Here is a 55,404-nt window from a genome sequence, read left to right on the forward strand (position 1 = left end):
AATACGACACCGGCTTCACCTACGAAGACGGCATCAAACTCCGACAAGGATGGGCAGGAAGACACCCCTGACACGCCCAACCCATACACACATTTTGAGCATTAACCCCATTATGATGCGTAGTTTCGCTCGCTTTGCGCCGTTTGGGCTTGGCTATGAGCCAAAAGGAGCGATGACCCGACACATCACCACACAAAAATCTCGGGACATCGAGTGAACGATGTCCCGAGACTTCACAACGCGGTGAGTGTGGGATTTGAACCCACGGTAGGGGGTTGCCCTACAACGGTTTTCAAGACCGTCACATTCGGCCGCTCTGTCAACTCACCTCAGCGCCACAGGTACGCGACGCAAGAAACGATTATTCCACACTTCGCACGAGGGCTACAATCTCGCCCGCAAGACACCCGTCAAATCACCCCAGCTCATCACCCGTCCAGCACCCAGCAACGGACAGGCGCAACATGCCTCCTGAGTGATGTATCAAAAACAGCTTTGGACGTATCACCACCAGGGTTTTCCGGGTATCGTCGTAGTGTCAGTCGATGAAAGGGACACGATGAGCGGACAGCCCCAAAAAACAGGCCATGACCGCTGGCGACCGTCATCGATTTACCGCGTACCAGTAGACCGCAACGTCACACTTTTCGATGTCACCAAGGTGATACCCCACATCGCTGAACTGGGGTTCACCGCTATTCGTATCAGCCCTATCACGGCAGCTAGCACCGCCAACCAAACCGGGGCCGCTGCCGACCCAAACACCGTCGACCCACACCTCGGCGGTCTTGAAGGGCTGGAAGCCCTTTCCACAGCGGCACACAACGCACACCTGGGCGTCATTGTTGACTTTGTGCCTGGCGCGCTCCACATCGCACACCCCAGCCTGAACCCCTACTGGTGGGACGTGCTGATCCACGGCCGAGACTCCCAATACGCCAACTGGTTCGACATCCAGTGGACGCATAACAAGGTCACGGTGGTGGTCGACCAGCCTGCGGGCACAGCAACCCTGACCACTCACCCTGCAACAAACGAACCAGCACTGAAGATCGGCTCCTCGATCTACCCGGTCAACCCAGAAACCCTGCACGCCAAGAACCCACAGGACCCCCAGCAACTCCTAGCCACCCAGAATTACACGTGCGTTGAAAGAACAAACCCTACGCACCCGCTCAATTATCGGCGTGTCAACGCTGATTCAAACGTGGCCACGATCCGCGTGAATGACCCGCACGTTTTTACAGAAACTCACCGCGAACTCTCCCGCTGGTTCCACACCGGCCTGATCGATGGGGTGAGTGTGCGCCACATCGACTCGATCGCGAACCCGCAGGGATACCTCGAACAGCTCCACGACCTGGCCGGTGGCTACATCATCACGGAAAAGCGGTTCGCCCTCAACTCTGAAGGCCAGCGTGAGGTGACGCCGTCGTCGTGGCCAGGATCCGCGTCCGCGACCTATCCGCTCATCACGGCAATAGACGGCGCGCTCACCCACCCAATCGGGTTCTACGAGCTCGAGTCGTTCCGGCAACATCTGGCAGCCGGACTGGACCCTCACAACCGTAGCGAAATCTCCCCCATCGCTAAGCAACTTAGGTTCAACCCCACCTCCGTGACCGGGTTGCTCACTCTGGAGGAAGTCCAGGGCAAAAAAGAAGTCACGAGCACGCTTATGCGTAGCGAAATGGTGGACCTGGCTGTCACTGCTAAGAACGCGTGGGATGGCCTGGATGAGTCCACGCGGGCTCGCATCCGTACTGACCCCACCACCCAGGTGGACGTCGATACGCTTGCGCAAATTTTGGGGATTCTGGTGGCTTCCGTGTCCGTGGCCCGCCCTGAACTCGGCTTAGATAAAGAGGCCGAGGTCGTTCGAGAAGGATTCTTATCAGCACTTTCAGAGTCAGAGCCGGACGACTTTCTTGGCCGCAACAGCACGGGTGAAGTCCCGGTCATGACCGCGGGTTCTATGGTGGTTCCGCGAGCGCTAGCGAAAGTGCGTTCAACAGTGGCCTCAGGAACAGCTTCTGACCGGTTGCTGGCCTATGTGGGTCTTCTCCTCACCACTCCAGACTGCCCCGTGAGCACCAGGTTTTCTCAGACCACAAGCGACGTGTTCAACCTGGGTGTGACGGCTCGCGCGCACTATCGTTACTGCACGCTCGCCGCGCTCAACGAAGTCGGTGGACTCCCGTCCCAACCTGGTCACCCTGACCGCATCGTCGACGAGTTTCACCTCCAAACTTCGACGACCTCGGCGCCGGTCATCAACGGGCTCACCAGCCCGGTAACCAAGTATTCGCGCACGGAACGTTGCCGGATCCTCGCGTTGTCTGAGATCCCCCAGAAGTTCATGGAGTTCGTGGCGGACATGCGGGACCTGGCACCCTTGGATTACACGAACACACAGGCACCCACCCCGGACACCAGCTTCGACATTCTGTTGTGGCAGTCGATTGTGGGCGCGTGGAATCCGCAGGTGAACGTTGAGGAGTTGGTGAATCGGGCGGTTCGGGCCGCCAGACGCCGCTACGAATCGGACGTCAGGTTTGTTGAGTCGGTGCGCAACGCCGTTCACAAGGCGCTCACCGCGCCCGAGGTCTCAGCGACCGTCGACCATATGGTTGCCACCGTGCGTCATGCGGGCCATCGCAACAGCCAGGCGGCACGTGCGTTGCAGCTGTTCTCCCCCGGGATTCCTGAAGTTTTTGACCCGCTGTTCGTCAACCCTCACGAACGGTTGGTCAGCAAAAATCCCAGTGACCAGTTGCTTCAAAAAGGCTTGGCGGTTCGCGCGCGCCACCCGCACATTTTCGCCCAACCATCCTCGCTCATACCCCCCAGCAGAGTTGCGGTCACAGGCGAGCGCGCTGAACACGCATTTGGGCTGGCGCACTTTGGCGACGGACTGTTCCCCGATGTTGTGGTCGTGGTCGAACGCTTGCCCATCACTTTGCGCGCCACCGGCGGGTGGGGTGACACGCGGTTCCACATTCCCACCTCGGTCGCAGACGATCAGGACCCCGCAGAGTCTGCTCCCACGTTGCAGACCATGGCCTTGCCTGTCATCCGTGAGGACGTTGAGCCCACGTGGCGTGACGCGCTGTCAGGGCGCACGTGGACTGGCGTGGATTTCTCCGTCGCCGAGGTGTTTGGCACTAACCCTGTTGCCCTCCTGGAGCGGGTGCGGAGTTAGAGTTCGCGGGCTGGCGCGGGGCTACCGACGCGCCCGGTTTAGCGTCTGGCTTAGCGCAGGGTGCGGGCGGATTTGGGCGCGAAGGGTGGCTCGATTTCTCCGTCGGTGTCGTCCGCTGGGTCGTCAATGTCGTCCACTGGGTCGTCGGTTGGGTCGTCGACCTCTTCCTCGGCTGGTTCTACCGTTGCAGGAACCGCCGTGCTGTCCGCCACCTCGTCCGAAGCCCTGTCCCCCGCGTTGTCTGGCACCTCGTCCGCGACCTCGCCGGAGGCTCTGTCTGGCACCTCGTCCGCGACCTCACCCACCGGCTCATCCGCGGTCGCTTCTGCGACCTCGGCGTCCTGCGCTTCCGCCTCTACGTTGCGGGAGGCAGGAGCGACGATCCCGTGCCCGGCCTTCTTCGCTACCTGCGAAGCTTCGACAAGCCTGTCATTCTCCTGCCGCGCCTTGGCAGCCGCCGCCCGGGCGTGCGCGACCTTTTCTTCTTGTGCTTTGCGGTGTTCGGCCAGGCGTTCTTCGATTCCGGCGCGGGTGGCCTCGGTGGAGGTGCGCGGGTTGAGACGAGCCGGCTCTGCGGCCACTTCAGTGTCAGTGGTCAAAAGTCGCCTGAGCTCCGACAGTGGCACGATCAGCCACGTGGGCCGGTTCCGCAGCTCGCTCACGACTTCTACCAGAAGACGGTCGATGAGCATGGCCCGCAGAACGGGGTCCTTGAAGCTGAAGTCGGCGCCGCCAACATGCGAGTAGCCGGCCAAAAGTGCTTTCTGTGACTCGTGAGACCAGCGGGTTTCCGGAGCCCCGTCTACGCGGGCAATCAGATCGTCGTCGACCAGGCCGGTTGCGCCAAGGGTGCTCGGAGTGGCCTTGGGGTCGAGAGCTCCCGTCCGAGCCAGGAACGCGTACCCAGCTGCGTAATCCAGGCTACGCAGGAGCGCCACCAGGTCAAACGTTGGCGGACGCAGCTCCGATGTTTCAGAGAAGTTCGTCACCGTGTACCCGTGAACGGGTGCTTTCGCCACGTGATTGAGGGTGAGTTCGCCGTGAATGCGTTGCAGGTTGCCCACTGATCGCATGTCCGCAAGTGCTCGCTTGTGCGCCCGCAGCTGCTTCTCCAGTGGCTTGAGTGCAAGCGTGGCGCGGGCAAGCGCCCAGTCCACTCGGTCGGACCACTTCTTGACCCATTCCGCGGTAGGCGCGCCGGTGCCTTCGGCTTTGCCAAGCTCACGGCCCAGGTCTACGTGCAAACTGGCTACCCGGCCACCAAGGTCGTGCGCTTGGCGGGCGTACCCCGTGGCCTCCGCAGCGTTCCGGGCCGCCGCTACAGCCTCGCTCCACGCGCTCGTCGCGCTGGCTTCTGAGCGGGTCAGCATGGCCACAGGTGCGGTGTGCGTGTGCAGGTCGGTGCCGTCGAACCACCGCGACGCCATCCACCCCAGTACGGGTGCCACGGCCTGTGATTCGGCGAACGTGAGCATGATGGGTAGCCGCACAGATTCGGGCACATCGCTGATGTCGAGCGCCCTGAAGAACGTCAGCACACTGGGGAACGCGTGGTCGTCAATGAGAACCGCGGTTTCACCCTTGCGCGAATTGTCGAACTTCAGCTGTGTGGTGGTGGCGCGGTGCCACAGAACAGATATGTTCGTCAGGTCGTTAAAGTCCCGCCCGCCGCGGCCCACGCGCAGCGCGGTCAGCTGCGAGTGGTCGGAGTTCTCAAACTGGCTGTCAAAGGCCTCGCTGACACTCACCGGTTCGGCACCCACGCCGGCGTCTGAGCGCATCCCGGCGGCCGCCTCGGCCATGGGGTCCTTGCGTTCCCCGCCATCCTCAGAAGGCGTCCCGAGGTCGTCGAAAGCTGCCTCGCGCCCCAGCGCGAAGCTCGCGTCACCAGTGGCCATTGCGGTAGCGGCGAAAAGAACGAAAACGGGGTCGGCAACCGCGTCGTACACGTAGCAGGGCCCCAGCATGAAGTCGTCGATTTGCCCAATGAGGTGCGAGCGAAGAGGTTCTTCTTCGCGCGTGCGCAGAGTCAGCGGAACGCTAATACGACGGGTGTTCTCACCGTCGCCGATACCTACAACGGCGATCCAGCCCTGGATGGTCAGAGTTTCATCGCCGGGCAGGGGGAAGTCCAGCTCAAAGACTTGAGTGTCGGACATGGGGACGACGTCCGGGGTGCCGGCCAGCTCAAAAGACGTGACTGGAAACCAGGACTGACGAGGCAACCATTGCGCAAGCAGACCTTCGAGTTCACTGCTCATCGCCATGAGCGAACCCTCTTCCTTGATAACGAACGATGACGGTCACGTCACCACTTTATCTGGCCTGGTATTCGATTAGACGAACATCCTGAACAGCGGCGAGTCCTTGGAAACGCGTTCGATTTCCAGTGGGGAGGCGTCCATGCGTTCCAGCAGACCGGGGAGGTCTTGCGCGCACCCCAGTGTGATGCCCACGAATGCGGGCCCGATTTCGCGGTCGGAGCGCTTCACGTACTCAAACATGGAGATGTCGTCGTCGGGACCCAGCACGTTGTCGAGGAAGCGTCGCAGTGCCCCGGGTTCTTGCGGGAAGTTCACAATGAAGTAGTGCTGTAGGCCCTCCCATACAAGGGCACGTTCGAGCACTTCTGAGTAGCGCGACAGGTCGTTGTTACCGCCGCTGATGACACAGACGACAGTTGACCCGGCTTCGATGGTCACGGGAGCGTTGGAGTCGCTAGGCCCCACGGAGGCGGGTGCGATCGCCCCGGCGGGTTCGGCGATGATCCCGTCAACCTGGTACAGGTCCACCATTTCCTTTGCCACGCGCCCTTCGTCCACAGTGGTGATGGGCAGGCCGAGGTCGCGGACCATTGCGTATGTCAGGTCACCGGCCTGGCGCACGGCGGCCCCGTCGGCAAACGAGTCGACGGTGTCCAGTTGTACGGGTGTTCCTGCTGCGAGCGCTGCAGTCATGCACGCGGCCCCTGCTGGTTCGACGCCAACCACGCGGGTGTTTGGTGTGCGGTGGTGGCAGTATTCGGCCATTCCGGCTAGCAGGCCACCCCCGCCCACAGGCACCACTATGGTGTCCGGATAGAAGCCCAGTTGGTCGGTGATTTCGGCAGAGATGGTGCCTTGGCCGGCGATTGTGCGCGGGTCGTCGAATGCGGATACGAGCAGCGCCCCCGAGGTGGCGGCGTGTTTTTTGGCAAGTTCCGAGGCGTCGTCGTACGTGGACCCGGCAACCGTGATGGTGATCCGGTCGCCTCCGAAGTGGCGGATCCGGTCAATCTTTTGCCGTGGTGTGGTTTTGGGGACGAAGATGCGCCCTTCGACGCCCAGCGTGTTGCAGGCACGGGCGAACCCTTGCGCGTGGTTGCCGGCAGACGCACAGACTACGCCGTGTTCCCGCTCTTTCGCGTCGAGTTGCAGGAGGAAGTTGAAAGCGCCTCGGATCTTGTAGGAACGCACCGGCTGCAGGTCTTCGCGTTTGAGGTACACGGTGGCGCCGGTGAGTTCGGAGAGGCGTTCGGAAATGTGCAAAGGCGAGGTGATGACGCAGTCGGCAATTCGTTTGGCTGCGTCTTCGATGTCAGACACGGTTGGTGGTGTTGTTGTCTTCTGTCCCTCTATTAACACTCCTCCATTGTGCATGAAAAAGGCGCGTTAGCCGGTATCGTCCGTCAGTCGTACAGGTAGGGTGGTTCGTATGCGCTCGATTACAGCTCCTCAGCCGGGCGGTCCAGACGCCCTGAAAGTTTCCGACTCCCCCGTTCCTTCCGCTCAGCCTGGTGAGGTTGTTGTGAAGGTGGAGGCCGCTGGTGTGAACCGCGCCGATGTCCTCCAGCGCATGGGCTTTTACACTCCCCCGCCGGGTGCTACGGACATTCTGGGGCTCGAAGCTGCCGGGACCGTACACCAGGTTGGTGACGGGGTTGAGGAATGGCAGGTGGGTGACCGGGTTGCCGTGTTGCTCACAGGAGGCGGGTACGCGGAGTACGTGCCGGTCCCAGCCGGGCAGGTTTTGCCTGTGCCTGAAGGGATGAGTTTTGTAGAGGCTGCGGCCTTGCCCGAGGTGGTTGCCACCGTGTACTCCAACGTCGTCATGGCGGCGGGGTTGAGTGAGGGCGAGTGGCTTTTGGTTCACGGAGGCGCGTCCGGGATTGGCACCATGGCCATCCAGCTTGCCAAGCACGTGGGGGCACGCGTTGCGGTGACGGTCGGTAGTGACGACCGTGCGCGCAAGTGCGCTGATCTGGGCGCGGATGCTGTGATCAACTACCGTGAAGAAGACTTTGTTGAGCGGATCCGTGAGATCACGGGTAGCGGTGAAGGTGCGGACGGTTCTGCGGGTGCGCGGGTCCCGGGGGCGGATGTCATTTTGGACATCATTGGTGCGAAGTACCTGGAACGGAACATTCAGGCGCTTTCGGCTGATGGGCGTTTGATCATCATTGGGATGCAGGGTGGCACCAAGGCGCAGATTAATCTGGGTGATCTGCTCCCCTTGCGACGTTCGGTCATGGGGACCACGCTTCGCGCGCGTCCCGATGAACAAAAAGCGCATATTGTTGCTGAAGTGCGCAGACACGTATGGCCGGCCGTGACCAGTGGGAAAATCCGCCCCATTCTGGACCGGGTGTTTGCGCTAGATGACTGCGTGCAGGCGCACGAACACATGGACCAGCCGCACTTTGGCAAGATCGTTTTGGAGGTAAACCCGTGAGCGAGAACCCTGAACAGCAGGACTACCCGGACACCGAACTACCGGGTATCCCCGAAGACGATGAAAACACAATCCTTCCCGACCTCACGACAGCCCAGGCGGGAGAACAGCCGGGAACACCTCGGGACGAAGAAGGTGCAGCGGCAGCCGAGCCTGCCGAAGCCGGGGACGCAGAAAGCGCTGCGGCCAGCGAAACCGTTGACAACGAGGCCAGCGACACGAAAGTCAGCGACGAAGGAGACGCTGACAGCGCTGACAACAAGGACGCTGACGGCAAAAAAGACGAGCCGGATATTACGAACCCGGGCAAGCTGGTGCGTTTGGGGCACATGCACGCGAAGATCTTGGAGGAGCTCAAGTCGGCGGAAACCGACCCGGCAGGGCGCAAGCGTTTGGCACAGATCCACGAGAACACGATCGAGGCGATGAAGGAAGCGCTGGGCCAGGATCTTGAGGATGAGTTCTTGAGTTTCACGCCTAAGTTGTCGTCCTATTCAACGCCAAGCCACAGTGAACTGCTGTTAGCTCAGGCGGGCCTCGTGGGGTGGATTGAGGGTCTGCTCCAGTCGATCCAGACCGCGATCATGGCACGTCAGGCGATGCACGAAGAATCTCCCGCGCACCCTGAACACCCCGTGAAGCAAACCCCCGAAGGCGCGTACGGGCCGGGCAACTACCTGTAAACCGTGGGGCTAGCTAAGTTCTTCCAAGGGTTGCGGAAGAAGGAGCCTCAGCCGGACGACCTGTACGGAACGGGCGTCTGGCGGCAACACCGTGACCGGTTTAATCGTGCGGTGGACAGGTTCTTCGTGACCGCGAGCCGGTTGCATGAGGAAGCGCAGGCGGGCACCACTCAGGACGCACACGTCCAGGCGGCTGAACAGATTGCCGCGCTCACGCACACGCTCAACCAGGTGGCGCAGCGGGTGGATGACTGTGCGCGCACGCTCCACACGCACGTGCCCGTCAATGAGCAAACGATTCCGGCGCAGGTGCGCACACAGGTGGGCACGCTTCCGGAGCTTATGTCTCGCGCGGCCACCAAGGTCGCCGAGGCGGCCCAGGCTGCGGCGATGGTCCGCGCCCAGGTGCGGACGACCTCGGGCGGGGTCACTGAAAACAGCGAGACAGACGAAGCCAGCCAGGCAGGCCCGGCCGAGGTGGCTGGTGTCAGCGCGGCACGAAGGTACGTGGACGACGCGGCCAGATTAGTGGACGAATGTCACCGCATTGCGGAGCGGATCGCGTCTTCCGACAAGTCGAAATAGTCCTGGAGCGCGGTGGCCAGGCCGTCTTCTTGAACGGTGCCGGTGATGACCGTTCCCAGGTCTTTGAGCTTCTGGCCGGCCTGTCCCATGACGATGCCGTGGGTGACCCACTCCATCATTTCGTGGTCGTTGGTGCCGTCGCCGGCCCCCACGGTGTGTTGCTGATCGACGCCGAGGTCGTTGGCGACTCGGGCCAATCCGCTGGCTTTGGAAACGCCTTCTGGCGCGATGTCCAACCAGTTGCTCCAGCCCACCGAGTAGGTGACTCCGTGCAGACCGATTTTTTCGACGGCATCTGCGAACTCTTCGCGGGACCCGTGTAGTTCACGCAACACGATGCGGGTGGCGCGCAGGGTTTTGAGTTCTGCGAACCGCACGATGTTGAGGTCGGCGCCGGCGGCCAGGTCGCCCACGGGGAAATCCGCTGAAGCCCAGCGTTCCAGGTTCTCGTCTTCCACGAGGCACAACGAGGTGGGCAGGGCGTGGTTCATGCGTGTCAGGGCCGGTCCCGGGTTGAACGTTTCCACGTGCACCAGTTCATACCCCGTTGCAGTGTTGGGGTTGAGAGCGGCGATGACGGCGCCGTTGGACACCACCACGAACCCCTCTGTGAGGCCCAGGCGGTTAGCCACGTCGAGCGCACCCGAAAGGGAACGCCCTGTGGCGATCACAATGTGGTGGCCCTGTTCCCGGCACGCACGGATCGTCCCGCGCACACGGTCCGAAAGTTTGTCGTCATAGTCGACAATCGTGCCGTCGATATCGAGTGCGATCAGGTGCGGGGTCACTGAGCCTCCTGGGATGTGGGGGAACTAGAAAACTTCGCCGTCGGGGCCGTATGCCTTCATGCCACCCAGGTATGGCTGCAGGGCGGCCGGGATTGCGACAGAGCCGTCGGCCTGCTGGTGGTTTTCCAGGATGGGTACCAGCCAGCGCGTGTTGGCCATGGTCCCGTTGAGCGTTGCCACAGGAACGGTCTGTCCGTCCGAGGTGCGCTCCCGGACCTTGAGGCGGCGGGCCTGGAAAGAGGTGCAGTTCGAGGTCGATGTCAGTTCACGGTACGTGTTCTGGGTGGGGACCCAGGCTTCGCAGTCGTACTTGCGGGCAGCGGAATCACCCAGGTCACCGGCAGCAATGTCGATGACTCGGTAGGGCAGTTCGCACGCCTGCAGCATCTGTTCCTGGAGTGACAGCATGCGGAGGTGTTCGTCTTCTGCGTCGTCTTGGTGGACGTAGGAGAACATTTCGACTTTTTGGAACTGGTGGACACGAATAATCCCACGCGTGTCCTTGCCGTAAGAGCCGGCTTCGCGGCGGTAGCAAGACGAAATGCCACCGAACCGGATGGGCCCGTCTGACAGGTCGATGATTTCGTCCATGAAGTACCCGGCGAGTGGAACCTCGGAGGTTCCGACCAGGAACAGGTCGTCTGCTTCCAAGCGATACACTTCGTCAGCGTGCTCGCCCAGGAATCCGGTGCCACCCATGACTTCTGGTTTCACCAGGGTGGGCACAACCATAGGGGTGAAACCTGCGCTGATGGCGGTGTCCATGGCGAGGTTGAGGAGCGCCATCTCCAAACGTGCGCCAAAACCGGTGAGGAAGTGGAAGCGTGAACCGGAAACTTTGGCACCGCGAGTGGTGTCGATGGCTTTGAGGCGTTCCCCGATTTCCAAGTGATCAACTGGTTCGAAACCGTCAGCGGAGAAGTCGCGGACAGTGCCCTCCCGGCGCAGCTCCACCGAATCTTCTTCGCCACCGGACGGCACACCGTCGATGATGAGGTTGGGAAGCTTCATGAGGATGCGTTCGAAGTTCTGCTGAGCCTCGTCATTGTCAGCCTGCAAAGCCTTTACACGGTCAGACATCTCTTTGGCTTCAGCGACGAGCTTTGCCTTTGCGTCCTTGTCTTTTTCAGACGCAACTTTCTTGCCGAACGCTTTTTGCTGAGCGCGGATCTCTTCAAACTCCGCAATAGCGGATCGGCGGGCTGAGTCAGCCGCCAAAATCTGGTCGACGAGTTCGACACTGGCCCCACGCGCACGCTGTGAAGCCTTGAAAATTTCCGGGTTCTCTCTGAGCTGCACTAGATCGATCACGTCTTTAGCCTACCTGTTCAGCAGATTCGTCTGGTGCCCACATCACAAAAACTGGTGTAAGTACTCAGACAAGTCTGGTGTACTTAGGTTTATGAACCTCACCGGATGGATCGTTCTGGCTGTCGCTGTTGTCGTAGCGCTCGTCGTGGGCTACCTCGTAGGTGCCGCGCGAACCAGAAGCACCCTCAACCAACTCCAGGAGCCGGAGCAGGCTGCGCTGGAAACGACCTCGGCGGCGGGATCCTCCGAAACAACAGCCCAGTCGCAACGCCGGGCAGCTATCATTTACAACCCTACAAAGAGCGAGATGGACACGCTGAAGTCCGTGGCTGCGACCGTGTTCCGCAACGAAGGGTGGGACGAACCGCTTTTCATTGAGACAACAAAGGATGACCCCGGAACGTCCATGGCGCATGAGGCGCGTGAAAAGGGCGCCGAGGTGGTAATCGCGGCTGGTGGTGACGGCACCGTGCGTGCGATCGCGCAGGCGTTGGCTGGCACTGAGGTTCCCATGGGCATCATTCCGATGGGAACGGGAAATCTGTTGGCGAGGAATCTGGCAGTTCCGCTCAACCGGTTTGAATGGGCGATTCGGATTGCGCTGTGGGGGCAGGATCGGGTGATTGATGCAGCACACTTGCGCACGTCCCCCGATGGCGATGACACGGTGTTTACGGTGATGGCGGGGATCGGGTACGACGCGACCGTGATGTCGAATACGAGCGAAAACGCTAAGGCCAGGATTGGGTGGCTGGCGTATGTCAGGCAGGGGTGGCGGCAGCTACTGGGGAAGCCCACGGAGGTGCGTATCCAGTTTGACGACGGAGAAGAAGAGACACGGAAGATTCGGTCGATTCTTGGCGGGAACTGCGGAAAAGTGCAGGGCGGGATTGAGCTGATTCCCGGTGCTGTGATCGATGACGGGTACCTGGATGTGCTGACGGTGACGCCCCGCAATGTTGCGGAGTGGGCCAGCGTGGTCACGTCGATTGCTGGGCGCTCACGCAAGGGTGTGCACGCGGATGTGACAAAGTGCCGTTCGGTGACGGTGCGTGCGGAGAAGAAACTGGATGTGCAGGTCGACGGGGATGTTTTGGGTGAGACTGACTTCCTTGAGCTGTCGGTCCAGCCGAACGCGCTAAAAGTTCGTACGCCCAGCCCTGAGCAGGAGCGACGTATAAGGTTGGATGCGCTTTCGTTGGGAATTGGTAGGTAGCTTTCTGGCTTTGAGTCGATTGTGTTGGGCGGAGATTTTTCGAATGCCCAGCGCTTCACGTTTCTAACGTTAATTATCTGCGTCGGCCGAGATTGAGAATTTACATAGCCTCCCTATATAGTGTCGCTATGCATTCTGACGGACCGCCTTTTAAACACGACGGGAAAACACTGGACAGCCTCGCTTATGAGCTCGTGGCGAACAGTTCAAGTTTTAGACGTGCATACGCACGCGGCCTAGATGGGCGGCGTTCGCTCATTGCAATTCGGGTCCTTGCCAACCTTCAATCCGGAGGGCCGCTTCGCATAGGCGAACTCGCCACGCGTGAAGCGGTCACCCAGCCCACAATGACCGGGATTGTCAACCGCCTCGTAGCCGATAACCTCGTGGAACGTCGTGCCGACTCCCACGATGCTCGCGCAAGCGCGGTCACGCTGACAGATACCGGTCGGCAGGAACTCGAGCGGGCCCGCACCGCAGCAGCTCAATCCGTACGCCCTGCGCTCGAGACCCTCAGCCCCGACGACCTCGAAATCCTTCAACGCGCAACGAACCTCCTCGGCAGACTCGGCGACACCCTCACCAAATAACGCAATCCGCCCACTTCGATTGGAGACCATATCCGCATGTCCCCCACACCCCCTCGCTCCAAGAAGCCAAACAGCACTGAACTCAGCGACACTGAAGCTCAGAAAAAAGGAAACCGGCCCTCAATCTTCCATCAGCCGAGCGCGGTGTGGGCAATTTCTTTCGCCTGCATGGTGTCGTTCATGGGGATTGGTCTCGTTGACCCGATTCTTCCCGCGATCAGCCGCGAACTGAATTCGACTCCTTCCCAAACGATGCTCCTGTTTACGAGCTACCTTCTGGTCACTTCCGCTGCAATGTTCTTCGCTGGTTTCATTTCAAGCCGGCTCGGCGTAAAACGCACGCTCACCGTAGGGTTGGCTCTCATCGTGCTTTTCGCGACACTCGCTGGTACCGCAGGGAGCGTTGACGCGATTATCGGTTTCCGAGCCGGTTGGGGGCTAGGCAACGCACTCTTTATTTCGACGGCGCTCGCGGCAATCGTTGGCGCAGCTTCAGGAGGATCAGGCCAGGCCATTATTCTCTATGAGGCAGCGCTCGGAGTTGGCTTAGCAGTCGGCCCACTTGTCGGAGGAGCCCTTGGTTCGATCTCATGGAGAATGCCGTTCTTTGGCACAGCGGCGCTTATGACGATTGGGCTTGCTGCGGTTATCGCCCTTTTACCAAAACCCGCCAACACCGCCACAAAAACTTCTCTTTGGGCAGGCTTTAAAGCGCTTCGTCGCCCACAGCTGCTCCTCTTGAGCACCGTAGCCTTGTGTTACAACTTCGGATTCTTCACACTCCTCGCCTATTCGCCGTACCCTCTCGAAGCAGCCGCGAAGAGTGTCGGAGTTTCGTTTGGTGCACACGAGCTGGGGCTTGTGTTCTTTGGGTGGGGTCTTGCACTTGCTTTCACCTCGGTGCTTGCGGCGCCGCGCTTGACCCGCAGGTTCGGGCTCCTCCCGGTACTTTCGATCAACTTTGCCATGTTTGCCGCGTGCCTCATCACTATGGCAATTGGAGCCCACAGCTTGCCGACACTTGTTGGTACAGTCGTCGCGGCCGGATTGTTTCTCGGCGTTCTCAACACTGCACTCACTGAGGCGGTCATGGAGGCCACTGACCTTCCACGCAGTATCACAAGCTCAACGTACTCCGGCGTACGGTTCTTAGGTGGAGCAGTCGCGCCTCTCGTTACTGGCCCACTCGCAGAAATAGCAGGTGCGGGAGCACCCTACTGCCTAGCAACAGCCGCTGTGCTTGGGTCAATGGTTATTCTCGTCAGCGGACGCGGACTTCTTGCAGACATCGACCGCCCGCACGTCACCTCGCGAGAAGAGGCTTCGGCTATTACGGCGGGCGACGAGGTTTAGCACGCGAACAGGCTCAACTGTGACCAAAATGATCACAAGTTGCGCGGATCTCACGGCGGGTTGATTCTAAGTGTGAGAAGTCACTTTTGACCCCTCGATTCCGTTGCTTATTAAACCTAAGGATTCGCATGAAGAAGCTCGTTCTTGCGCCGGCCGTTGCTTTGGTTGCTGGTGCTATCGCATTTTCCGGCACTCCTGCATTCGCCGCCCCCACCACCGAATGCTCCAACAACACCCTGAACGCCAAGGAAGGCGCTCAGTGCGTCATCACGCTTGACGCTGACGCGGTTAAGAAGGCCGGCAAGGTTTCGATCACTGTTTCGAACCTGCCTGAGGGCGCCAAGATCAAGTCGGTGGACGCTCCTAACAGCTCTGACCCAAGCCTCAAGCTGGCTACGACTGTTGACGAGCTTGCTAAAACACCTACGTTCAAGGTGTACGGGGTAGACGGCATTACTGGCGACGGAGAAACGAAAAACCCCAATGGCGACTACACGGTTACCGTCACCCTTGAAAACGGCACCACTGTCGACGCCGGTGTTGTTCGTTACGTCGACAAGAGCAAAGAAGCTTCAGCCCCTGCTTACATGGAGCCGAAGAATGGTGGCCTCCAGTACGCTAAGTCTTTCCGCTCTACAGGCTCGGTGATCACGTACACGAACCTCGAAGCGAACAAGGACTTCACTTGGGTCCTCGAACACAAGCAGTCCGGTAAGACCTCAACTGGAACATTCCGCTCGAACAAAGACTCGAAGGCTGGCGGCTCCTTCATTGTGAAGCTCGACGGTGCTGACAAGATGTCTGACGACGAACTCAAGGGTGACTACACAGTGGCCCTGAAGGACGAGTCGGGCAAGACTCTAGACCTGTCGACCAAGCTCTTTATCGTTCTCGAAGCTCCTCGGGTTGACCCAGAAAACCCTGGTGAAGGTGACCAGCCTGGTGAGGAGGCTGCTGAGTACGGTCTGAAGGTTTCGCCTAAGGAGCTTAAGCCTGCTGACTTTGTGAACAAGGACAAGGGTGTTCAGCTGACTGTTACTGGGCTGAAGCCAAACGAGAAGTTCAACTACTCCGTGTCCAAGCAGGACGGCGGAAAGGTCGAGAACCTTTTCAAGGAAGTACAGGCCAACAAGGACGGTGTCTGGTCACACACTGTCTACGGAATTAAAGGTAGCAACGGACTCGACGGGTTCCTGGGAACCTACAAGGTCACCATTAAGAGCGAAGAAGGCGTCCTGACCGACTCCTTCAAGGTCACCAACACCCCTGGCAAGAAAGACGAAGCTAAGCCAGGCGACAAGGGTGGCGACAAAGACAAGGGTGACGGTAAGAACAAGGGCGAAGCTAAGGGCGGAGACAACAACTCCGGTAAGAGCAACAACGCCAAGGGCAACGACGGCAAGTCCTCGAACACCTTGCCACGCACCGGTATGGAGCTTTCCGGCCTGATCGCCGGTGGAGCGCTCCTCACCGTAGGTGCAGCAACCGTTCTGGTAACCCGCCGCCGCACCAAGTAAGGCACAACACTCGTCGCTACGAGTAGCGGCAACATGTGGGGTCTGAGCAATTGCTCAGACCCCACATTTTTTGTGTGAACAAAACGTTCACAAGTTGTCCGAAGTCACACATAGTTCCATCATGGTGGGGTACGTGTATGGACGATTGAAGGAAACTGATGAAAAAGCTCCTCCTTGCCCCAGCCGTTGCAGTCGTAGCTGGTTCAATTGCTTTCGCTGGCTCCGCTGCTTACGCAACACCAACTCCGGCACCTCCTACCGGTGAACCTAACACCTCTGAGACGCAGAAACCATCCGCCTCTGGAACGCAGGAACCATCCGCCTCCCCGACAGAGAAGGCCGCCTCGGACATCACTGTGGAAGGTAAAGACACCCTCACAGTGGCAGAGCTGGACAAAGGTGTCAGTTACAAGGTTACGGGCCTCAAGCCTGGCCAGAAGCTAACCGTGTATCTTGGCACTGCTCTTTCCGCTAATGCTGAAGGTAAAGCTACAGCGGACGAAAACGGTAACGCCACTGTCAGCATCAAGTCCATGTGCGGTGATGATGTCAGCCCAAAGGAGTGCTGGAACTACCCTGAACTCAGCCTGATGTTGCTTGTCGACGGCAAGTTTGTCAAGGACCACAAGGGCGTCCAAAAGATCAAGGTGAGCGATGCCTCTATCTCCGGGAAGCTCGACAAGGACAAGGTAACTGTCGAAGAACTCGCCAATAAGAAAGCGGCACCGGTTTACTCAGGTACCGGGCTGGAACCCAACAAAGAATACACGGCCAAGCTTTTCCCAAGCGAAGACAAGGACGGCATCGATCCTCTTGCCGAGATCACGTTCAAAGCTGACGACAAGGGAAACTTCAGCGTGCCTCTGGCAACAAGTGCTGAAGTTGCAAAGAAGGCAGTCGGCGAAATAGCTGTTTTGGTTTATGGCGTCGAAGACGGTATGCGCACTCTTCCAGTTGTGAACTTCACGGTGACTGAAGCACCAAAGGAAGAAGCACCTGGTGAGGAGGCTGCTGAGTACGGTCTGAAGGTTTCGCCTAAGGAAGTAACGCCTGCTGACTTTGTGAACAAGGACAAGGGTGTTCAGCTTGTTGTGACTGGGCTGAAGCCAAACGAGAAGTTCAACTACTCCGTGTCCAAGCAGGACGGCGGAAAGGTCGAAAACCTTTTCAAGGAAGTACAGGCAGACAAGAACGGTGTCTGGTCACACACTGTCTACGGAATTAAAGGTAGCAACGGACTCGACGGGTTCCTGGGAACCTACAAGGTCACCATTAAGAGCGAAGAAGGCGTCCTGACCGACTCCTTCAAGGTCACCAACACCCCTGGCAAGAAAGACGAAGCTAAGCCAGGCGACAAGGGTGGCGACAAAGACAAGGGTGACGGTAAGAACAAGGGCGAAGCTAAGGGCGGAGACAACAACTCCGGTAAGAGCAACAACGCCAAGGGCAACGACGGCAAGTCCTCGAACACCCTGCCACGCACCGGTATGGAACTCTCCGGCCTGATCGCCGGTGGAGCACTCCTCACCGTAGGTGCAGCAACCGTTCTGGTCACCCGCCGCCGCACCAAGTAAGGCACAACACTCGTCACACTACGAGTAGCGGCAACATGTGGGGTCTGAGCAATTGCTCAGACCCCACATTTTTTATGCCTACAAAACACTGAACCAGGAGCTCTACCGTACACACATTTTGAGCATTAACCCCTCTTCCCGTTCGCCCTTCTACCACCTCGGGACGCTGCCCGCTTCTGCCACCTAATTACGCAACGAAAGCAGTTATGCGCGACCATATTCGAACGTCAGTCGAAACTTGTTCACTTTTAATCAACAAAACCCTCGACTCTTCATTCGAACGCAAATAGAATGGATGCGTGAGGGGGGTGAGCAAAGATGCTCGACACTTATACCGACGCAGCCGAATACACATATAACTACCCAGGCGACGACATGTTTCTCGCACTTAAAGGTGTTGAGCGCGAAGCTCACTTCATGGCGATGCAACGTGCGGAAGCTTTAAGCGAAATACTCCTCGCCCATCTCTCCCCTCTAAGTCAGGACTCCACGGAACTGCGCGCAGTGTTTAACGCTGAACCTGGTGCCGCGCCAGCGATCACCGGCCAAGTTCCACATGAGTGGACTGATGGCGATTCGGGTCAGGAAGCTACATCTGGGCTTGAACGCAATAGTCAAACTTCCATTCACCTTGATGACACAGTGCCGTGTGTAGCAGTGCCTGGGCGCGGAACATTTGCAGTTAAGGCAATCGAAAAACTGGTGGAGACACTGCCGTCATCCACGATAGGCGCGCTGTCCGAAATTATGGATTGCACCGGGCCAAACGTGATAACACGAGCACGGAAAACCACAATAGCCACGCTTTTGATGCCCAAACTGTGGTCACTCGTGAAACAAGGTGTAGTGAGTTTCGACCGGCTCATGTACACCGTGAGCCGAGTCAGCTATACCAACGTGTGCATCCCTCATTTTGATGAGCTGCTGACCGCCAGGCGCGTCGATGTCACCTACAAGACATACCGGAAACATGTCAACGAGATTCTTGCGATGCTCACGTCACCGCAGTCCCGGAACGATGACGCCACACGAAACCGTACTGTCCAGTGCTGGGACAACGGCGACGGCACTTCCACGCTCAACGTCACGGGACCCACACTTCACGTTCAAGCGTTCTTTCAGCGGCTTCGAGGGTCTGCCAAAGCGATCAAATCCAACCACATCGACCCGTTCACCACGACCCTTGATGAAAAAGACCACAAGGTATTTTTTACACGCCCATCGAAGGGAAAGACCGAGGTGCGAGTGGGTGACCTTGGCAAGGTAGTGATAGACGAGGAGCGGCTGATGAACCAGCTGATGTTTGATTTGCTTCTCGGCTCCAAGCCTTCGACTACTGTGCGGGCACGGATCATTCCCACTCGCCAGCAGGCACCCACACGCGTTGAAACTGCCGAACGTACGGGCGATCGCGAAGGGGTAACCGAGCTTAGCAAGGTGCCCGTGTTTGAAGATCGGTGGGAAGCCAACCGGGCACAGAATGTGCACGAACTAGAGCTGTGCATTTCGATGCCCACTGACGAAGAGTGGTTGAAATCCCAAGCCAGCATCAACCTCACAGTTCCCCTGATCCACTTATGCAACGAGAAGCCGCCGGGCAAAGCCTCGTACCAAAGACTCAACACAGAAAGCCCGTCGGGCAAAGTCTCGTATCAAGGGCTCAGCAACGAAAGTCCGCCGGGCCAACAACAGACAGATAAGCAAACTGATGAGAATTTAACGGATGAAACCGTGCCTGATGAGCACGCACTTCAGCCAGCGCTTGAAGACCAGGTGCAGATTCCTGTAATGCTAAATAACCGCATCCCCATAGATCCGCAAACTGCAGACCAAGTGCTCCTGGACGCAACATGGCTGTACCGGATGTTCACTGACCCGCAAACCGGGGTGGTGCTCGAATCCACGCCCACCAAGTACCGGGTCACCGCACCACTGAAACGCACATTGGAAGCCAGATGGGTGGACTGCTCTGCGCCCTGGTGTCCGGTCCCAGCCAGAGTGTGCGAAAAAGACCACATCGAACCGTTCAATCACGCTAAGCCCACACAAGGCGGGCAGACCGTGCTCGAAAACCTGCATCCACTTTGCAAAAAGCACCATCAAGAGAAGACACAGAAACGAATAAACGTAACCAGACGAGAAGACGGTTCACTCGCCTGGGAGTTCCCAAGGATTGGCACCAGGCTTGTCTACCCTCCGGAATCACGAATCAACCAAGCACACTATGAGCAGCTCCTTGAACGCTTTGACACCGGGGACATCGACGCGAGCCATAGCATCGAGCAGTACCTTAAGGCGGAGCGCGAAGCTCGGGAACGCACAATTAACCCGGAGGCAGCGAAGCGGAGCGAACACGAGCAGGCGGAAAATAGGCACGGCAACAATGAGAAGCCCGATACGGGCACCGCGCAAGGGACTACGACAGCACCAGTAGACCCCTGGGCACCGCTCAACCAGCTGACAAACGACGACCCTCCACCGTTCTAAAGTCAAGACTTACTCGGCGCCAATTAGAGAGGACGTCCACCTCGGTTCGACAGCGAGTTGCGGGATTCACACGCGCGTCTCAGCAACAACAACCCCAGTCAATGTGACGCGTACAACAGCTGAAGATTCCCTGGAAATAGCGAAAAATGTGACGAACAAAACTTACAAATATTGTTTCGACTTCGGAAGAAAACCATAGTGGGTACTACACGCGAAAGAACTGTGGAAGGAATATTATGAAGAAAATTATCCTCGCCCCAGCCGTTGCAGTCGTAGCGGGATCCGTAGCGTTCGCTGGCCCTGCGGCAATCGCAGCCCCAGGCGCCACAAACCCCAGCGGCTCTGCTTCAGCTGCAGACGAGCCGGATGCGCCCAAGCCTGAATTTTCAGTTGGGAACAAGAAGAAGCAGGCCACCGACTTCCGCGACAACGGTCAAACCGTCAACTTCAAGAACCTGGAATCCGGCAAGAAGTATTCGTGGACGCTCACCAGCGACCACAACATTGAACACCCAGGCTCCTTCACCGCCAAAGACAGCGACGGGAACTTCACTGTCACACCTCCAAACCAGGACGGAGCGGCAGACGCCCTGATCGCTAACTACACCGTCACCGTCAAGGACGAAAACGGTGAGACCGTCGGCACCGCCACGTTCTCAGTAATCGGTGACGACGAGAACCCAGGTGACGATGACAACCCAGGCGACAACCCCGATGCACCAAAACCAGAACTGTCGGTTAAACACGACAAGGTGCACGCCACGCCGTTCCGCAACAACGGCCACGCCATCGAATACAGGAACCTGGAACCTGGCAAGAAGTACACCTGGAGCATCCACGGTGGCGAAGAAATCAGCTCCACCGGCACGTTTACCGCCGAAGAAGCCAACGGCACGTTCTACGTCGAAGTCCCTAGCGACACCGACGAAAGCGTCCTCCCAGGCGAATACACGGTGAAACTCGAGGATGAAAACGGCACCACCCTTGATTCCGTCACCAAGTTCACCGTAGTCGAAGACGGCGAAGACATCGACAATCCTGATGAAGGCAAAGACCGTTACCAGCTGTCGCTGGATCGCTACGAACTGACCGCAAAAGAGTTCCTCAACAAGGAAACCGGCGTTCAGATCGGCGTCGTGGGCCTCAAACCTAACGAGAAGTTCACCTACTCGGTCACCAAGGTTGACGGCGACGGCAAGGTCGAAGACTACGAAAACGAAGCAACCGCTGATGAAAAAGGTCGCTGGGGAACCACCCTTCACGGCGTCCAAAAGGGCCAAAGCATTGAGAGCTTCGTCGGCAAATACAAAGTCACCGTCAAGAGCGAACAAGGCGAACTCACCGACCACTTCACCGTCACCAGCGGCAAGAAGAACGACAACGACGATGACGCTGCACCCGGAGACAACGGTTCAGACAACGGTTCGGATAACGGCTCAGGATCCGGCAATGACTCCAACGCCGGCAACTCCTCCGACCTCCCCCGCACCGGTGTAGGACTCACTGGCCTGCTCGCTGGTGGGGCACTCCTCACCGTCGGCGCAGCAACCGTGCTGATCACCCGCCGTCGCGCAAAGTAAAACCGAGTAAAACAACGCAACAACTAAATACGGCACGCAAGAGGGCCGAGGCACGCAAAACAGCCTCGGCCCTCTTGTGTGCTTACTGCCACCCCTTGCCCACATTCCTAGAAACCCCCACCCACAATGTGACAATTCACGAAAATGTCACGCACGGGGCGTATCGTCGTCCGTGTCCGCAGGAACACCCGCACCCAAAGATTGGAACGCCATGGCCGAGCCAGCCAAAAGCTCACTTCGTAAAAAGGCTGAACAGCGCTCACAAGCCTCAGCTGAGGTAAAACGCGAAAAAGAAGCAGTCGCCCGCGCGAGCGCCGAAGAGTCCAACAAACACCCCGACGGCTTCCTCGCCCACCTCAACCTCAAACCCATCTGGTTCGCGGTTGCGTTCATCGCGCTATTCGGAATCCTGCTCATCCCCACCGGCGAAGGCCTCACCCTCGCCGGCAAACAAGCCCTGGCTATCCTGGCATTCGCCATCATCATGTGGGTCACCGAAGCTGTCAGCTACACGGTGTCCTCAATCCTGATCGTCGGCATCATCACGATCACCCTGTCATTCGCTCCTCCGCTCACCGGCGAAACCCCTGACGCCATGGGCACCACCGAATCCATCAAGCTCGCCCTCAGCGGATTCGCCAGCTCAGCCGTCGCCCTCGTCGCAGCCGCCCTCGCACTCGCCGCCGCGATGCAAGCCACCGGTCTGCACAAACGCCTCGCCCTCATCGTCCTCAAATTCGCCGGCGAAAAAACCAGTAACGTCCTCATCGGCGCCATCGCCATTTCCACCATCCTGGCGTTCTTCGTCCCCTCCGCCACCGCACGCGCCGGCGCAGTCGTCCCCATCCTCTTGGGCATGGTCGCCGCGTTTGGGCTGGCAACCAACTCCCGCCTCGGCGCGCTCCTCATCATCACCGCGGCACAAGCCGTCTCCGTGTGGAACGTGGGCATCAAAACCGCTGCCGCTCAAAACATCGTCGCCACCAACTTCATCGAATCCTCCATGAACCAACAGGTGTCCTGGGGTCAGTGGTTCATGTGGGCCGCTCCTTGGTCCGTCATGATGAGCATCGCCCTGTTCTTCATCATGCGGTGGGCCATCAAACCTGAAGTCGACCACATCGAAGGTGGCCGCGCCGTCATCGAACGCGACCTTAAAGAACTCGGACCCATTACAGGCAAAGAAATCCGCCTCATCATCGTGGCAGTCATCCTGCTCTTCTTGTGGGCCACCGAAAAGTCCCTCCACCCGTTCGACTCCGCCACGGTCACCATCGTGGCCATCGGCTTCCTGCTGCTACCCAAGGTTGGCGTGTTCTCGTGGAAGACCGCCGAAAAACTTATCAACTGGGGAACCCTCATCGTGTTCGCCGTGGGTATCTCACTGGGTAGCCTCCTCCTCAAAACCGGGGCCGCCGAATGGTTATCAGAAAAAACGTTCGGCGCACTGGGCATCACAAACATGCCCATGCTCGCCATGATCGCGATCGTCGGCCTGTTCACCATCCTGATCCACCTGGGCTTCGCCTCAGCGACCTCGCTCAGCTCCGCCCTCATCCCCGTGTTCATCGCCCTGGCACAGTCCGTACCAGGTGCAGCAAACGGCGGAATCGGCTTCGTCATCATCCAGCAGTTCCTCATCTGCTTCGGCTTCCTGCTCCCCATCTCCGCGCCACAAAACATGCTCGCGTACGGAACCGGCGCCTTCACAGCCAAGCAGTTCCTCAAAACAGGAATCCCCATCACCATCGTCGGCTACCTGCTGGTCCTGCTCCTTTCAGCGACCTACTGGAAGTGGATCGGCCTGGTGTGACTCCACCTCAACCCCACTAAGCTAAAACCATGCCACTACAAAAAGACCTCGACTTCCGCACCCTGGCCGAAGCCTTCTACCTTCAAACCCTCGACCAGCTCTCCAGGGCCAACCTGGACGAACCGTCGCTGCTACCTGACTGGTCGCGCAAACACGTGGCAGTGCACATGATGCACAACGCAGAAGGGTTCATGCGCCTCCTCCACTGGGCCCGCACCGGCGAGGAAACCCACATGTACCCCTCCCGTGAGGCCCGCGACAAAGCCATCGAAGATGACGTCGCCCTCCTGGAAAACGGGGACGTCATTACCATGTCGCACGAAGTCGCAGACGAACTTGCCAACGACCTCGGCACCATTCCCGCTGACCGCTGGGAAACCCAGGTCATCAGCGGACGTGGCGCCACCATCCCCGCCTCTGACATTCCGTGGTTGCGTGCCCGCGAGTGCTTTATCCACGCGCTTGACCTCAACATCGGGATGACTGCGCTGGACTTCCCCGCCGAGGTGACAGACCGGCTCCTGACCGACGTCACCTCGATCTGGGAGCAGCGGGGCGAGCCCGTGAACTATTTGCTTCGCTTCACCGACACTGGCGAAGACCTGCACATTTGCACCAGCGACATCGCGGACCAAGTCCAGGTGACGGGCCACAAAGCTGAGGTCCTCCAGCATCTGCTGGGCCGTGGCTGGCCGGTGTCCGGGCGGGACGACAACACAAAAGGAGGCGCGGGTGACTCGACTCCTCGAGATCTCCCCGCGCCCCCTCAGTGGCTGTAAGGTTCTAAGGCTTTACTACCGCCTGTGTACCAGGGTGGGACGGCCTGTACGTGCTGGCGGGAGCAGGGCTCCCGCAATCCGCGTCCGAGGTCGTTCCCCCTTGAGAATCGACACCACATCTCCCGCTGACCCGGCCGCAAAAACCCGGTCAACAGCGGCGACGCGTTGGCGTGCGGCTTCCATTTTCTCTTCCATAGCCCGGAGTTGTCGGCGGGCTTCGTCGACTTCCTCTTTCAGTTCGAGGATGCGCTTAATGCCCGCCAGGTTAATCCCTTCCTCCTGGCTCAGACTTTGGATGAGTCGCAGTTTGGCGACGTCGTCAGCGGAGTAGCGACGACCTCGGCCGGCAGTCCGTTCAGGGGTCACCAAGCCAAGCCGGTCATATTGGCGCAGCGTCTGTGGGTGCATCCCGGCAAGGTCCGCTGCCACCGATATGACATACACTGCTGCGCTTGAACTAATCACGACGCATCAGCTCCGGCTTGCTTTGGCTGCGAGTCCCTCGCGTGGGTCCTCGCCTTCAGTGGCTTTAGCAAAGGCCTCGACTGCTGCTTTCGCGTCCGCATTCAGGTTGCGTGGCACCGCGATCTCGATGGTGACCAGCAAGTCACCGGTCTGCTTACCGTTGATCCCCTTGCCACGGACACGCAGAACCCGCCCAGACGGTGTCCCGGCAGGCACGCGCATGCGCACAGAACCGCCGCCCAAGGTTGGAACGTCAACCGTCGCACCCAGAGCCGCTTCCGCGAACGTCACCGGCAAGTTCATTCGCAGGTTGTTCCCGTCGCGGGTGAACACGGGGTGCTTGTCAACGTGAACCGTGAGGATCACGTCACCGTTAGGGCCACCGTTGCTTCCTGGTTTACCTTTGCCTGCCAAACGAACCTTCTGCCCGTCGCTTACCCCCACCGGGGTGCGCACCGTGAGCGGTTTGCCGCCTGGCATCGTCAGTTTCACCGTGGCACCTTCGGCTGCTTCTTTAAACGACAAACGCGTTGAAGCTTTGAAGTCACCACCCTTCTGCGGGCCAAATCCTCCACCGGAGAATCCACCTGGCGAGTACCCGCCAGTGGAGAAACCTCCCGGCGAGTATCCGCCAAAGTTCCCGAAGATGTCGCCCAAGTCCGGCCCACCTGACCCACCAGTGCCACGGGTAGTGTAACCGCCACCGGTGTTAAACAGTCCGGAGAAAATATCTTCGAAGCCCTGGCCGGAGCCACCGGATCCGGCGCTGAAGCGTGCGCCGGACCCCATGGCCCGAACCTGGTCGTACTGCTTCCGAGTTTCCGGGTCCGACAGCACCTGATTGGCAGCACTGACGTCCTTGAACTTCTCTTCCGCAACTTTGTCGCCCGGGTTGGCATCCGGGTGATACTTGCGGGCCAGCTTGCGGTAGGCCTTCTTTATGTCCGAGGCGGAGGCGTCCTTAGAGACCCCCAGGGTTGCGTAGTAATCCTTTTCAAACCATTCATTCTGAGGTCCCGAGTTCATCTGGCACCTCCTTCCTTCTTACATATGCACATTCGTGGTGAGTACCCTGCGATGTCGACACACCAGTCTTACTCTGCGGGTACGTGCACTCCCACGCGTGCGGCCTTGAGGACTCGTTCGCCCATCCGGTATCCCGGCTGCATGACCAGGAATACTGTGGGTTCTTCGACTTCCTCGCTTGGTTGTTGCATGAGCGCTTCGTGAACGTTCGGATCGAACACTTCACCGACTTCGCCGTACTGCTCAATGCCCAGCTTGTTCAGGGCCTCGAACAGCCGATCGACGTGCTTTGCGAACGGTCCTTCAACGTCGCCGGCTTCGCGTGCCAGGCGAACTTCGTCCAGGATCGGCATGAGCGCTTCGGTCACCTTGACCATTCCGTTTTCGTGGGCGCGTTCACGCTCACGTTCGGAACGGCGACGGTACGCCGCGTATTCGGCGTTCAGTCGCTGCAAATCCTCGAGGTGTTGCGCAGCGTCCGCTGATACTTCCCCAGCCTCGCTGTCGCCCAACGCCGAGGCGTCCTCGGGGATTTCCACCCCGAGGTCGCTCGCGTCTGCCTCTGGTTCCCCAGCTGCGGGCTGCCCAGCTTCAGTGGGCTCAGCCGCTGCCGGTTCCTCAGCGTCCTGCTCCCCCGCTGCCGGTTGCTGCGCGTCCTTTGGAGCGCGCACTTCACCGGTTTCGGGGTCCACACGGCGTTTGTCGGTAAACGAGAAGCCCTGTTCAGCAGGCTCCCCAGCGCTGTCGAACGGTTTCTCGGTGGACATTACTTGTTCTCCTCGTCCTCATCGATGACTTCAGCGTCTACCACGTCGTCGTCTGCATCTGAAGAGCCAGCCGATCCAGCAGCAGCGTCGGCACCTGCAGCACCGTCAGCAGACTGCTGTGCGTAGAGAGCTTCACCCAGCTTGGTCTGCGAAGTCTGGAGCTTCTCCAGAGCCTTCTCAACAGCTGCGTCGTCGTCGCCCTTCAGCGCTTCCTTCAGTTCGTCAACGTCGGCCTGAACTTCCTTCTTCACGTCTTCAGGAAGCTTGTCGTCGTTGTCCTTGATGAGCTTGTCAGTCTGGTAAGCCATGTTTTCAGCAACGTTGCGCTTGTCTGCTGCTTCACGACGCTTCTTGTCTTCTTCGGCGTGCTCTTCAGCTTCGCGCACCATGCGTTCGATGTCTTCTTCAGGAATAGCCGAACCACCGGTGATGGTCATGGACTGTTCCTTACCAGTGCCCTTGTCCTTTGCGGACACGTGGACAATACCGTTGGCGTCGATGTCGAACGACACCTCAATCTGTGGCATGCCACGTGGTGCAGGTGCAATTCCGGTCAGCTCAAAGGTTCCCAATGGCTTGTTGTCGCGCGTGAACTCACGTTCACCCTGGAACACCTGGATCGAAACCGAAGGCTGGTTGTCTTCAGCCGTGGTGAAGGTTTCCGACTTCTTGGTTGGGATCGGGGTGTTGCGCTCAATGAGCTTGGTCATCACTCCACCCTTGGTTTCCAGACCCAGGGACAGTGGGGTGACGTCGATGAGCAGAACGTCCTTACGTTCACCCTTGAGCACACCAGCCTGAACTGCTGCACCGATCGCTACGACCTCGTCTGGGTTCACACCCTTGTTAGGTTCGCGACCACCGGTGAGTTCCTTAACAACTTCAGCAACAGCTGGCATACGGGTCGAACCACCAACCAGCACAACGTGGTCGATGTCCTTAACGTCCACACCAGCGTCACGGATGACTGCCTGGAAAGGAGTCTTGGTGCGCTCGAGCAGGTCGTGTGTCAGCTCTTCGAACTTGGCGCGGGAAAGGCTTTCGTCCAAGTGGATTGGGCCGTTATCGCTCATGGACAGGTACTGCAGGCTGATGTTGGTGCTGGTTGCGCTGGACAGTTCCTTCTTGGCCTGCTCAGCCGCTTCCTTCAGACGCTGCATGGCTGAAGAGTCCTTGGTTGGGTCTACGCCGTAACCGTTCTTGACCTTTTCAACCAGCCAGTCAACGATCGCCTGGTCCCAGTCGTCACCACCCAGTTTGTTGTCACCCGAGGTGGCACGCACCTGAATCGTGGAGAAGTCATCATCGTCCTTGCCAACTTCCAGCAGCGACACGTCGAAAGTACCGCCACCGAGGTCGAACACCAGGATGAGTTCGTCTTCCTTGCCGCGTTCCAGACCGTATGCCAGTGCTGCAGCGGTTGGTTCGTTGATGATGCGCAGAACGTTAAGACCAGCAATCTGACCTGCGTCCTTGGTTGCCTGACGCTGCGAGTCGTTGAAATATGCGGGAACAGTGATCACTGCGTCGGTGACTTCTTCCTGCAGGTACTCTTCAGCGTCGTGCTTGAGCTTCTGTAGAATACGAGCCGAAATTTCTGGGGCAGTGAGCTTCTTGCCGTCCAGTTCGGTGGTCCAGTCGGTTCCCATGTGGCGCTTAACAGAAGCAACCGTGTTCTTCACGTTCATGACTGCCTGGCGCTTAGCGATTTCACCAACAAGCGAGTCACCGTTCTTGTTCACAGCTACAACCGATGGGGTGGTGCGTCCACCTTCAGCGTTAGCAATAACCTTGGGCTCTCCACCTTCCAGGACAGCCACTACTGAGTTAGTTGTACCGAGGTCGATACCAACTGCGCGTGCCATAAAATCATTCCTCCTCAGAGTTGAGTGCTTTTGACTCAAGCCTTAAACCTTCGACCTGACATGTCAAACCACATATCAGGAAACTTGCGTTCACTAGACTCAACTTTGAAGGTGGAACTTTTATTCCGCGGCTCAAAAACTTTTCTTTGCGCACATGGCTAGCATGAGAGGCAAAGAACCGTTTACCCACCACAGCTCGAAACACTGTGTTGACTAACTACCACTTTTGTTCGTTTTGTTCACGTTTTCGGCCATAAAACGGCTAGTTACCCAACACATCGCACGAAAAACCTCTCACTTGTGGTGGGTAACTGCATTAGGCCATCACCCGTAAACGAAAAATCTCAGTACATCGAGTGAACGATGACCCGACACATCAACACCCCAAAACACAAAACAAGCGGCCCCGCGCAACACTCTGCGCAGGGCCGCCCGCCTTTAACCAAAGACTAGAAGTGCTGGTTAAGAAGTTCGTCAGCCTGACCTTCCCACTTGGCGTAAGCGTCAGGGAAGGCAGAAACCTGAACGGCCTGAGCGGCGTCACCCGGCGCCATCTGTTCCCAACCCTGGATCTGAAGGAGACCGTTTGGGGACACCTCGGGGTTCACTCCGTAGAACGACTTGGCAGCGAACACTGGGTCCTGAACCTGCTCAGGGGTTCCCCACCCTGCCGACGGGCGCTGCTGGAACAGACCCAAGGAGTCACGGTCACCGTAGTTGACGTTGATGAGGTTGGACTCCTGTGATGCAGTCATGAGAGCAATCTTGATGCCCTGGCGGCTAATGCCGTTGTCCTTACCCACCTGAATGATGGTCTTTGCGTTCTCAACCTGCTCTGGGCTGAGATCAGCAGCGGCAACAGCCTGCGCGTCGGGGAAAGCTGGCTTGGTGCCTTCGGTTGCCATAGCTGGGCCCGTTGCCAGGACACCTGCAGCGAGAATTCCGGTTGCAATAGCGGTGCTCGTTGTGATGCGGGTAATTGTCTTCACGATGTTCGCTCCTGTCATGGATTGTTCTCGTTTCCTTGGCCCCAGTTCGCGTCATCTGCAGTGCTCTTCATGCGAAGTACTCTCATGCTGAACTGCCGGGGAAGTCGAGGAACCGAATCTCGGAGCCAATGTCTACGTTCACACAGGTCAGAGGCCCCAACAACCGTTTTTTCATCAAAGAAATCTCACCGTTTCTTGGCCGATCAATGACCGTGCGAAACCCGAACCACCACCACGAACGGCTCGCACATGCGAAACACACACGAAAGCCCATCGCATTGTGAGATGCTCCCTGGCCCTCACCTGAAAATTGTCCTCACCTTCAATGAATCCCTCACCCGCGTAGTCTTGGACATATGAACCTCACCGTCACAACGACCTCGGGCACTTTCGAAGGAACTACCTCACGCGACACCCGACGCTGGTCCGGAATCCCCTACGCGCACCCGCCGGTGGGAGCAGACCGGTTTCAGGCACCTCGGCCGTTTGAAGCCGCCCCAGACACGCCTCCCCTCCCCGCAACGCGATTCTCAAACCCCGTCCCCCAGTTCAACCCCATGGGCGACGGACCCAAGCGGACCGAGGACCCCAACTGGCTCACCGTCAACGTGTGGGCGCCGCTCGAACCGGTTGAAAACGCCCCGGTCATGGTGTGGATTCACGGGGGTGCGTATGTGGAAGGCTCGGCGGCGAACCCCTTGTACATGGGCGCGGTGTTTGCACAGATGGGCGTGGTGTTCGTGTCGGTGAACTACCGGCTGGGCATCGAAGGTTTCATGGAGTTCCCGGACGCGCCATCCAACCGTGGCCTGCTCGATCAGACGCAGGCGCTGCGGTGGGTGCGGGAGAACGCTCAGGCCTTTGGCGGGGACCCAGCGAACGTGACGGTCTTTGGGGAATCCGCCGGCGCGGGCTCCATCCACTGCCTGCTGGTCATGCCGGAAGCCCAGGGGCTGTGTGACCGCGCGATCCTCCAAAGCCCACCCGCCATGGTGCTGGAAAAAGAATTGGCCCAGGACGTGACCGCGGAATTCGCAGCCCACGCCACCCAGTTGGGCCTGCCCGTCACGGAACCCACCGCGCAATCCTTTGCCAACCTCACCCCCGAACAGGGCGAAGAACTCATGGTCGCGTTTTCGCAGGGGCAAGGCCGGTATTTCCCGAGGTGGGGCAAGGCGGCCGCGTTCACCCCACCTTTGGTTCCAGTGGTCGACGGCACCGTGCTGCCCGCCGACCCGTGGTCCCTGCCACTCCCAAACGGGGTGGATGTTCTGGTTGGGCACACACGCGATGAGTTCCGGCTGTTCACCAACCTGATGAACGCCGAGGTGACGCAGCAACGCGCGTATGAGCGGGTGGGCATGGTGGGGCCTGGATCGCAGCTCCTGGAAAACGCGCAGAGCACCGGGGACCTTGAGGCCGCCCAGTCTCAGGCGCGCGAACTGAGCATGAAGTACATCAAGGCTCTGGGCGATGTCACACCTGAGCAGCTGTTTGAATGGGTCCAAACCGACTACATGTTTACCGTGCCCACCCTTCTGGTCGCCGACGCCGCGCAAAAACGTGGCACACCCGCGTACTCGTATCTGCTGGCTGTCGACCCGGACGGCGGCATGGGTTCGCCTCACGTGGCTGACCTTCCACCGCTGTTCGACTCGTTCCGCTCCTTCCACGGCCAACTGCTGTACCCCAACCCAACAGAGGCGGACCACGCGCTTGGCCAGCGTATGCGCGAGGCGTGGGTTCAGTTCGCACGCACCGGCAACCCAGGCTGGGAACCGTGGACACGGCAACAGCCAACCACCCGCGTCTTTGGCTACGAGGACCGCACGTGCGCCCACCCATTCATGGATCGGTTCACAGCCTTTGACCATGCTCCTTCCCGCGCTTTACCCTTACTGGGTAGTAACGAGAGGGCCTCATGACCGAACCCAACAACACATCCCCAAACGAACAGCCAAGCTCGCAGTCGCGGGCGCAGGCAGACTCACAGGCGCAGGCAGAACAGGGGCAAAAGCACCCGCGCAATCAGCCCCAGGCGCAAGAGACTGACCCACGCCCGCAGTCGTTCAAAGACTTGAAACCGTGGGAAGGCGAGGCCCGCACGGGCGACAAGGTTCTCCTCTGGTTCCTCTTTGGAGTGCCGGCGTTCTACATGGTGCTGTTGCCTCTACGCCCCTTCCTCATTGCGAAAATCCCCACCGTCCTCGCCCTTATCACCGGCGCGCGCACGGTCATCGCGGGCGCCGGAGCCTTCGCCGCGGTTGAAGGCCGTTCACTCACCCTGGTGATCCTGGCGGGGCTCTTTGGCATGCTGAAGTTCGACTGGCTGTTCTGGCTGGCCGGCAAAATGTGGGGCGAAGGTGTGGCCAGGCTGTTCGCCACAACCCCTCCGCAGAGGCGTCAGTTCGAAAAGATTAAAAGCATGCCCCGGTGGTTGCTCTACATCATGCTGTTCTTCAGCCGTTTCCCCGGTGTTCCCGGCCCCATCATCGCGCTCATCGCGGGTTGGAGTCGCGTGCGTTTTCTGCCGTATTTCCTTGTCACAGCCGCTGGGGCACTTGTCATGTCCATCGCGCTCGCTACATTGGGCTACGTTATTGGCCAACCTGCCGTCGACGTGCTCAAAGTCGTCGACAAGTACGCGATCTTTATTTCCTTTGCGCTGATCTTTGGGCTTGTTGGCTGGTCCAGCTTCCGTAGCAACAGGAAGCGTTAAGCTGCCTAAACAGGCGCCGGCACGCCTTCTGCGCCCTGCGCACGCCTACCCTCTTTGGGCCAAGGCGAACGGCAGCACCGAGGTGGCTCCCGCCTCCCGTAGCAAGCGTCCGGTGATGGCGAAGGTCCAGCGGGAAACCACCTCGGCGTCCACCAGCAACACGGCCCGCCCGTTCACGCGCGTTGCCAGCTCCGGGCTCACAGCGAAAGCGTCATGCAGGTTCTTGACGCGAAACGGCGAGTTGACGTCCGGACTGCCGGGGTTTTTCAGCGCGTCCAAGGCGCCCGCGTATTCCATACGCCCGGTGGTTGCGATGCCGCGGGCTAGGGATTCGACCGTGTTGGGGCGGGTGAAACCAGGCACGGCTACCACTACCTCCGGCCGAGGTGGCGCGCTGCTTCCGCTGCTTCCTGCGCCGCTTCCGTTGCCGCTTCCCTCGCCACCAGCGGCCTTCCACCCCCACTGCGCAAGGACTTGGGTCACCAACTGGCCGATGTGGTTTGGGATCGGCTGGTCGGGCGCGCCGGGTGCCAGGAATTCGCGTAACACCTGCCCGGGCCCCAGGTCGCTGAGCCGAGCAACGGCACGCCCCGGCTCACACTGCTGACCCACAGGAATCTTGCCGCTGAGGTTCACCCCGATCCGCTTCAGGTGCGCCGGCCACTGTTTGCGCGGTTCAATGATGAGCCCCACCCGGTCGAGTTCAGTGCGCGCCACGGTTTGTGCTTGCGCGCTCACGGTTTCGTTCCACCACACGCCAGCACACGTGTCGCACCGCCCACACGCCGTAGCCGTCTCGTCGTCCAACGTCCCGGCTAAGAACACCATGCGGCACTGCGTGGTCTTTTCGTAGGCGAGCATTTCGCGGGCCTCTTCGGCCCTGGTCTGGGCCACTGCCGCGTAACGCTCAGCGTCATAGGTCCACGGCACCCCTGTGCGCACGTATCCCCCGCGCACCCGCTGGGCCGCCCCGTCAACCGTAAGCACTTTCAGCAGCAGCTCCAACCGGTTGCGTTTGATGCCCACCAGCGGTTCCAGCGCGGGCACTGAACGCGGCTCATCTCCCAACGCGTCCAGCACCGCGGTGGCGTCCTGCTCGTTGGGCATGGTGGCGTTGGCGAAGTACTCCCACACGTTTTCGTCGTCGCGCCCGGGCAGCAGGAGCACGTCCGCGGAGTCGGTCGCGCGCCCGGCACGCCCCACCTGCTGGTAGTAGGCGACGGCTGAGCTGGGCGCACCCACGTGGATAACGAACCCCAGGTCCGGTTTGTCGAATCCCATCCCCAGCGCCGAGGTCGCCACCAGCGCCTTTAGCGCGTTCCCCTTGAGTGCGTCCTCAAGTTCGATCCGCTCTTCCGGGTCGGTCCCACCGGTATAGGCGGCGACCGTGTGGCCCGCGTGGCTGAGCGCCGTGGCGATGTCTTGGGCCGCGGATTTGGTGAGCGTGTAGATGATTCCACTGCCAGTGAAGTCGTTGAGGTGTTCGGTGAGCCACGCGATTCGGTGGGCCGCCGAGGTGGTCTGGGCTACCCCTAAGCGCAGGCTGGCGCGGGATAGAGGCCCGCGGATGACGCGGGTGTTGCGGCCCAACTGGGCGGCGACGTCGTCCACAACACGAGAGTTGGCAGTGGCGGTGGTGGCGAGCACGGGGGTGTTGGCTGGCAGATTGTCCAGGAGTGCGCCGATCCTGCGGTAGTCCGGCCGGAAGTCGTGTCCCCAGTCGGAAATACAGTGCGCTTCGTCCACCACGATCATGCCCAGCGTGTTTTCTAGCGGAGTGAGCACCGTGTTGACGAACGTGGGGTTGGTGAGACGTTCGGGCGATATGAGGAGCACGTCCACGTCACCGGCGCGCACCTGCTCTACCACGTCGTCCCATTCGGTGGCGTTGGCCGAATTGATAGTCAGCGCCTTTACCCCAGCCCGTGTCGCGGCAGCTACCTGGTCGCGCATGAGTGCAATCAGTGGGGAAATGATGAGCGTGGGACCCGCGCCTTGTTCGCGTAACAGGCGAGCGGCCACAAAGTAGACGGCAGATTTACCCCACCCGGTGCGTTGCACCACCAACACGCGGGAGCGCTGATCAACCAGAGACTCGATCGCCTCGAACTGGCCATCCCGGAACTGGGCATCGGGGTTGCCCGTGAGTTCGGTCAGGATTGCGCGCGCTCTCTGGTGTAGGGCCTCAGGTGCTGTCATGTGGTTCCTCCCGGTTATCACCACACTACTCGCCGCACTACGCACGAATTGCTTTCCCCTGGCTACAGGGCTATGTTTATCCACAAGTTCCGGGGACGGTGAAAGTCCGTACCGGCGGTTACAGTCCGCGACCTGAAACATATGTTTCGGCTGACTCGGTGAAATTCCGAGACCGACAGTTACAGTCTGGATGGGAGGAACTTGTGGGTGCTTAGCACCCCTTTTTCGGGTACCCGTACCCACGTGACCGCTACGGTCAGTGGATACTTGGGGACACCTCGGCCTTCCATCATCCCGGTGTAGTCGGGAGGTCAGATGGAAGCTCTTCACTCAGCCACACGCGCGGCCCTTGATGCCGCGGCCCGTGGTGTCCGTGGCGCAAATCCGCTGGTAGGCGCAGCAGTGCTGTGGGACGACGGCACGTTCACCACCGGCTACCACCAAGGCGCCGACACCCCGCACGCTGAACCCGACGCCCTCCGCAACGCTTCTCCCCGCTCAACAACCGGCGCCACCCTGGTTGTCACGCTCGAACCCTGCTCCCACACCGGGCGTACCGGCCCGTGTACCCAAGCCATCATCGACGCTGGCATCGCACGGGTCGTTATCGCCAGTCGTGACCCTAATCCTTCGGCTTCCGGTGGCGCCCAGGTCCTCACGGAGGCGGGCGTGGAAGTCTTGTTCCTTAACGACCTCGGGCAGCCCTGGGCCCACGAACTGGCCGCCCAAGCTCACCGCCTCAACGCCCGCTGGTTCACCGCCGTCACCCACGACCGGCCGTTCATTACCGCGAAAATTGCGCAGAGTCTGGATGGGTGTGTGGCCGCTCGCGACCGCACGAGTCAGTGGATCACGGGGGCGGAGTCTCGGGCACACGCGCACCTGACGCGCGCCCGGGTGGACGCGATCGCGGTGGGCACCGGCACGGCCCACGCCGACAACCCACGCCTGACCGCCCGGACTGACGGTGGCAGTGGCGCTGACAGGCAAGCTGACACTGAAACCCACCTCGGCGCCCCTCACCAACCCATCCCCGTGGTCTTCGGGACAACGCCCCTGCCAGAAGATTCGCACCTCGGGCGCAACCCACGCACGCTCACATACACAGACGTGGGTGCGGGACTGCGCGACCTGCGCCGCCGAGGTGTTTCCCACCTTCTCGTAGAAGGCGGCCCCACGCTGATGGCCCACTTTCTGCAACACGACCTGGTCGATGAACTCCACGTGTACACCGCGCCCCTGCTGCTAGGCGACGGGGTCCGCTCCCCGCTCAACGTGGAGACCCTGGCTCACGCTCTCACATTTGTTCCAGATGCCCCGCCTGAAGCGCTGGGCTCCGATACCTTTACCCGCTTCATGAAAGAGGTGTGATGTTTACAGGAATTGTGCAAAAAGTGGTGCCGGTACATGCGGTGGAGCGCCGTGACGGTTTTGCGCGGATCGTGCTGGACACCGGGGAGCTCACTGCGGACCTGCCTCCGGGCGGTTCGCTAGCGGTGAACGGCGTGTGCCTCACGGAAACCGAATCGCCTGCGAGCGCCGGCCGTTTCACAGCTCACGTCATGGAGGAGACCCTGCGGCTCACTAATTTAGGAGCTCTGGGTGCTGGTTCTTTCGTCAATGTTGAGCGGAGCCTTGCCGTGACGGACCGGTTAGACGGCCACATCGTGCAAGGTCACGTAGACGCTGTGGGCGAAGTACTCGCGGTGACTGAACTGGCCGGGTCTCGGATCGTGCGCGTCTCCGTTCCCGAACACTTAGCACCGCTCATGGCGGTGAAAGGGTCCGTTGCGCTCAACGGGGTGAGCCTCACGATCACCGCGGTCAGTGACGCGAACCCCCAGGCCGGGACTGCGCCTACTCACTGGGTTGAGGTGTCCCTGATCCCCGCCACGTGCGAAAACACCACCTTCGGAACAACTCGGGTGGGCGACCTCGTCAACATCGAAGCCGATGTTGTCGCCCGCTACACCGCCCGCCTCAATCAGTTTGCTACGACAAAGGAAAACTCATGACTGTGCTCGATGCTGCTCTCACCGCCAACGCTTCCAACCCGGTTGAACTCGACTCAATCGACCTCGCAATCGTCGAACTCAAACGGGGTCGCCCCATTGTGGTGGTCGACGATGAGGACCGCGAAAACGAAGGCGACCTCATCATGCCCGCCCACACCGTCACACCGGAGTGGATGGGGTTCATGGTGAGGCACACCTCGGGCGTTATTTGTGTGCCCATGCTGCCGGAACGGGCAGCGGAACTGGACCTGCGCCCCATGGTGGCCAACAACCAGGACCCCAAAGGCACCGCGTACACGGTGTCCTGCGACGCGGCCGCCGGGGTTTCGACCGGCATCAGCGCCGCCGACCGCGCCCACACCGCAAACCTGCTGGCCAGCCCGGGCTCCACGACCTCGGACTTCACCCGCCCCGGCCACATGTTCCCGCTCATCGCCAAGCCCGGCGGGGTGCGCGAACGCGACGGGCACACGGAAGCCGGGGTCGAATTTGCGCGTCTGGCCGGGTTCGAACCCGTGGCAGTGATCGCCGAAATCGTCCACGACGACGGCTCCATGATGCGCACGCCAGACCTGCGCCGGTTCGCTGACCAGCACGAACTCGCACTTGTGTCCATTCACGACCTGAAAATCTGGCTTAACACCCATGACGCAACACCGCACCCACGTGCCGGGCAGTGCCAGGTGGCTGGCACCTCGGCCGTTGAGCTGCCAACACCGTGGGGCACGTTCTCCATGCGCGCGTGGACCGGGCCCAGCGGCGCGGAACACGTGACCTTGGAAGTACCCGCACCAGCTGAACCGGCTGAGGCGGTTGGGAACCCTAGCGGCCGGCAAGACGCGCCACTTGTCCGGGTGCATTCGGAGTGCGTGACCGGCGACGTTTTCGGGTCCATGCGCTGCGACTGCGGTGAACAGCTCCACGAATCCTTGCGCCTGATCAGCGAGCACGGTGGCCTGCTGGTGTACGTGGGTGGTCATGAGGGTCGCGGCATTGGGCTGGCGAACAAGGTTCGCGCGTACGCGCTCCAAGATGAGGGGCTGGACACGTTGGATGCGAACACTCGGCTGGGGCTGCCTGCTGACGCGCGTTCCTACGCCGAGGTGGCCGCAGTTGTGCGCGCCTGCGGACTGACCCGGGTGCGGCTTGTGACGAACAATCCTGACAAGGTCGCTGGGCTGGAAGAACACGGAGTTTCGGTGGTGGAGCGGGTGCCGGTTGAGGTGCCAGCGACCGCGCACAACGCCCGCTATTTATGGACCAAGGCTCAGCGTATGGGACACATTTTGAACACTCACGAAAGGGTAGGGGCATGAAAACAGGTGCACCAGTGATCGACGTCGTTAAGCAGTCAGCGCGCGTAGCCGTTGTGGCCGCTCAATGGCACCAGCAGATCATGGATGGGCTGATTGCAGGGGCGGTCAGGGCAGCAGAGGAGGCCGAGGTGGAGGTGGAACTTTTCCGTGTCCCGGGGAGTTTCGAACTGCCGGTTGTGGCCCAAGCGGCTGCCGCGCAGTTTGATGCGGTGGTGGCGTTGGGTGTGGTGATTCGTGGTGAGACTCCGCACTTTGACTACGTGTGTTCGGCTGTCACTGATGGTCTGAACCGCGTGTCCTTGGACGCGCACGTGCCAGTTGGGTTCGGTCTGCTCACGTGTGACACCGAACAACAGGCGATCAACCGGGCCGGTGGCCCCGGGGCTACAGAAGATAAGGGTCACGAAGCCATGACCGCAGCGCTGAATACCCTGGCCGTGCTTAAGAACATGTGAGGGCGTAGAATTCGCGATATGGCGCAGTTCATCAAGGTGATTCACACATTCCACTACTTTGCCGAAGCGCTCAGTTGGGGAGCCATCGCATATTCTGCTTTCCTCATTTTTGGGCGCGGATGGTTAGGCATTCTGTGTGGAGCGCTAGCGCTGATCGCCACGATTTCAGTGTGGTCCCTGTTCGCGTCCTCGCGCGCTTTCTTCCGTAGCCCTATTGCGGTCGTGGCGTCGCGCGTTGTGCTCTACGCGTTAGCTGTTGTGGGGCTCGTGGTGGCCGAGTTGCAAGTTGAAGCGATCATTTTGGCTGTCCTTCTGGTGCTCACAGAAGGAACCCTCATTGGGTTTAAAGCCCACCCGGCCTTACACCCGCACAGTGGCGGTCAGGCTAGGTTGGTCTCTAACGCAAATCCAAAATCGGCCGAGCGTCGCGCTCCTTCAAACCGTGGCCCCCGCATTGTGCCGGGAGTGCAAGCAACCTCGGGCGAACAACGGACCGGCCAGTTCATGACGCGCCGGGAAGCCCGGCTTGCCCGTGAAGCTCAAGCGAAGAGCGGCGAAGTGAAAGCTGGAGAACCGACCGCTGCCCGCATCGTTGGTGAAACGCCTAAGCGACCGCGCAAGAAGAAGCACTGAACGTTACGCAACGCCTCTTTATGGAAGGCCTTTTTACGCAGGGCCTGCCTGCTTTTTCTGCTTGTTGCGCCCCACCAGCCACAGGATGAGCCCCAGGATGGTCAGAGCACCGAAGGCAAAGCCGCCAAAAATTCCAATTAGCACGGCCCCTGTTAGACCAAAGATCGACCCTAGCCCGATCGGAGGACCCACCATAAGCTGTTCATCGCTCAACGCTCCACCACACGTGACGGTGTATTTCCCCGCGGTTTTCGCTTCGAACGAACCGGCGTAGTGCCACTCTCCATCCGAGCCACTGGAGTAATGGCCTGACGAGCCACCCCTGTACATGGCTTCACCACCCGGCCCTTCGACCGTGCAATCGGTCGACACAGAAGCCGCATCCCCAGCTGACCGCGCGTAGACCGTGAGGTTCGATTCACCATCGTGATCAATCGTCGTCTCTGAACTGAAAGTCTTCAGGCTGTCAGTTGTTGAGGAGATTTTGCCAAAGTTGAACACGCCCATGAGGATCGCGCCACCAATCACAAGCACGAATCCAATGATTCCTATGAAGAAAATGATCTTTCCGGCCAAGCGCATTCCATGTCCTTTCGGTAGTGCTCCGGTTCTACTGTACGGGCACATGAAAAGATGGGGCCATGAGTTTCGGTTCCGGGTTTGATACATACACGCGGGTGAGCTATTCGGTTGCCAGCCGCGTGATCCGTGGCTATTCCACGTCTTTCTCTTTAGCCACCTCTGCCTTGAAGAACCCAGACCGCGACCGCATCCGCGCCCTATACGCGATCGTGCGCATCACCGATGAGATCGTCGACGGCGCAGCCCCCGCGCCTCCACAGGACCAACTCGCTTTGGTGAATGACTTCCAGGACCGCATCGAGTCAGCAACACGCACCGGCTTCTCCACGGACATGCCGGTTCACGCGTTCGCCCACACCGCCCGGCAGTGCGGCATTACGCGCGAACTGTGGGCCCCGTTCTTTGACGCGATGCGATCTGACATCGAAGGACAGCCGCCCCTGGATTTGGACACGTATATTCATGGGTCCGCCGAGGTCGTTGGCCTCATGTGCGTCCGGATATTTTTCCGTGGGGCACCTCCAGCATCACTACAGGTGGAAGCAGGTGCGCGGGCGTTGGGTAACGCGTTCCAGCGGATTAACTTCCTGCGCGACTACGGGCATGACGCCCGCGTACTCAACCGCACCTATGTGGCCCAAGAACTCACTGACCAGGCGAAACGTGAAGAGATCGCTCGCATTCGGCAGAAACTCGCGGTGGCCCGCCCCGCAATTGACCTACTCCCCGGTCGCGCCCGTTTGGGTGTGCTCATCGCGCACGATCTTTTCGCTGAACTCACCGACCGCATCGAACAGGTTCCCGCCAGCGAACTCATGCGCACGCGCATCTCAGTCCCGCCTACCAAAAAAGCGGCGCTGGCCGCGAAAGCGATGAGCCAGGCGACACCTCGGCGGGGGCGGGCACATGAGTGAGACTGTGGTCATTGGTGGCGGGGTTGCCGGGCTGGCGAGCGCAATTCTGGCCGCTGACCGAGGGCATCAGGTGACGCTCCTGGAGATGAATCCGCAGGTGGGTGGCCGTGCTGGGCTACATGAAGAGGCCGGGTTCGTGTTTGATACCGGCCCCAGTTGGTATCTCATGCCGCAGGTGTTTGAGCGGTTTTTTGCCTCGGTGGGTGAGGACATCGCTGAGCACCTTGACTTGGTCACGCTGGACCCCGGTTACCGGGTGAGCGACCGAGGTCTCCTGGACTCCGCACCCCAACTCACCGTGGACGTTCCACACGGCTACGCGGGCGTGCGCGCGCTGTTTGAGCAGCTGGAGCCGGGCGTGGGTCCGGCGCTGGACGCATACGTTGAGTCCGCGCGCGACACCCACGACCTAGCGCTTGAACACTTCCTCTACACCCAGTTTTCGTCGTTGCGAGAGTTCGCGTCACCCCAGGTGGCACGGCATGCGCACCGGCTACCGAGGTTCCTGGCCACCCCGCTGGACACCATGGTTTCACGCACCGTGACCCACCCGCTTTTGCGCCAGATTTTGGGGTATCCGGCGGTGTTCTTGGGAACCGAACCGCGCCGCGCCCCCTCGCTTTTTCACCTCATGAGTTATCTGGACGTGGTGGACGGCGTGCGGTACCCCCGCGGCGGCATGTATGAAATTGTGCGTGCGCTCACTCGCCTGGCCAGGGCCCGCGGGGTGGATATTCGCACGTCAACCCGGGTGGTCTCGCTTTCGTTGGAGGGCCGCAACATCGCCGAGGTGGTCGCCAGGACCGTGCCGAATGACACCTCGGGCGGGGCTGGGCTGGAGGTTTTCCCGGCTGAGAACGTGATCGCGGCGTGCGATCTCCACCACCTGGATACCGCACTCTTGCCACCCGGTAGGCGCACTCGCAGCGTCCGCGCCTGGGGCAAGCGCGACCCGGGAATTGGCGCAGTGACGCTTCTTTTGGGCGTGGACCGCAAACTGGATGCGCTAGAGCATCACAATCTGTTTTTCACGCACGACTGGGACGCGAACTTCGACCAGATTTTTGTCGATGGGCGGTTGCCGGAGCCGGCCTCGGCGTATGTGTGCGCGCCCAGTCGCACGGACGACACGGTGGCACCGCCGGGGTGTGAAAACCTATTCGTGCTCATCCCCGCACCGGCGAGCGCGCAGCTCACGGGCGCCAGGCTGGGTGACTATGCCAGCCGGGTGATCGATTCTCTTGGTGAGCGGGTAGGTGTGCCGGACCTGCAGTCACACTTGCTGGTGAAGAAGGTGACGGGCCCTGGGGACTTCACCACGCAATTCAATGCGTGGCGAGGAACGGCGCTGGGGCCTGCGAACACGCTGTTTCAGTCGGCGATGTTCCGGTACCCCGTGCGCGCACCGCACGTGGACAACCTGGTTCACGCTGGCGCGTTCGCAGCCCCCGGGGTTGGCCTGCCCATGTGTCTGATCAGCGCGCACAACGCGGTGGAGGCGTTGTGAGCTGGGCATATCTGGGCTTCCTGCTGTTTTCCATCGCTGGTATGGCGATCCTGGATGCACGATTTAAGCTCTTTTGGTTCGCACACCCCGGCCGGGCAGCAGTTGTGCACGCGGCAGGGTTTTTCAGCCTGTTGGCGTGGGATTTCGTGGGCATTGGCGCAGGTGTTTTCCACCGAGGCGACTCCCCCTACATGACCGGGCTGAACCTGGCCCCGCACTTGCCTGTCGAAGAACTATTCTTCTTGTTTTTCTTGTGCTGGCTCACCATGAACCTCTATGGTTTGGCGAAGTTGATGGTCCGCCCATGACCTACACCCTGTTCAACGTGTTCTTCCTCATTCCCGCAGCCTCGCTCCTGATACTGGCGAGGGCACGCACCTCAGGCTTCTCGCGGACCGGTTTTTGGGTGTGCCTGGTGGGGTTGGTGATCCTCACGGTCATCTTCGACAACCTCATGATCGCCGCGGGCCTGTTCTTCTACGCCAATGAACACACCCTTGGAATCCGTCTTGGCCTCATGCCGGTCGAAGACCTGGCCTACGTGGTGTTCACCGCGCTGGCGCTACCCGCCCTGTGGGAGTTGCTGGGCACAGGTGGCGCCCGCGCAAGCACCCCCAACAGCACCACAGCCAGCCACGACCGGAAGGACTCATAGTGCGCACGCTCTTCGAGGTCAGCCGCCCGATTTCGTGGATCAACACCGCATTCCCGTTCGGCGCCACGTACGTGTTGGCCGGAGGCTCCCCGGGGCTGGATCTGTGGTTGGGCTGCCTGTTCTTCTTAATCCCGTACAACCTTGTGATGTACGGGGTCAACGACGTGTTTGACTACGCCTCGGATGTCCACAACCCGCGCAAAGGCGGGGTCGAAGGCGCACTCGTCGATCCTGCACGGCACCGTTTCATCCTGGCCTCAGCTGCTGTGAGCGCCCTGCCGTTCGTCGCGTATTTCCTGGTCAGGTCCGTGACAGTGGGCCTGGACCAGGGGAACTGGTGGGCGCTGGGCGTGTTCGCGTTGAGCATGTTCGCGGTGGTGGCGTATTCGGTGGCGGGCCTGCGGTTTAAGGAGATACCGTTCCTTGATTCACTCACCTCGTCTACCCACTTTTCGTCCCCCGCATGGTTTGGTTTGGCGCTGGTGGGGTTCGCCCCCACCGCCGAGGTCGTTCTCATCCTGGTTGCTTTCTTCCTGTGGGGATGTGCCAGCCATGCGTTTGGCGCGGTTCAAGACGTGGTGCCTGACCGTGAGGGAGGTTTGGCCTCTATTGCCACCGTGCTGGGGGCTCGTGCCACGGTCGGGTTAGCGGTTGTGCTCTACGTTGTGGCTGGTGGGCTGGTGTTGTTCACGCCGTTCCCCGTCTGGTTGGGCGCGCTCCTTGCCGTTCCGTACATTGCGAACACGGGACGGTTTTGGCAGATCACTGATACCACCTCGGGGGCGGCCAACGCGGGCTGGAAGCTTTTCATCCCACTCAACTACGCCGTGGGATTCTTCGTCACCATGCTCATGATCTGGAGCAGTATGGTGAGAGCATGAGGATTCACATTGCTGCTCTTGGTGGGACCATCGCGTCAACGGCCAGCGACACAGGCGGGGTCGCGCCCAGCGCAACTGCGCAGGCGATCGTCGAAGCCGCTCGGATCGATACGCTCCCTTTTCCTGTTGACGTCACATATGAGCAGGTGGCGCAGGTGGGGTCCGGATCCATCACGCTGGACCACGTGAGCCAGGTTGTCGAATCGGCCAAAAAAGCGCGCGAAGAAGGCGCCACGGCTGTCGTTCTCACGCAGGGCACTGACACGTTGGAAGAGACCACGTTCGCGCTGTCGCTCATGAACGATTCGGGTATCCCCATTGTGACCACCGGCGCGATGCGCAACCCCACACTTCCCGGCACGGACGGGCCGGCGAACGTGCGTTCGGCCATCATCACGGCAGCCGACCCGCGCATTCAGATGCTGCCCGCCGTTCTCGTTTTCGCAGACGAGGTCCACGATCCGTCACTGGTACGCAAGACTCATACCACCTCGGCCGCACCCTTTTCCTCCGGCCCCGGGGCGGGCCCGCTGGGCTGGGTGAGCGAAGACCGCCTGGTGTTCCTCCACATGCCCGCGACCCTGCCGGGCACGCTCACTCGCGCGACCTCGGCGCAAAAAGCGCAGGTGGCACTCGTGGAGGTCACGCTGGACGACTCACTGGCCTATGTCGACTTCCTCAAACAGGCCGGGTACAGCGCAGCGGTTCTCGCTGGTGTGGGTGGCGGGCACGTTCCTGTCAACGTGCTTGAGCGGGTCACGGCGCTCGCCTCAGAAATGCCCGTGGTGTACTGCGCGCGCACCGGCGCGGGACGCACTTTGGAAGCGACCTACGGATACCCCGGGGCGGAACTCGATTTGCAGGCCGCGGGGATGATTCCAGCCGGCCGGTTGGACGCTCGGAAAGCCCGGATTCTCACCATTCTGGCGTTGGAATCGGGTACAAAAATTGAGGACGTATTTAGCTACTTCAGACAGTAGTTTTTAGCCGCCCAGAGCGGATTCTTTACACCTCGGATTTTCGGTTTACCATGACTCTCATGGAACCAATTCGAGCGCGTCTAAATGACTGCATTTCACAGATGCCACCGTCCCCTATTCGGGAACTGTTTAGGATCGCGCACGACCCGGCCATCATTAGTTTCGCCGGTGGGCACCCAGACGAAAAGCTCTTCGACGTTGAAGGGCTCAAGGCCGCTTACACGCACGTGTTCGACACGCAAGGTGGGCGTGCCATGCAGTACGGTGTCACCGACGGGGAATGGGAACTTCGCCAAGCCGCAGCGCAGCGGATTCGCGGAACCGGGATCAGTGCAGAAGCGAGCAACGTCCTGATCACCTCGGGCTCCCAGCAGGGAATCTCTCTGCTGGCGCACACCCTGTTTAACCCGGGTGATGTTCTCTTGTGCGAAAACCCCACGTTCATGTCTGCTCTGCAGGCGTTTGGGATGCACGGGATCGAATTCGTGGCGATCGACACCGATGAAGGTGGCTTAGTGCCCGAAGCCCTTGAAGCGGCGATCAAGTACTACCGCCCCAAAGCGCTGTACACGATCCCCACGTTTCAAAACCCCACCGGGATCACCATGCCTGCATCCAGGCGCGAACAGATTGCGCAAGTGCTGTCTGAGTCGGACATGTGGCTCATCGAGGACGACCCGTATTCGGAGCTGCGCTTCACCGAGGAGCGCATGCAACCCATCAGTGCAGACCCGCGGGTTGCTGACCGCGCGTTCTACCTGGGGTCCTTGTCCAAGGTGCTGTCGCCCGGCGTGCGCATTGGGTGGATCCATGGGCCCGATGAAATCCTGGAACGCGTCACGGTAACCAAGCAGGGTACCGTCATCCAGTCTTCGACCATTGACCAGCTAGCGGTTGCGCACTACTTGGAGACGACCGACCTGGACAAGAAACTGGAGCCGGTGCGTGAAACGTACCGTCAGCGCATGCGCACCCAGGTCGATGCTCTGAACCGGGTGCTGCCCGCCGGGTCTTACATTGCCGAGCCCTCAGGTGGCATGTTCGTGTGGGTGTACCTGCCGGAACGCTACGACACGTCTGAACTGGTGTACAAAGCGATCGACGCTGGCGTCATCTTTGTTCCAGGCGCGCCGTTCTACATGGAAAACCCCAACCACCAGTCCATGCGCTTGACGTTCGTTTCTGCGGAACCGGATGTCATCGAAGAAGGCGTGGCGCGTCTGGCCACAGTGTTCTAGTGGCTTTGGCAGTGCGCGCACTTGTCGACACCAGCGTGCTGGTGTCGGACCTTCTATGGCTGGGGTTGCTCACCATGCGCCAGCTGGGTGGTTCTCAGGGTGACGTTACTCTGGAACTGTTTACGACCTCGGCGATCTTAGAAGAACTACGGCCAGCGCTCAGGCGCGTGTACCGGGAGCGGACCCGCTTACAGATCGGGTGCGCGTTTGAGGCCCGGTGGCAGTCGCTGGGACACCTGGATATGGCAGGCATGGACATGACCAGGAGGGGTTTCGTCAAAGATCCCGACGATGCACACCTGGATGTTGCCGCGTGGCAGGGCAGGATGGACGTGCTGGTCAGCAATGACGTGCGCGCGTTTAAGCCCGTGTCATCGCACCTGGATGAGAAGGCTGAGCGTGGCTATGAGCTGGTTACTGGGGACGCGCTTCTGGTGTGGCTGTGGGATGCGCAGGCAGGTGCGTGTCGTGTGCAGTTCGTGGACACGTGGCGTGGACTGTACGAACAGTACTGCCAGGAGTGTCAGCTGGAGCCGGATCGCCGGGCGGTGAGCGAACAGTTCCGGCGAGCGCGGGCGTTTAAGTTGGCCAAACGGCTCAAGGGCCTGGGTTAGGTGGGGGCACCTGGGGTACGGGGGCTTGAGCCCGGGCTGATCCCAGCGCAGTTACCCGAGTCGCGTTACCCACCACAAGTCACTCGAGTCGAGTTTCTCTACACTCCTCAGCCGTTTTGAACTTGCTGTGTAGAGTAACTCGTTGGTTTTGGGCCCTAAACGTGAACAAAACGAACAAAAAGGGTAGTTAGTCACCACACTGGTTCGAGCTGTGTTGGGTAAACGCCCTCACGCACCTGTTCAATGCGAAGGTTTAGGCGCACGGGGCGATCGCCTGTACGCCGACACCGTTGGATCGTCCTGAATCCAGAAACGCATGGGGTCATCGGCCGCTTGACTCACTCCCACACGAGGCCCCACAGCCACCGACTCACTTGCGCGCAACTCGCCACGCACCAGAGTCACCTCAGAGCCACGATCACACAGATCAACCCCGGAGTGCGCCATGGTCACACCCAGCGCACGGGTCAGGTTTCCCGGACCCCGCGCAAGATGCGCGTCACTCACACCGGGTCGGCGCCGACTGCGAGCCACCTCGGCCCCGTCAACCACCTCACCGGCCCGGATCAACACCGCCTGAGCTACACCCGCTGGGGAACACACCACATTGCAACACGTGTGTCCATGCATGGTGTACGTATACAGGTGCCCCGCAGGCCCAAACATAACAGCGTTACGGGCAGTCTGGCCCTTGTACGCGTGAGACGCCGGGTCGTCAACACCCGCGTACGCCTCGACTTCGGTGATCCGGACCGTCACATCTGGAGTGGCCAGAAAGCACCCCAGCAACACACGCGCACTGGTCCGCGCGTCAGGGCTGAGCCAGTCGCACAGCCCGCTCCCATCGCCTCGACCATCCGGCGCACCATCAGGTACGCTCACCGGTCCGCTACCCGGAGCACCCCCAGGCACATTCGCACCCATCAGCATTCGACGACGTTGACCGCCAGACCACCCATCGCGGTTTCTTTGTACTTGTGGCTCATGTCTTCACCGGTGGACCGCATGGTTTCGATCACTTCGTCGAGGCTTACGCGGTGCGTCCCGTCGCCCCACATCGCCATCTTGGCCGCGTTAATCGCCTTGCCCGCAGCAATCGCGTTGCGCTCGATGCACGGCACCTGCACCAGACCGGCGATCGGGTCGCATGTGAGACCCAGGTTGTGTTCCATGGCGATCTCGGCCGCGTTTTCCACCTGTTCAGGGGTCCCGCCCATGACCTGTGCCAACGCCCCAGCCGCCATCGACGAAGCCGAGCCAACCTCACCCTGGCAACCCACCTCGGCGCCAGAGATCGAAGCCTTCTCCTTGTACAACCCGCCAATCGCCGCCGCGGTCAGCAGGTACTCCACGATCGCGTCCGCGCGTCCCTGCGGCCCGGCGTCCACGACCCGGTCCACAAAGTGCAGTGCGTAGTACATCACGGCAGGAATGATGCCCGCCGCCCCATTGGTAGGCGCGGTCACGACCCGCCCGCCGGAAGCGTTTTCCTCGTTCACCGCCAGCGCGATCAGGTTGACCCACTCCTGGTAGAACTTGGGGTCGTTGTGGGGGTCTTCGGCCTTCAGCCGCAAGAACCAGTCGTGGGCGCGCCGCTTCACCTTCAGCCCGCCCGGCAGGTACCCGGTACGGTCCAGCGACGACATCGCACATTCGTCCATCACGGAGTAGATGTGCAGCAGCCCTTCGCGGATCTCCTCCTCCGTGCGCTCCTGAAGTTCGTTGGCCATCACGATCTCCCACAACGCCAGGTCATGTTCCTTGGCAATGCGCAAAAGGTCAGCTGCAGAGGAGTATTCGTACACCGGCCCCGAGGTCGTTCCCTCTGACCCCGCTCCGCTAGTTTCCGCGGTGGTGGGTTCAGAGGCCGAGGTGCCCGCGACGCCCGTTTCCGCAGCGCCGCCCGCTGCCGCCTCGGCCTCCTGAGCCTCCCCTACCTCCGTGAGCTCTGACAGGTCTTCACCTAGGACGGTGGTCCCGGCGAGGTGGTCGTGGGTTTCGTGGATGACGTCCGGGGTGTGGAGTTCACCACCGATAGGTTCGTTTTCATCCGACTCTGCGACCACGAACCCGCCACCAACGGAGTAGTACGTTTCTTTCGCCAGTTCTTCCCCAGCGGCGTTGTACGCCGTGAGGGTCATGGCGTTGGTGTGGCGTTCAAGCACGGTGAGTGGACGTTTCACCATGTCGTCTTCTGTGAGCTTGATGTCACGCACGTCGCCAAAGCGGATGGCGCCCGTCTGGGCCATGCGTGCTTTGCGCTGGTCCATGTCGTTGGCTTCGATCTCTTCAGGTTTACACCCTTCGAGTCCCAGCAAGATCGCGTCAAATGTTCCGTGACCGCGCCCCGTTGCAGCCAATGACCCAAACACATCCACGCGCAAAGAATCGAGTTCACTTACCCGGTCCCCTACCAGCTCAACGAAACTGGCAGCCGCGCGCATGGGCCCTACCGTGTGTGACGACGATGGCCCCACTCCAATTGAGAAAAGTTCAAACACACTTACTGGCATCGCTGTCCTCCCTGCTCCACGTCGAATGCTCCACGTCGAATGCAGCTTCCCGCTGCTGTGTTGGCACGTCCTTGTACCTGCGAATCCAAATCCAGGCTCTCGAAACAAGCACCAAAAAAGGGGGCACGGGACTCTCCACGAGAGTCTCGCACCCCCTGTGAATTCTTAGATCTTGTTCTGTTCTGCGTATGCGTCTGCGTCCATGAGTTCGCCGGCTTCAGTTGCGGCGACCTCGAAGATCCAGCCTTCCCCGTAGGTGTCGTCGTTCACCAGGGTGGGGTTGTCTTCGAGTGCTTCGTTGACGGCGACAACTTCACCGGAGACTGGCGAGATGAGGTCGGACACCGACTTGGTGGATTCGATTTCACCACATGCTTCACCAGCGGTGATGGTGTCACCCACCTGTGGTGCGTCGACGAACACGACTTCACCAAGCGCGTCCGATGCAACTTCGGTGATACCAACGCGCACGGTAGCTCCAGCGATTGCGTCAGGAGCTGCGTTGACCCATTCGTGGTCTGCGGAGTAGGACAGTTCTTTTGGAAGGTTAACCATGTGTGTTCCTTTCGTGGTGCCCGTGCAGGGCAAAGGGGGCGTCACTTCAAGTGTGCCCTATGTATGGGTAGTTCAGTGGAAAAAGTTGGAACTTTTACCTCAAGATTCGCGACGGTAGAACGGTGTTTCTACCACGGTGAACGGGTAGCGCTTGCCACGGATGTCGGCTTCCAGTTCGGTTCCCGCTTCTGCCTGGTCCACGTCCACATATGCAAGGGCAATGGGGTGTCCCAGGGTTGGGGAAGGCTGTCCCGAGGTGATAACTCCTACCGTCTGTTCGCCGGCTTTGAGTTCGGCACCGCTGCGGGCTGCGCGACGGCCGGACGAGCTGAGGCCCACCAGGGTGCGGTCGACCTTTGACGTGTCCAGTTTTTCGAGTGCTTCGCGTCCCACAAATTCGGTCTTGTTCTTCAACGCACCTGCAACCATGCCACCCATTCCTGCTTCGACAGGCGTGATGTCGTTGGTGAGTTCGTTACCAAACAGAGGCATTCCGGCTTCCAGGCGCAACGAGTCACGTGCTGCAAGACCAGCTGGTTTCAGGTCAAAGTCCGCACCGGCCTTAGTCAGAACGCTCCACAGTTCCTGGGCTCCTGCGTTAGGCAGGTACAGTTCGAACCCATCTTCTCCTGTGTACCCGGTGCGGGCCAGCAGAATGTCCAGGCCTCCCACTTTCAGTGGTGCCCACGCGTAGTAGGCAAGTTCCTTGATGGCGTTGCGGCCTTCCTCAGTGTCCTGCGTGGACAGAAGAATGTCTTCAGACGCAGGACCCTGGACCGCAATCAGCGCGGTGTCAGCGGATTCGTCGGTTACCGTGACATCTGCGCCAGGGTTAGCAGCCAAGAACGCTTCTACCCGTTTCGTGAACGCTTCCACGTCAGCAGGCGTGTTTGAAGCGTTAGGCACAATCAGGTATTCGTTGTCTGCCAGGCGGTACGTGATGAGGTCGTCAATCAGGTGCCCGTTTTCATCAATGAGCAGACCGTACTTAGCCTTGCCCACCTTCATGGTCGAGTACTTGGACAGCATTGCATAGTCCAAGTAGTCCCCGGCCTGAGCACCTTTCACGCGCACTTCGCCCATGTGCGAGAGGTCGAACAGACCTGCCGCGCCACGCACAGCGCGGTGTTCGTCCAGTTCGTTCTGGTACTTCAGCGGCATTTCCCAGCCACCAAAGTCGGTGAACGAAGCGCCCAACTGTTCGTGAATGTCATACAGCGGAGTGTGTTTAGTCATCGTCGACTCCTTTGAGTGTGAGGTTGATTAGATCGAGATTGCTACGAGGTCGAAGTTCGCGTCGACGTCGAACGCTTCAAGCGGCGGGCAGAAAGGCACCAGCTTGCGGTCACCCAGCGCATTGTTGATACGTCCCACAGGTGGGAAGTACTTGTTGCGCTTGAGGCTGGACACTGGGTACACGGCCTGTTCGCGGCTGTACTTGCGGTCCCATTCTTCGCCCAGTACCACGGTTGCGGTGTGTGGGGCGTGTGCCAGTGGCGACTCTTCGTAGCTGTAGTCCGTCCCAATTGCCGTGATCTCTTGGTGGATCTTCTTCATCGCGACGATGAAGCGGTCCAGTTCGGTCTTGGATTCGGACTCGGTTGGCTCGAACATCACGGTGCCCGCAACGGGGAACGCCAAGGTTGGTGCGTGGAAACCAAAGTCCATGAGGCGCTTACACAGGTCTTCAGCGGTCACCCCGTACTGAGCGGTGATCTCTTTGAGATCCAGGATGCATTCGTGTGCCACGTACCCGGTGGTGCCGGTGTACAGGGTTGGGAAGTAGTCCTGGAGTTCACGGGACACGTAGTTAGCGGTGAGCAGCGAGTGCTCGGTTGCTACGCGCAGACCCTGCTGACCCATGAGTTTGATGTATGCCCACGAAATTGGGGTCACACCAGCTGATCCCTGGAAAGCACCGGAGACAGGCAGTCCGTCCGCGTTGCTTCCGTCCACGTACTGTTCGTCCAGTGGGTTACCTGGCAGGTATTCAGCCAGGTGAGCGCCTACTGCAATAGGCCCAACACCGGGTCCACCACCGCCGTGTGGGATGGCGAATGTCTTGTGCAGGTTCAGGTGCGAGGCGTCTCCACCGATCTGGCCCAGCTTGGCCCACCCGATCGTGGCGTTGAGGTTCGCCCCGTCGATGTAGACCTGGCCACCGGCTTCGTGCACCATGTCGCACACTTTGCGAACGTCGGCTTCGAAGACTCCGTGCGTGGACGGGTAGGTAATCATGATTCCGGCTACCCGGTCACCGTGTTCAGCGATCTTGGCACCCAGGTCGTCCACGTCGATCGAACCGTCGTCAGCCGAAGCGACCGTCACCACGTCGAACCCTGCCAACGCACCGGAGCTCGCGTTGGTTCCGTGAGCAGAAGCTGGGATGAGGATCTTGTCGCGCTGCGACTGTCCGTTTGCTTCGTGGTACGCCTTGAACGCAAGCAGACCGGCCAGCTCACCCTGTGATCCCGCGTTGGGCTGCAGGGATACCTTGTCGTAACCAGTGATTTCGGCCAGCATCTCTTCCAGTTCCGTGAGCAACTGGTTCCAGCCTTGAGTCTGCTGGGCAGGTGCGAACGGGTGGACGGACGCGAACTCAGGCCACGTGATGGCTTCCATCTCAACTGCCGCGTTGAGCTTCATGGTGCACGAGCCCAACGGAATCATGGTGCGGTCCAGCGCCAAGTCACGGTCGGCGAGTTCGCGCATGTAGCGCATCATGTCCGATTCGGAACCGTAGGAGTTGAAGGTTGGGTGGGTGAGGAACTCCGAGGTGCGTACCAGGTTTTCGGGCAACTGTGGCGCTGCCACGTGGCCCGGTCCGAAGGTTCCTTCGCCGGCCTTTTCAAACTCGTCAGCGTCAATGGTTTCGCTGGCACCCAGTGCTTCAAGCAGGGTGTTTGCTACGGCCACATCGTGTGATTCACCAAAGGACACACCCACGTGCGCGTCATCGATGTGACGAATGTTGATGCCTGCTTCATCCGCGGCTGCGACAGTGGCCGCGGCGTCAGCAACCTTGAGCGTCACGGTGTCGAAGAACGTTTCTGTTACCACCTCGGCCCCAGTTACACTTGCCGCGCACTGAGCGAACGCGTGCGCCAAACGGTGGATGCGGCTGGCAATGCGCGTCAGCCCCGCCGGTCCGTGGTAAACCGCATAGAACCCGGCCATGTCAGCGAGCAGAGCCTGTGCAGTGGTGATGTTTGAGGTGGCCTTTTCGCGGCGGATGTGCTGTTCGCGCGTCTGCAGAGCGAGGCGGTAAGCGGCCTTGCCTTCAGGGTCGGTTGACACACCAACCAGACGGCCAGGTAGCTGGCGGCGCAGCTTGCTGGTCACGGAGATGAAACCGGCGTGCGGACCACCGAAGAACAGTGGGACACCCAGACGCTGGGAGGAGCCAACAGCGATGTCAGCGCCCTGTTCGCCAGGGGACTTCATGAGGGTGAGGGCCAGCAGGTCGGTGGCGAAAACCACCAGCGCGTTACGTTCCTTGGCGCCGCGCACAGCGTCGTCAAGGTTGCGGATTTCACCGGAAGTACCCACCTGGGCGCACACGATTCCAAACACGTCGTCACCCACAAGGCCCTGGGACAGGTCAGCGACCTGCACCTGGAAGTCCATGGCGTGCGCGCGAGTGCGGACAACCGAGATGACCTGCGGGTGCAGCTCGGAGTCCAGAACGACCGTGGAGCCCTTCTTGTTAGCGCGGCGCATGAGCAGAACAGCTTCTGCGGTTGCGGTGGCTTCGTCCAAAAGCGATGCGTTGGCAATGGGCAGGCCGGTCATGTCAATGACGACTTGCTGGAAGTTCATGAGCGCTTCCAGGCGACCCTGCGAAATTTCAGCCTGGTACGGGGTGTAAGCGGTGTACCACGCTGGGTTTTCGACAACATTGCGGCGAATTACGGCAGGCGTGATGGTGTCGTAGTAGCCCTGGCCGATCATCTGCACACGCATCTGGTTCTTGCCCGCGATTTCGCGTAGCTGGTCCAGAACAATGTGCTCATCCAGGCCCTGTTCCAGGTCCAGTTCGCCTTCGAACTGAACGTTTTGTGGCAACGCCTGACGAACCAGATCTTCCAGCGTATCCACGCCAATCGCGTCGAGCATCTGCTGGGTTTCGTGGGCGCGAGCGCCAATGTGGCGGTCAGAAAACGGCCGAGGTGCGTCGCCTGTTACGGCGGAAGTGACGGCCATCGATGTTGCAGGTTGGTGGGAACCGGTGGTCATATAAGTCCTTACGTAGGAACGATTACATCGGTTTCCTCCCCGCACTGTCACCTGATCCGCACACGCGCTTCTATGACGTGTGTGGTGGATCGGGCTTCAGAGTGCCTTCGTGTTTGAGTGTGTTGGCCTGAGAGTTTCCGGGGGAGGGAATTGCACCTTCGGCGACGCAACATGTGCGCCTCTCCCCAAACACGTTAAAACGGCTATTGAATTGGGATATTGAGTTGTCAGTTGTTCACTTATCTTAGTTGCTGTCTATCTTAATCGAGTTCTTCAACAAGTTCTGAGTGCTTTATCTGCGGAACTTGACGCGTCTTCCACGCGCTTATCTGCGGAACTTGATGCGCCCGCCCACCACGGTGGTGTTGACGACGGTGTCGCGGATCGCGGTTGCGTGTTCGAACAGGGCGTCGTCGTCGCCAAATTCGGTCACGCTCAAGGGGTCGTGGTTGATGGCGATGAAGTCTGCGTTCATGCCCGGCTTGAGTGCGCCGGCCCGGGTTTCCATGCCCGAGGCGAACGCCGGTCCCGCTGTATGGCACCTGATCGCTTGGTAAGCATCCATGCGGTTTTGAGCTTGGAATGTCGTGGTGGGGTCACCGGCGATGTCAGCACGTGTCATCGCGGCGTAGATCGCCGCGAATGGGGTGGTGGGTTCCACCGGCCCGTCTGAACCGAACGCCACGTGCGCACCTGCATCCAGGAGTGCAGTCCAGGCGTATGCGGCCAGGTTGGGGTCCGGGCGTAGCGCGTTGAGCAGGTGCAGGTCAGAGATGCAGTGGCGTGGCTGCATGGAGGCAATGACGTCGAGCTGCGCAAACCGGGCTACGTCACGCGGTTGCACGAACTGGGCGTGTTCGATCCTGGCGCACAACGGGTATCCCAGGCGCGCTTCGGCGGCTTGGCGGTCAGCTTGTGTCTGCTCGAATGCGTTGAGGACGTGGTGGTTCGCCTGGTCGCCAATCGCGTGGACGATTGGCACGATCCCGTGCGCATATGCGTCTCGCATTTGCTCAACCAGCACGTGTTCCGTGGTGATCTGCATGCCGAAGTTCTGTTCGGCCTCACTTCCGGTCTCATACAGTTCACCTTCGGCTGGGTATGGCGAGGACATGTAGCTGGAGCGTGACCCCAGCGCCCCGTCAGAGAACAGTTTGAGCCCGCCGTGGCGGTACCAGTCGTCGCCTGATCCGGTGGTCCACCCCGTGTCTTTGGCCCAGTCGTATTCGTCCAGTCGCAAGTACTTCACAACACGCATGTTCAGGTCACCGTTTGCGCGCAACTGGTTCCACGCGCGTTTGGAGAACTCACCGTCGATGTCGTGCAACCCAGTCAGACCCTCTTGCAGCCACTGCTTTTGTGCGTTGCGCATGAGCTCACCCAGGGTTTCTTCTGGCAGGTGAGGAATAACGCGCTCCACCAGGGTTGCCGCGTCCTCGCGCAGAATCCCGGTAGGTTCGCCGTGGGCATCGCGCACGATTTTTCCACCTCGGGGGTCCGGGGTGTTGCGGTCGATCCCGGCGGCACGCAGGGCCGCGCCGTTGCACCACAGCGTGTGAAAGTCGATCGACCACAGCGCCACGGGCCGATCCGGCAACGCCACATCCAAAAGCGACCTGTCTGGTTGATGGCGTAGCCCCCATTTGCTGTAGTCCCAACGTCCCCCGGTCACCCACTGACCTTCCGGCAGGATCGCGGCGAATGCGCGGATAGCTTCGACCGCCTCGGGCAGGGAGGTGGTTTTAGAGATGTTGAGTTCTGCCAGGGATTCCGCGTGGGCGAGCGCGTGCAGGTGGGCGTCCACGAACCCGGGAATGACCGTGGCGCCGCCTAAGTCAACGGTTTCCACGCCCGAGGTGTTCGCCCGCAGATTTTCCGCGTCACCCACCGCTGTGATGGTTTCGCCGTCGGTGAGGATAGCGGTGGCGTGCGGGTTGGCGGGGTCGAACGTGTGGATGTTCGCGTTGACAAAAAGTTGAGGCATGGGGCCAGTGTAAGACTCCCGCGGGCTCTGCTGGCCGGGCGGTCTACTAGTTGGTCTGGCTGCTTGCTTGGTCCGGAAAGCCGTTTGGATACAGTCCAGAAATTGGAC

45 protein-coding genes, 1 tRNA gene and 2 riboswitches are annotated in these 55,404 nt (G+C 60.1%); of the genes, 28 read left to right on the plus strand and 18 right to left on the minus strand.

All coding sequences use genetic code 11. From position 1 onward, the window contains the following. Positions 1 to 241 precede the first annotated feature (241 nt). Positions 242 to 329: transfer RNA gene (locus QP868_RS08695), tRNA-Ser, on the minus strand. A gap of 230 nt (positions 330 to 559) precedes the next feature. On the opposite strand from QP868_RS08695, the gene QP868_RS08700 reads away from it, so the two are divergent. Continuing rightward, entirely contained in the window at positions 560 to 3,202 is a 2,643-nt protein-coding gene (locus QP868_RS08700) for an alpha-amylase family glycosyl hydrolase (RefSeq protein ID WP_284926178.1), read from the plus strand. 50 nt (positions 3,203 to 3,252) lie between these two features. On the opposite strand, the gene QP868_RS08705 is transcribed toward QP868_RS08700, so the two are convergent. After that, positions 3,253 to 5,469, minus strand: a complete 2,217-nt coding sequence (locus QP868_RS08705) for a maltokinase N-terminal cap-like domain-containing protein (RefSeq protein ID WP_284926179.1) — start codon at positions 5,467 to 5,469, stop codon at positions 3,253 to 3,255. A gap of 69 nt (positions 5,470 to 5,538) precedes the next feature. After that, positions 5,539 to 6,840, minus strand: a complete 1,302-nt coding sequence (gene ilvA / locus QP868_RS08710; RefSeq protein ID WP_284926180.1) for a threonine ammonia-lyase IlvA — start codon at positions 6,838 to 6,840, stop codon at positions 5,539 to 5,541. A gap of 55 nt (positions 6,841 to 6,895) precedes the next feature. On the opposite strand from ilvA, the gene QP868_RS08715 reads away from it, so the two are divergent. The 3 genes from QP868_RS08715 to QP868_RS08725 are packed head-to-tail and all read left to right on the plus strand — an operon-like array spanning position 6,896 to position 9,180. Continuing rightward, complete coding sequence (locus QP868_RS08715) at positions 6,896 to 7,912, plus strand: NAD(P)H-quinone oxidoreductase (protein ID WP_284926181.1); 1,017 nt, start codon at positions 6,896 to 6,898, stop codon at positions 7,910 to 7,912. Next, positions 7,909 to 8,595, plus strand: a complete 687-nt coding sequence (locus QP868_RS08720; protein WP_284926182.1) for a proteasome activator — start codon at positions 7,909 to 7,911, stop codon at positions 8,593 to 8,595. The genes QP868_RS08715 and QP868_RS08720 overlap by 4 nt, the downstream gene beginning before the upstream one ends. A 3-nt stretch (positions 8,596 to 8,598) precedes the next feature. Continuing rightward, entirely contained in the window at positions 8,599 to 9,180 is a 582-nt protein-coding gene (locus tag QP868_RS08725) for a hypothetical protein (protein ID WP_284926183.1), read from the plus strand. On the opposite strand, the gene QP868_RS08730 is transcribed toward QP868_RS08725, so the two are convergent. Beyond that, positions 9,135 to 9,968, minus strand: a complete 834-nt coding sequence (locus QP868_RS08730; RefSeq protein WP_284926184.1) for an HAD family hydrolase — start codon at positions 9,966 to 9,968, stop codon at positions 9,135 to 9,137. The two genes, QP868_RS08725 and QP868_RS08730, sit on opposite strands and share 46 nt — an antisense overlap. Before the next feature lie 24 nt (positions 9,969 to 9,992). Beyond that, entirely contained in the window at positions 9,993 to 11,279 is a 1,287-nt protein-coding gene (gene serS, locus QP868_RS08735) for a serine--tRNA ligase (RefSeq protein WP_284926185.1), read from the minus strand. A 91-nt stretch (positions 11,280 to 11,370) separates the two neighbouring features. On the opposite strand from serS, the gene QP868_RS08740 reads away from it, so the two are divergent. The 9 genes from QP868_RS08740 to QP868_RS08780 all read left to right on the plus strand — a co-directional run bounded on the left by QP868_RS08740 (position 11,371) and on the right by QP868_RS08780 (position 24,188). Next, positions 11,371 to 12,495, plus strand: coding sequence for a diacylglycerol/lipid kinase family protein (locus QP868_RS08740; protein ID WP_284926186.1), 1,125 nt, complete (start codon positions 11,371 to 11,373; stop codon positions 12,493 to 12,495). 128 nt (positions 12,496 to 12,623) lie between these two features. Continuing rightward, entirely contained in the window at positions 12,624 to 13,085 is a 462-nt protein-coding gene (locus tag QP868_RS08745) for a MarR family winged helix-turn-helix transcriptional regulator (RefSeq protein WP_284926187.1), read from the plus strand. 36 nt (positions 13,086 to 13,121) lie between these two features. Continuing rightward, positions 13,122 to 14,438, plus strand: a complete 1,317-nt coding sequence (locus QP868_RS08750) for an MFS transporter (protein WP_284926188.1) — start codon at positions 13,122 to 13,124, stop codon at positions 14,436 to 14,438. Between the two features lie 128 nt (positions 14,439 to 14,566). Then, positions 14,567 to 15,955, plus strand: coding sequence for a hypothetical protein (locus QP868_RS08755; protein ID WP_284926189.1), 1,389 nt, complete (start codon positions 14,567 to 14,569; stop codon positions 15,953 to 15,955). A gap of 158 nt (positions 15,956 to 16,113) precedes the next feature. Continuing rightward, positions 16,114 to 17,529, plus strand: a complete 1,416-nt coding sequence (locus QP868_RS08760; protein WP_284926190.1) for a hypothetical protein — start codon at positions 16,114 to 16,116, stop codon at positions 17,527 to 17,529. 318 nt (positions 17,530 to 17,847) lie between these two features. Beyond that, positions 17,848 to 20,016 carry an HNH endonuclease signature motif containing protein gene (locus tag QP868_RS08765; protein WP_284926191.1) on the plus strand — a complete coding sequence of 723 codons (2,169 nt, stop codon included), beginning with the start codon at positions 17,848 to 17,850 and terminating at the stop codon, positions 20,014 to 20,016. 236 nt (positions 20,017 to 20,252) lie between these two features. Next, entirely contained in the window at positions 20,253 to 21,596 is a 1,344-nt protein-coding gene (locus tag QP868_RS08770; protein WP_284926192.1) for a hypothetical protein, read from the plus strand. A gap of 211 nt (positions 21,597 to 21,807) precedes the next feature. Next, complete coding sequence (locus QP868_RS08775; RefSeq protein ID WP_284926193.1) at positions 21,808 to 23,409, plus strand: DASS family sodium-coupled anion symporter; 1,602 nt, start codon at positions 21,808 to 21,810, stop codon at positions 23,407 to 23,409. Between the two features lie 29 nt (positions 23,410 to 23,438). Next, positions 23,439 to 24,188 carry a maleylpyruvate isomerase family mycothiol-dependent enzyme gene (locus tag QP868_RS08780; protein ID WP_284926194.1) on the plus strand — a complete coding sequence of 250 codons (750 nt, stop codon included), beginning with the start codon at positions 23,439 to 23,441 and terminating at the stop codon, positions 24,186 to 24,188. Positions 24,189 to 24,203: 15 nt separating this feature from the next. Here the strand turns inward: QP868_RS08780 and QP868_RS08785 are convergent, their stop codons facing one another. The 5 genes from QP868_RS08785 to QP868_RS08805 all read right to left on the minus strand — a co-directional run bounded on the left by QP868_RS08785 (position 24,204) and on the right by QP868_RS08805 (position 29,300). Further along, on the minus strand, positions 24,204 to 24,596 hold the full coding sequence (locus QP868_RS08785) for a heat shock protein transcriptional repressor HspR (RefSeq protein ID WP_473964642.1): 393 nt from the start codon (positions 24,594 to 24,596) through the stop codon (positions 24,204 to 24,206). 63 nt (positions 24,597 to 24,659) lie between these two features. Then, positions 24,660 to 25,679, minus strand: a complete 1,020-nt coding sequence (locus QP868_RS08790) for a DnaJ C-terminal domain-containing protein (RefSeq protein WP_284926196.1) — start codon at positions 25,677 to 25,679, stop codon at positions 24,660 to 24,662. A 68-nt stretch (positions 25,680 to 25,747) separates the two neighbouring features. Next, on the minus strand, positions 25,748 to 26,446 hold the full coding sequence (locus QP868_RS08795) for a nucleotide exchange factor GrpE (protein WP_284926197.1): 699 nt from the start codon (positions 26,444 to 26,446) through the stop codon (positions 25,748 to 25,750). After that, positions 26,446 to 28,311 carry a molecular chaperone DnaK gene (gene dnaK / locus QP868_RS08800; protein ID WP_284926198.1) on the minus strand — a complete coding sequence of 622 codons (1,866 nt, stop codon included), beginning with the start codon at positions 28,309 to 28,311 and terminating at the stop codon, positions 26,446 to 26,448. The genes QP868_RS08795 and dnaK overlap by 1 nt, the downstream gene beginning before the upstream one ends. 449 nt (positions 28,312 to 28,760) lie before the next feature. Next, positions 28,761 to 29,300: a peptidoglycan-binding protein gene (locus QP868_RS08805; protein ID WP_284926199.1), complete on the minus strand. Its 540-nt coding sequence runs from the start codon at positions 29,298 to 29,300 to the stop codon at positions 28,761 to 28,763. 356 nt (positions 29,301 to 29,656) lie between these two features. Between QP868_RS08805 and QP868_RS08810 the strand changes: the two genes are divergently transcribed. Together QP868_RS08810 and QP868_RS08815 are read left to right on the plus strand one after the other, a co-directional pair. Continuing rightward, entirely contained in the window at positions 29,657 to 31,225 is a 1,569-nt protein-coding gene (locus QP868_RS08810) for a carboxylesterase/lipase family protein (protein ID WP_284926200.1), read from the plus strand. After that, the gene (locus QP868_RS08815) at positions 31,222 to 32,019 is read left to right on the plus strand and encodes a DedA family protein (protein WP_284926201.1); all 798 of its coding nucleotides are present in this window, start codon (positions 31,222 to 31,224) and stop codon (positions 32,017 to 32,019) included. Before QP868_RS08810 ends, QP868_RS08815 begins: the two co-directional genes overlap by 4 nt. Before the next feature lie 45 nt (positions 32,020 to 32,064). Here QP868_RS08815 and QP868_RS08820 read toward each other — a convergent pair whose 3' ends face one another. Then, positions 32,065 to 34,218: a RecQ family ATP-dependent DNA helicase gene (locus QP868_RS08820; protein ID WP_284926202.1), complete on the minus strand. Its 2,154-nt coding sequence runs from the start codon at positions 34,216 to 34,218 to the stop codon at positions 32,065 to 32,067. An 81-nt stretch (positions 34,219 to 34,299) separates the two neighbouring features. Further along, a riboswitch (FMN riboswitch) is annotated at positions 34,300 to 34,424 on the plus strand. Between the two features lie 109 nt (positions 34,425 to 34,533). Between QP868_RS08820 and ribD the strand changes: the two genes are divergently transcribed. From ribD to QP868_RS08845, 5 genes are read left to right on the plus strand one after another with little or no spacing between them, the layout of a single operon-like run. Further along, a complete protein-coding gene (gene ribD, locus QP868_RS08825; RefSeq protein WP_284926203.1) occupies positions 34,534 to 35,589 on the plus strand; it encodes a bifunctional diaminohydroxyphosphoribosylaminopyrimidine deaminase/5-amino-6-(5-phosphoribosylamino)uracil reductase RibD in 1,056 nt (351 codons plus the stop codon). Continuing rightward, positions 35,589 to 36,233 (plus strand): riboflavin synthase, encoded by a 645-nt coding sequence (locus tag QP868_RS08830; protein ID WP_284926204.1) that lies wholly within the window; start codon positions 35,589 to 35,591, stop codon positions 36,231 to 36,233. Before ribD ends, QP868_RS08830 begins: the two co-directional genes overlap by 1 nt. Beyond that, on the plus strand, positions 36,230 to 37,549 hold the full coding sequence (gene ribB, locus QP868_RS08835; RefSeq protein ID WP_284926205.1) for a 3,4-dihydroxy-2-butanone-4-phosphate synthase: 1,320 nt from the start codon (positions 36,230 to 36,232) through the stop codon (positions 37,547 to 37,549). The genes QP868_RS08830 and ribB overlap by 4 nt, the downstream gene beginning before the upstream one ends. After that, positions 37,546 to 38,004 (plus strand): 6,7-dimethyl-8-ribityllumazine synthase, encoded by a 459-nt coding sequence (ribH, locus tag QP868_RS08840; RefSeq protein WP_284926206.1) that lies wholly within the window; start codon positions 37,546 to 37,548, stop codon positions 38,002 to 38,004. Before ribB ends, ribH begins: the two co-directional genes overlap by 4 nt. 18 nt (positions 38,005 to 38,022) lie before the next feature. Next, a complete protein-coding gene (locus QP868_RS08845) occupies positions 38,023 to 38,637 on the plus strand; it encodes a DUF2568 domain-containing protein (protein ID WP_284926207.1) in 615 nt (204 codons plus the stop codon). Positions 38,638 to 38,670: 33 nt separating this feature from the next. On the opposite strand, the gene QP868_RS08850 is transcribed toward QP868_RS08845, so the two are convergent. After that, a complete protein-coding gene (locus QP868_RS08850; RefSeq protein WP_284926208.1) occupies positions 38,671 to 39,219 on the minus strand; it encodes a hypothetical protein in 549 nt (182 codons plus the stop codon). A gap of 59 nt (positions 39,220 to 39,278) precedes the next feature. Between QP868_RS08850 and QP868_RS08855 the strand changes: the two genes are divergently transcribed. The 8 genes from QP868_RS08855 to QP868_RS08890 are packed head-to-tail and all read left to right on the plus strand — an operon-like array spanning position 39,279 to position 46,008. Next, complete coding sequence (locus QP868_RS08855) at positions 39,279 to 40,133, plus strand: phytoene/squalene synthase family protein (protein ID WP_284926209.1); 855 nt, start codon at positions 39,279 to 39,281, stop codon at positions 40,131 to 40,133. Then, on the plus strand, positions 40,126 to 41,640 hold the full coding sequence (gene crtI, locus QP868_RS08860) for a phytoene desaturase family protein (protein ID WP_284926210.1): 1,515 nt from the start codon (positions 40,126 to 40,128) through the stop codon (positions 41,638 to 41,640). Before QP868_RS08855 ends, crtI begins: the two co-directional genes overlap by 8 nt. Then, entirely contained in the window at positions 41,637 to 41,948 is a 312-nt protein-coding gene (locus QP868_RS08865; RefSeq protein WP_284926211.1) for a lycopene cyclase domain-containing protein, read from the plus strand. Before crtI ends, QP868_RS08865 begins: the two co-directional genes overlap by 4 nt. Next, on the plus strand, positions 41,945 to 42,295 hold the full coding sequence (locus QP868_RS08870; RefSeq protein WP_284926212.1) for a lycopene cyclase domain-containing protein: 351 nt from the start codon (positions 41,945 to 41,947) through the stop codon (positions 42,293 to 42,295). Before QP868_RS08865 ends, QP868_RS08870 begins: the two co-directional genes overlap by 4 nt. Next, on the plus strand, positions 42,292 to 43,176 hold the full coding sequence (locus tag QP868_RS08875; RefSeq protein WP_284926221.1) for a prenyltransferase: 885 nt from the start codon (positions 42,292 to 42,294) through the stop codon (positions 43,174 to 43,176). Before QP868_RS08870 ends, QP868_RS08875 begins: the two co-directional genes overlap by 4 nt. After that, a complete protein-coding gene (locus tag QP868_RS08880; protein ID WP_284926213.1) occupies positions 43,173 to 44,156 on the plus strand; it encodes an asparaginase in 984 nt (327 codons plus the stop codon). The genes QP868_RS08875 and QP868_RS08880 overlap by 4 nt, the downstream gene beginning before the upstream one ends. Positions 44,157 to 44,215: 59 nt before the next feature. After that, a complete protein-coding gene (locus tag QP868_RS08885; protein WP_284926214.1) occupies positions 44,216 to 45,394 on the plus strand; it encodes an aminotransferase-like domain-containing protein in 1,179 nt (392 codons plus the stop codon). Next, positions 45,394 to 46,008: a PIN domain-containing protein gene (locus tag QP868_RS08890; RefSeq protein WP_284926215.1), complete on the plus strand. Its 615-nt coding sequence runs from the start codon at positions 45,394 to 45,396 to the stop codon at positions 46,006 to 46,008. Before QP868_RS08885 ends, QP868_RS08890 begins: the two co-directional genes overlap by 1 nt. Before the next feature lie 240 nt (positions 46,009 to 46,248). Here QP868_RS08890 and QP868_RS08895 read toward each other — a convergent pair whose 3' ends face one another. The 6 genes from QP868_RS08895 to QP868_RS08920 form a co-directional block, all read right to left on the minus strand. Beyond that, positions 46,249 to 46,890 carry a DNA-3-methyladenine glycosylase gene (locus tag QP868_RS08895; RefSeq protein WP_284926216.1) on the minus strand — a complete coding sequence of 214 codons (642 nt, stop codon included), beginning with the start codon at positions 46,888 to 46,890 and terminating at the stop codon, positions 46,249 to 46,251. A gap of 41 nt (positions 46,891 to 46,931) precedes the next feature. Then, the gene (locus tag QP868_RS08900; RefSeq protein ID WP_284926217.1) at positions 46,932 to 48,521 is read right to left on the minus strand and encodes an L-serine ammonia-lyase; all 1,590 of its coding nucleotides are present in this window, start codon (positions 48,519 to 48,521) and stop codon (positions 46,932 to 46,934) included. 165 nt (positions 48,522 to 48,686) lie between these two features. After that, entirely contained in the window at positions 48,687 to 49,076 is a 390-nt protein-coding gene (gene gcvH / locus QP868_RS08905; protein ID WP_005883001.1) for a glycine cleavage system protein GcvH, read from the minus strand. Positions 49,077 to 49,175: 99 nt separating this feature from the next. Further along, the gene (gene gcvT, locus QP868_RS08910; protein WP_284926218.1) at positions 49,176 to 50,312 is read right to left on the minus strand and encodes a glycine cleavage system aminomethyltransferase GcvT; all 1,137 of its coding nucleotides are present in this window, start codon (positions 50,310 to 50,312) and stop codon (positions 49,176 to 49,178) included. 27 nt (positions 50,313 to 50,339) lie between these two features. After that, on the minus strand, positions 50,340 to 53,312 hold the full coding sequence (gcvP, locus tag QP868_RS08915; RefSeq protein WP_284926219.1) for an aminomethyl-transferring glycine dehydrogenase: 2,973 nt from the start codon (positions 53,310 to 53,312) through the stop codon (positions 50,340 to 50,342). Positions 53,313 to 53,417: 105 nt separating this feature from the next. After that, a riboswitch (glycine riboswitch) is annotated at positions 53,418 to 53,509 on the minus strand. A gap of 128 nt (positions 53,510 to 53,637) precedes the next feature. Then, positions 53,638 to 55,296, minus strand: a complete 1,659-nt coding sequence (locus QP868_RS08920; RefSeq protein WP_284926220.1) for an amidohydrolase — start codon at positions 55,294 to 55,296, stop codon at positions 53,638 to 53,640. Positions 55,297 to 55,404 lie beyond the last annotated feature (108 nt).

It is taken from the genome of Brevibacterium sp. UMB1308A, assembly GCF_030230605.1.
Lineage (GTDB): Bacteria > Actinomycetota > Actinomycetes > Actinomycetales > Brevibacteriaceae > Brevibacterium.

Bases quoted from the DNA above. Each gene is read 5' to 3' on its own strand.
- QP868_RS08785 (WP_473964642.1), bottom strand. From the start codon at position 24,596: ATGCACCCACAGACGCTGCGCCAATATGACCGGCTTGGCTTGGTGACC.
- QP868_RS08870 (WP_284926212.1), top strand. From the start codon at position 41,945: ATGACCTACACCCTGTTCAACGTGTTCTTCCTCATTCCCGCAGCCTCG.
- QP868_RS08775 (WP_284926193.1), top strand. From the start codon at position 21,808: ATGGCCGAGCCAGCCAAAAGCTCACTTCGTAAAAAGGCTGAACAGCGC.
- QP868_RS08760 (WP_284926190.1), top strand. From the start codon at position 16,114: ATGAAAAAGCTCCTCCTTGCCCCAGCCGTTGCAGTCGTAGCTGGTTCA.
- QP868_RS08790 (WP_284926196.1), bottom strand. From the start codon at position 25,679: ATGAACTCGGGACCTCAGAATGAATGGTTTGAAAAGGATTACTACGCA.
- QP868_RS08745 (WP_284926187.1), top strand. From the start codon at position 12,624: ATGCATTCTGACGGACCGCCTTTTAAACACGACGGGAAAACACTGGAC.
- QP868_RS08755 (WP_284926189.1), top strand. From the start codon at position 14,567: ATGAAGAAGCTCGTTCTTGCGCCGGCCGTTGCTTTGGTTGCTGGTGCT.
- QP868_RS08715 (WP_284926181.1), top strand. From the start codon at position 6,896: ATGCGCTCGATTACAGCTCCTCAGCCGGGCGGTCCAGACGCCCTGAAA.
- QP868_RS08920 (WP_284926220.1), bottom strand. From the start codon at position 55,296: ATGCCTCAACTTTTTGTCAACGCGAACATCCACACGTTCGACCCCGCC.
- gcvT (WP_284926218.1), bottom strand. From the start codon at position 50,312: ATGACTAAACACACTCCGCTGTATGACATTCACGAACAGTTGGGCGCT.
- QP868_RS08705 (WP_284926179.1), bottom strand. From the start codon at position 5,469: ATGGCGATGAGCAGTGAACTCGAAGGTCTGCTTGCGCAATGGTTGCCT.
- crtI (WP_284926210.1), top strand. From the start codon at position 40,126: ATGAGTGAGACTGTGGTCATTGGTGGCGGGGTTGCCGGGCTGGCGAGC.
- QP868_RS08820 (WP_284926202.1), bottom strand. From the start codon at position 34,218: ATGACAGCACCTGAGGCCCTACACCAGAGAGCGCGCGCAATCCTGACC.
- QP868_RS08880 (WP_284926213.1), top strand. From the start codon at position 43,173: ATGAGGATTCACATTGCTGCTCTTGGTGGGACCATCGCGTCAACGGCC.
- QP868_RS08845 (WP_284926207.1), top strand. From the start codon at position 38,023: ATGGCGCAGTTCATCAAGGTGATTCACACATTCCACTACTTTGCCGAA.
- ribD (WP_284926203.1), top strand. From the start codon at position 34,534: ATGGAAGCTCTTCACTCAGCCACACGCGCGGCCCTTGATGCCGCGGCC.
- QP868_RS08780 (WP_284926194.1), top strand. From the start codon at position 23,439: ATGCCACTACAAAAAGACCTCGACTTCCGCACCCTGGCCGAAGCCTTC.
- dnaK (WP_284926198.1), bottom strand. From the start codon at position 28,311: ATGGCACGCGCAGTTGGTATCGACCTCGGTACAACTAACTCAGTAGTG.
- QP868_RS08750 (WP_284926188.1), top strand. From the start codon at position 13,122: ATGTCCCCCACACCCCCTCGCTCCAAGAAGCCAAACAGCACTGAACTC.
- QP868_RS08885 (WP_284926214.1), top strand. From the start codon at position 44,216: ATGGAACCAATTCGAGCGCGTCTAAATGACTGCATTTCACAGATGCCA.
- QP868_RS08830 (WP_284926204.1), top strand. From the start codon at position 35,589: ATGTTTACAGGAATTGTGCAAAAAGTGGTGCCGGTACATGCGGTGGAG.
- QP868_RS08815 (WP_284926201.1), top strand. From the start codon at position 31,222: ATGACCGAACCCAACAACACATCCCCAAACGAACAGCCAAGCTCGCAG.
- ilvA (WP_284926180.1), bottom strand. From the start codon at position 6,840: ATGCACAATGGAGGAGTGTTAATAGAGGGACAGAAGACAACAACACCA.
- QP868_RS08700 (WP_284926178.1), top strand. From the start codon at position 560: ATGAGCGGACAGCCCCAAAAAACAGGCCATGACCGCTGGCGACCGTCA.
- QP868_RS08810 (WP_284926200.1), top strand. From the start codon at position 29,657: ATGAACCTCACCGTCACAACGACCTCGGGCACTTTCGAAGGAACTACC.
- QP868_RS08770 (WP_284926192.1), top strand. From the start codon at position 20,253: ATGAAGAAAATTATCCTCGCCCCAGCCGTTGCAGTCGTAGCGGGATCC.
- ribH (WP_284926206.1), top strand. From the start codon at position 37,546: ATGAAAACAGGTGCACCAGTGATCGACGTCGTTAAGCAGTCAGCGCGC.
- QP868_RS08855 (WP_284926209.1), top strand. From the start codon at position 39,279: ATGAGTTTCGGTTCCGGGTTTGATACATACACGCGGGTGAGCTATTCG.
- QP868_RS08765 (WP_284926191.1), top strand. From the start codon at position 17,848: ATGCTCGACACTTATACCGACGCAGCCGAATACACATATAACTACCCA.
- QP868_RS08795 (WP_284926197.1), bottom strand. From the start codon at position 26,446: ATGTCCACCGAGAAACCGTTCGACAGCGCTGGGGAGCCTGCTGAACAG.
- gcvH (WP_005883001.1), bottom strand. From the start codon at position 49,076: ATGGTTAACCTTCCAAAAGAACTGTCCTACTCCGCAGACCACGAATGG.
- QP868_RS08900 (WP_284926217.1), bottom strand. From the start codon at position 48,521: ATGCCAGTAAGTGTGTTTGAACTTTTCTCAATTGGAGTGGGGCCATCG.
- gcvP (WP_284926219.1), bottom strand. From the start codon at position 53,312: ATGACCACCGGTTCCCACCAACCTGCAACATCGATGGCCGTCACTTCC.
- ribB (WP_284926205.1), top strand. From the start codon at position 36,230: ATGACTGTGCTCGATGCTGCTCTCACCGCCAACGCTTCCAACCCGGTT.
- QP868_RS08850 (WP_284926208.1), bottom strand. From the start codon at position 39,219: ATGCGCTTGGCCGGAAAGATCATTTTCTTCATAGGAATCATTGGATTC.
- QP868_RS08740 (WP_284926186.1), top strand. From the start codon at position 11,371: ATGAACCTCACCGGATGGATCGTTCTGGCTGTCGCTGTTGTCGTAGCG.